Raw genomic sequence first — 56,487 nt, 5'->3', positions numbered from 1 at the left:
GAGGGCTCGTCGGGCCGGACCGACGCGGAGATCGCCAAGATCGCCACCGACCTGGGCGTGCCGCAGGACGTCGCCGACTCCTTCACCGACACCGTGAACGGCTCCTACGAGACCGGCTCGTCCGACAACCCGACCTCGCACGACGGCACGTGGCGCACGTTCGCCCCGTGGGTCATGGCCGGCACGAACCAGCTGCAGATCGACCAGGGCGCCATCTCGACGCCGACGGTCCTGATCAACGGCGAGAAGTTCGAGAACTGGCAGACGCCGGGCGCGCTGCTCGACGCGGTCAACGCCGCCAAGTCCTGACCCGAGGTGATCGCGGGCGCGTCCCCCTGGTGGGGGCGCGCCCGCGCGTCTCGATCGGGCTACTTCACCCTCCGGCCGGGTCGCTTGCTTCCTTATGATCTCCGAGCGTGGCGTGACCGCCGTCCGCGGTCCGAGCCTCACTGCCCCGCCCCGTCCTGAGGAGGCCAGTTGTCCACAGTCAGGCGCATGCTGAGACCGGTGAAGTCCGCCGCGAAGGCGGTGCTCCCGGACCGCGTCGTGGGCCTGCGCAAGGGCGCGAGGATCTCCAGGGGGTTGCGTGAGGCCTACCGCTACGACCGCGAGCGGTACTTCCAGTACTCGTCGTCCATGGGACCCCACGCGAGCAGGCAGAACCTCGCCAGCCGCGTGACCGAGCGCTACCACAACCTCGAGAAGGGGCTCGCGCTGCCGGCGCCGGAGCCCGGGCACGGCCTGAAGAACGCCCTGGCGCTCGTCGGGTACCTGCGGACCTACCGCGCGCGCTACGGCGACGACGAGGTGACCGCGGCGGCCTTGGGCGCGCTGGGGGCCTACCAGGCGTTCAACGCGGACGACGCGGCCGTCACGGCGGCGCTCGCGGCCGAACCCCTCGACGCGTTGTCCGCCGAGGCCGCGGCACGGCTGCCGATGACCGGAGGTGTGCGCGAGCTCCACCTGTCGCACCTGGACTCCGCGGTCGGGTCGGTCGACCTCGACTTCTTCACCACCCGGCGGTCCGTGCGCCACTTCGCGGCCGGAGCAGTAGCGCAGGAGGACCTCGAGTTCGCGGTGCGCGCCGCCCAGTCGAGCCCGGCCGTCTGCAACCGCCAGTTCTGCCGGGTGTACGTCACGCAGGACCCGGATGCCATCCGGGATGCGCTGGCCATCCAGGGCGGCGCCCGAGGCTTCGCCGAGAACGTCCCGTGCGTCGCGGTGGTGACGGCGTCCCTGCGCAACTTCTGGGGCCCCGGTGAGCGGATGCAGGCGTGGACCGACGGCGGGATGTTCCTCATGTCGTTCCTGCTGGGTCTGCACGTGCGTCGCCTCGGCACCGTGTGCCTCAACTGGAGCAAGGGGCCAGACATCGATCGGCGCTTCCGCGAGCGTTTCGACCTCGAGCCGGGCGACGTCATCATCGCCTGCGTCGCGATCGGGCACCTGAACGACGTCACGATCGTGGCCTCGTCGCCACGCCCCCCGGTCGCCGACGCGCTCCGTCCTCTCACGCCGTAGGCGGCGGTGCGGGCCGGGCCGCAGTCCTCGGTACTCTTGTCGCTGCCCGCCTCCTTAGCTCAGTCGGCCAGAGCACCTGTCTTGTAAACAGGGGGTCATCGGTTCGAATCCGATAGGGGGCTCCACCGCACGGTCACGGTTGCGTCTGTGCGTGCTCCACGGCCGCATGCAGCCGGTCCAGCTCGGCCGTGGTCAGTCCGGTGCCGCCCCGTTCGAGCAGGGCGCTCAGCGCCGCGGCGAGCTGGGACGGCCCGGTCTCGACGCGCACGACCTTGGTGGTCTCCTCGCGCACGACGTTGCGCATGTGCGGGTCGAAGAACTCGACGAGCGGTTGGAGGTCGGCGGGGGAGCGCAGGAGCGCGGCGCCTCCCTTCGTGGCCCACTTGGCGAGGCTCGCCGGTCCCCACGAGACGCGGGACGGCTGGTCGCCGAGGTTCTCCCGCAGTGTCTCGGCGATGATCTGCTTGAGCTCCTGGCGGCTGTACGGCATGTCGTCCTCCTCGTGAAGCTGGTCGAGCTCCGGGTCGTACTCCCAGTGCCACGGTTCGTCGAGATGGTTCTCGCTGGTCCAGCCCGGCTGGTACCAGCCGTAGGTGGCGCCGTTCGCGACGAGCCACTTGTGGCGGTCGCCCTTCCAGCCGCCCAGTCCGGCGATGTCGGCCGCGAGACCCTCGCCATGGATCGACGTGCCGACGGCGACGGTGGTCAGGTGGATGTCGATCATGTGCCGCTGCTCGGCAAGCGTGCGATAGCCCGACAGGCCCGGGGACAGCGACAGCGCGCGCTTCCCGGCCGCGGCGCACGCCGCCGACACCCGGGCCAGCGCCTCGGTGGCAGCGACGACGAGCGGCTGGCCGCCCGGCGTAGCTGCGAGCGCGGCGGCGGGCAGCTTGCCGTTGGAGCTGGTGTGCACCGCTTCGGCCACTGTGGTCCTCCCCGGACCTCAGTCTGCTCCCGGGCCGGTCATGTCGTCACGTGACGGGAGGAGTTGGCACCCGCGTCGTGGTTGGGCGGGTCGGTCCAGCGGTCAGGCGCAGTCGGGGACGTCGTTGATGTTGGCGCCGAGTCGTCGGAACTCGTCGTCGGTGAGGAACGCGTTGACGGTCGCGCCGGAGTAGTAGACCGCGTCCTGGTCGACGTCGTAGCAGTACTCGTCGCCGGGGATCGCGGTGACGACCGCGGGCGTCGGGAAGCCGAGGAGCTGCCAGTCGACGGGCGTGAGGAGCTGGTAGCTCCCGTCGGGGTCGACCATGGCGATGCCGGGCGCCCAGGGGAGCTTGAGGAACCCGCCCGGCTTGACCACCCGCGCCGGGTAACCCAAGGCCCCCCACTCCGCGAACGTGAGCTTGCGCGACGCGCCGGTGCTGTTGGTGACCTCGAAGAGCTCGGGCGAGGTGGCCCAGACGCGGTAGCTCAGGGGCCACTCCATGGCGTCCCGCCTGGTGGGTGCCGGCTGACCCGCGGCGAGCCACTCGGCGGGGGTGAGGGCGTGCCGGTCCTCGTCTGGGGCCAGCCAGATCGACGCCCAGATCGTCGGGCTGGCGCCGTAGGTCGCGTACTGCAGCGTCCGGATCGCCGTGGTCACCGTGGGAGCCGGGTAGCCCAGCTGCGCCCACTGCGCGAAGGTCAGCGGCCCGGCGAGGTCCGAGAACGACCCGAACCCCGGTGCGATCGGTACCGCGACGATCGTCGACAGCCACGGCGCCTTGACGAACCGCAGGCCAGGGGCCGGGGGGCGGGGAACCCCTGCGACGCCCACTCCGCGTACGTCGCGTTCTGGTACAGCGTTCCGCCGAGGTGCCCGCGCACCCAGAGAAGGGTGTCCGAGTAGGGCACGGAGTAGAAGCCGTCGTACGAGGTGTCGCGAGAGGGAGCGGAGGCGGTCGTGCTCGTCGGCAGCAGCGCCGCCAGCCCAACGAGGCAGGCGACGAGGCTCCGGAGCGCCGTCTGCCGCACGGCTACTCGCAGTCCGGGATGGCGTCGACCGGGACGCCGAGCATCCCGACCTCGGCGTCAGTGAGGTAGTCCTGCACTGTCGCGCCGGAGTAGTAGACCGCGTCCTCGTCGACGTCGTAGCAATACTCGTCGCCGGGGATCGTCGCAACCACTGCGGGCGTCGGATAGTCGTAGGTCGCCCAGCCCGTGGGCGTCAGCAGGCCGATGCCGCCGGCGGGCTCGAACATCGCGATTGTGGCGTCCCAGCTCAGCTTGTAGAAGCCGCCGGGGATGATGGTGGGGGTCGGGTACCCGCGACGGCCCCACTCGGCGAACGTGAGCTTGTGGTAGACCGAGCCTCCGTCGACTGCGAACAACTCCGGGGACGTCGCCCAGCCGACGTACATCGTCGCCGAGAGCGGCGGTGAGACGACTACACCGCCGCTCGGCTTCGGCTGACCTGCGGCGATCCACTCGGCGAGGGTCAGCGCGTGCTTCTCGGGGCCCACCCAGGCCCAGATCGTCGGATCGCCCGCGTCCTGCGTGTAGCGAAGGATGTAGCCCGGGAGGTTCGTCGTGACCTCAGGGTTCGGAAAGCCGGCCCGCGCCCAGCCCTCGAAGGTGATGGGGGTGGCGTTGCCGAAGAGTGCCGTCGGCATGCCGGGGAGGGTGGGCACGGCCACGATCGTCGACAGCCAGGGTGCCTTGACGTACCGCACGATCGCCGGTCGCGGCGCCGGGAACCCCTGCGAGGCCCAGTCCGCGAACGTCGCGTTCCGGCTCTCCCACGTGTTAGGTCCGACCTGGTGGTACCACAGCAGCGTCTCCGCGTACGGCACCGAGTAGAAGCCGGCGGGCGTCGAGTTGAAGAGTCCCGCGGAGGCGCTCGTCGTCGGCAGCACCGATGCCGAGACCAGCAGGCCGAGCGCGACGAGCCGGGCAAGTGTGCGACGCATCTAGAGCTCCCCTGTTCCGCTGCGGACCGCAGCCGTCAGCGCGCGGGGCCGACGCGGCGGCACCCGGGCTGACGACGGAGCGTAGCGGTGAGGACCTGGTCGCGTGCCCGAATTGCCCGGCGTTCACCCGGTCGGGTCCCTAGGGACGCTTCAGCATCGCCACCAGCTCGTCGAGCTGCTCGCGGTACTGCGGCGCGCGTGGGTAGTTCAGGTGCGTCCCGATGGAGAACAGGTAGGTCGTGGTGTCCTCCTCCTGCGCCGGCCGGTCGATGGGGGAGCCGACGTAGTCGTCGACGGGGAAGCCGATGTAGTCGGTCCGTCGCCACAGGCTGCGCCAGCGCAGGTCGCCGTTGCCGGGCGTGGTCAGGGAGTCGACGACGGTCAGACCGGGTGGCGCGGGGGTCGGCGGCGCGAGGGTCCACGGGTCGGCGGCCCAGACGCGGGGCGCCCGGATGGCGTGCGTGCCGAGAGCACCTGGCCCCAGGAGCTCCGGGAAGAACCGGCCGAACAGGGGCCGCAGCTGGGTGCCGTAGGTGAGCAGGGCGACGCGGCGGTCGGTCGGGCCCGACCCGTCGACCGCGTCCCACCGCGCGAAGAGCGCGCCGACCGCCAGGACGGCACCGAGGCTGTGCGCGGACAGGACGACCGACCGCGGCGGTAGGGACGCGCGGTCCTTCTCCGCGACGTCGAGCCCGCCGAGCCAGCTGTCGATGCGCGAGCGAAGCTCCGGGACGGCGCGCTCCGCGTAGCAGGGCGGTGCGAACGGGTGGGCTGCCCGGGGGAGGAAGCACATCAGGTCCCAGAGCAGCCCCCACGGCCGGGTCAGCGACTTCTTCGAGCCCGCGAGCACGACGCTGGTGAAGAGCAAGCCCGCGGCGAGGCCGATCGCGGGTCCGGCCCAGGCGGTCATGAACGACCAGAGCTGCCCGCCGTCCTCCTGGAGCTGGTCCCGGAACCCGCGCAGCACGAGCGACGCCGCGATCGCGAACCAGAAGATCGTGCCGAGGGTGCCGACCACGCGTTCGGCGCGGTGCGCCAGGGCGGCGTTGTGCCGGCTCGCCTGGAGCGCGCCGTCCACCGTGCTCTGCCCGCCGGGCACGTCCGCCACAGGGATGCGCCGCAGGACGGCCGCGCGCAGGAGCATGACCACGATGAAGAGCGCGAGGACCGCGAGGCCGAGCACGCTGACGATCGCGAAGTCGCGGTAGGCGGCCGAGGGTGTGAGGTGCACGGCGTCGGTCAGCGTGATCTGGACGGGCCGCCGCAGCGTGTCCGCCGCATCGAGGGCGGCCTGCACGTCCTTGTCCAGCGCGACGTTCTCGGGTGCCCCGGGCCGTTCGAGCCAGGCGGTGACGCCGGCGACGAGCGCGGCGCTGAGCACCATCGCCGCTCCCGCGGCGATGCTCAGGAACACGAACGGCGCGTGCCCGCCGAAGCCGATGAGCGCGCGGTTCGGCTGGCGCGAGTTCGCGACGAGCGCCACCACGACCAGGATCACGGCGGCCGCGACCGCGACGCCCCACAGCACGGGGGACGCCGTCGTGTCGTCCCACCACACGGCGGCGACCGACGCGAGGGCGGCGACCGCCGTCAGTGACCCCCACACGAAGGCAGGCAGGCGTCCGCGCAGCCCCACCGCGACCAGGCACAGCATCACGAGGATGCCGACGAGCACGGTCGGGACCGCGTCCAGCCCGACGAACGGCACGGTCCCCGTCGCCGGCAGCTGGTCGGCGGGCAGGTCGGGCGTGACGGCCTGATCGCCCGTGCCGGCGACGAACAGCTCGCACGCGGCGAACACCACGACCGAGATCAGCAGCGCGACCACGTCCGGCCCGCGGCGGACGGGCGGCGGCTCCTCGTGCATGGTCCGGCGGTCGATGCCGGCGGGGTCGATCCGGAGCATCGCGACGCGGAGCGCGGCCACGAGCAGCAGGAGCGCCGCCACCACGACCAGGACGGCCCAGCGCGTCGACCCGTCCTGCGACTGCCAGGCGGCCGGGTCGAGGCAGCCGTTGGTCCCGAAGTCCTGGCCGAACCAGCACTGGGGAGTGGCGTAGTAGAGGTAGTGCCAGGCGAGCACGAACGTCAGCAGGGCGAACGCGGCCGTGAGGTGGTTGAGCCACAGCGCGCTCGACTGCTTGGCGTGCGCCCAGAACCCGTGCCGGGCCAGGACCGGCCAGCGGCCCGCGTTGGCCTTCTCGGTGAGGTCGCTCGTCCCACCGGTGGCGTTCGTGATCGAGCGCCGGCTCTCGTAGCGCACGTTCCCGGTCGAGCCGACGGCGCCGAGCGCGAGGACGGCGAGCGCCGCGAGCAGTGCGAGCACCGCGGTGCGCGGTCCGGCGTCCCACCGCGCCCACGAGTCGAGGAACGAGGGCATGGCGGCGCACACCTGCACGTGCGCGACCGGTTCGGCCGTCATCGGGCCGTAGCACTGGGCAGCGATCGTCCACAGGAAGACCGTCGCGGCGGTGGCCACCCAGAGCAGGGTGAGCACGAGGCCGAAGAGGCGGACCAGCGCGCCGGCCGCCGAACCGCGACGCTTCCCGCGGGGTTCCGTGAGGTCCAGCGTCCAGTACGCGACGTTCGCGAGCCCGAAGGGGATGATGACGACCCACAGCGCCCGGATCACGCCCGCGACCGTGCCGCTGAGCGCGCCGAGCCCGGGGACGCTCGCCAGACGCGCCATCGCACCCCACGAGTACGCCTCGCGTCGCACCCCGAGCGGGACCTGACGGGGGTCGTCGGCGGGGAGCTTGGCGACGGCCGCCTGGGCCGCCTCGGTCGGTATCCAGAAGGAGCCGAGCTCGTCGCCGTCGACCTGCTCCACCTGCCCGGGCGTCAGCTCGAGCATCCCCGCAGGCGGCGTGTTCGAGATGCCGTGGATCCGCAGCTCCAGGACGGCGGGCCTCTGCTCGGCAGCCGGCTCGGGCGGCGGCTTGCGGCGCAAGGTGGCGAGCAGTCCCATGACGGTCCCCCCGGTCGGCCGGGCCGGACGGCCCTGGTCGACGCTATCGGCGCCCCGCCGGGGCGGGAATGTCCCGAATGCCGTTTTCACCCACCGGCGAGGACGTCATTCCACGCGCAGGTCCAGCCCCATCGCCTCGACGATCACCACGGCCTGCGGCAGCGTGATGATCGCGCGGTCGAGGTTCACGGTGGCGGGGTCGATGCCCGACAGGAGACTGCCGCGCAGGTCGCAGCCCGACAGGTCCGACAGGTGCAGCCAGGCGGACGTGAGGTCGCAGTCGCGCAGCGTGCCGCCTGGGGCGCGCAGTCCGGTCAGGTCGGCCTCGCGCAGGTTGACGCCGGTGAACGTCGCCGAGTGCAGGTCCGCGCCGGGCATCCCGACGAACGACCAGTTGCCGCCCTCGACCTTGGTGATGTCGAACGTGCAGCCGTCGAACAGGGAGCCGATCAGCTTGCAGCGCTCGAAGCGGGCGTCGAAGAACGTCGACCGCGAGAACGTGCAGTTGATGAAGGCCGCGTCGGTGTGCGCCGAGGCGTTGAACTTCGCGTGCCGGAACGTGCACTCCTCGAAGACCGCGCCGACGCCGAACGACTCCGTCAGGTCGAGGTCGACGAACTCGACCCGGGAGAACGTCGCGCCGGACAGGTCGCGGGCGTACCAGTCCTCGCCGCGGACGGTGCTGGTGGTCAGAGGTGCGGGCTCGCCGCCCCGGCGTTCGGCCATCCGTCGATCATGGCCCATGCCGCCGACATGGAGGTCAGCTGGTGGGACCGGTCTGCTCGAGCAGGCGCAGCGCCGCGCTCACCCGCGGGTTGCGCTTGGGGTCGCTGTCGATGCCGAGCGTGGCGTACATCCCGTTGACGTGGTTCTGTACGGACTTCTCCGTGATGCCGAGGCGGTCGCCGATGCCCGCGTTCGACAGGCCCGACGCGAGCAGCCGGAGCACCTCGTACTGGCGGTCGGTCAGGCGCGCCACCGCCGATCCGGCGCGCGGGGTCATGCGCGCGAGCAGGGCCGGGTCGAGGACCGTCTCGCCGGTCGCTGCCGCACGCACGGCGCCGATCAGGACCTCCTCGCTGGTGGAGGAGTTCTTGGACAGGTAGCACCAACCGGCGGCGACGTCGGGGGGCAGGTCCAGGAGCAGGTCCATGGCGTCGTGCGCGGAGAGCAGCAGGATGCCCAGCCCGGGCATGCGACGGCGGAGCGTGACACCCAGCGCGATGCCGTTGCCGTCGGGGAGGTCGATGTCGAGGATCACGACGTCGACCAGCCCCGGCCTGATCATCCGAGCGGCCTCGGTGGCCGTGCCGATCGCGACGACGACGTCGAGCCCGAGCGTGGATGCCAGGGTGTGCTCGAGCATCGATCGGAACAGCGGCTGGTCCTCGACGACGGCGACGCGGATCGGTTGGTGGCTGGGTGTGCTCATCGGCACCAGTATCGTCGGGAACCGCTCGGTTGTGCGCCCACGCGCCCGGTCGGACCGGACGAAATCGGTGGATTCCCGCGGTGGCACCGCCCGCGACGGACGAAGGAGCGCAGATGACGATGCCGTCGGCGGACTCGGCAGCGGCCGTAGCCGTGCGCCTCGACGACGAGCGACGGGACCGTCGCACGCTCCTGCGCGGGACCGCCGGCATCGCGCTCGGCTACGGGTTCGGTGCCGCGCTGCAGTCCACCTACGTCTACTCGGTCTACGTGACCAACTGGACCGTCGCGCCCGTGTGGAGCCGGATCGCCGCGAACGTCGTCGGCGTCCTCGCCCTGGTCGGGGCGCTCGCGCTCGTCCGGGCCCACCGCGCGCGCGGCGTCATCCTGGTGCTCGGTGCGGTCGTCGTGTCGGCCTGCGTCGGCGCGGCCGCCCGGTACGGCACGCAGCTCGCCCTCGGCATCTACGCCGACCCCGAGGGTGCTGTGCGCGACGCCGAGCTGTTCAGCGGCTTCCTCATGGGCACGATCTCCGGCCTGATCGGGATGTGGGCCATGGTCTCGCGCCGCGCGATGCGGGACCGGATCCGCGCGGGGACCCGCGACGCCGTGCACATCGAGGTGGCCGTCAAGGCGCTCGAGCAGGAGGAGATCCGGGTGCGCCGGGCGGTCGCCGAGGGGTTGCACGGCACGCTCCAGTCGAAGCTCGTGCTCGTCGACGCACGCCTCGCCTCGCTGCTCGCCCGGCACGACCAGGACGCACTCGACGACGAGAGCCGCGCGAGCGTGGAGTGGATCCGTGCCGAGCTCGACGAGGCCCGCGAGATCGACGTGCGCGAGATGAGCCGGCTCCTCTACCCCGAGCGCCTCGAGCTGGGCCTGGTCCCGGCGCTGCGTGCGCTGCTCGGCAGGATCCCGGCCAGCGTCGCCACCCAGCTCGTCGTCAGCGACGCCGTGCGCAAGCTCGACGACCCCGAGAGCGGCTCGCTCACGGTCAGCGAGCGCCTGCTCGCCGTGCGCGTGGTCGAGGAGGGCATCACCAACTCGCTCAAGCACGGTCCTGCCGCATCCGTCCGGGTCGTCCTGGACGTGTCGGACGGCCTTCTGCACGTCGGCGTGCAGAACGACGGCGAGCTCTACGACCCGACGTCCGCGGGCATTCCGTCCGGTACCGCCCGGCTCGACACCAGGTTGTCGCTGGTCGGAGGGCGGCTCGAGTTGAAACCCGGAGGTGATAAAGGCGCCCACCTGGACGCCTGGTTGCCGCTCGGGACGGGTGCGCTGTAGCAATTCTTGAATGCCCTTTGTCGCATTCCTCCGAATTGCCATGGGTGAAAGAAACGGGCATGTCTGGCCCCCCAGGTGCTGCCACCTAGGACCAAACGAGTGAAGTTGCCGAAGACACATACGTTCACGGACAGCCGTCCAACGGTCGTCGTGAGCGGGTGTCGGTGAGTCGCCGATTCCCGGCCGCTTACCCATCAGGAGATCACCATGAGCACCAAGTCCAAGAAGTCCCGCAAGGGCCTCGCCATCGGCCTCGCCATCCTCGGTGTCGCGGGCCTCTCGCTCGCGTCGGCGTCCGCGCTGAACCTGACGGGTGCGCCGCAGCTGCAGGCCGGCGTCAAGGACGTCACGGGTTGCCAGACCAGCTCCATCGCCGTCGCCTTCACCGCTCCGGCGCTCACCGCGGGCACCTACACGTCGGCCAGCCTGACGCTGACGAGCTTCGACGCCGGCTGCGCGCTGCCCGCCGTCGCCGCCAAGTACAAGGTCGCGCTGCTCGGTTCGGGCAACGTCCTGCTCGGCACCGAGTTCACCGGCAACGTCGCGGGCGGCGTCCTGACGCTCCCGCTCAGCGCGGCCCAGTCGGCGGACGCCATCACGCGCGTCGCCGTCACGATCTACAACTGATCGAACCCTCGACGGACCTGATGTCGTGAGCGAGACGGCTCTGCACGCCGCACCTGACGCCCCTGCCGGGCGCCGGGTGCGGCGTGCTGTCGTCTCCGTCCTCTTCTGGTCCTTCGCCGTCGCCGCGGCGGTGCTGCTGTGGCCCGCCAGCCTCGGTGGCTGCACGCAGCTCATCGTCGTGTCGGGCCACTCGATGGAGCCGACCTACAACACCGGGGACCTGGTCGTTGCGCGCTGCGGCGAGCCGGCCGTCGGTGACGTCGTCGTCTACCAGCCCGAGGGTCTGAACGGTCACGTCATCCACCGCGTCGTCGGTGGCGACGGGACCGACGGGTGGCTGATGCAGGGCGACAACAACGACTGGATGGACCCCTTCACGCCGACCGACGACGAGGTCGTCGGCATCGCGCAGTTCCACCTGCCCCGCATCGGGCTGGTCACCACGGCGCTCGCGTCCCCGTTCGTGTGGGCGTCGCTGCTCGTCATCGCCATCGCCCTGTTCCTGTGGCCCCGTGGCGAGGACGACGACGAGTCCGACGAGACCGGGTCCGACGAGACCGAGGCCGACGAGACCGAGTCCGACGAGACCGAGGCCGCCGACCCCGACGAGCCCGTCGACACCGACCTGGCCGAGATCTTCGCCGGCGCGGACACCGCGGACGCGGACTCGTGACCGCGCGCACCTCGGTGCGCGCCGCGCTCACCCAGCGCCACCGCAACGCCCTCCTCGCCATGCTCGCGATCCTCGTGCTCGCCGTCGCGAGCGCGTCGGTGTCCAGCGCCTCCGCGCTGACGCTCATCGGCGGCAAGGCCCCGAAGGCCCAGATCGCGGACCGCTGCACCTCCCAGACGGTGAGCGTCACGACGCCCGCGACGTCCGGCACCGCGAGCAGCCTGACCGTCGGCAACCTCGACACCACCGGCTGCGCGGGCAAGACGCTCGTCGTCGCCGTGTACGACCCCAGGGTCGGCAGCTGGGCCGCCGCGAAGAAGCTCGAGGTGACCGGGATCGTCAACGCCGCGACGATGACGCTGACGTCGACCTCGTCCTTCACGCCCTCGTCGTCGCAGAAGGTCTACGTCACCCTCGGCGGCTGGCCCGTGGCCGGCACCTGGACGTACTCGAACCCGAGCACCGCGCCGCTGGTCACCTGCGTCGCGCTGAACAACCCGTCGCTGACGTGCACGGCGACGCTGACGAGCCTGGACAAGTGGGGTTCGCCCTACTCGGACTACAACGCGTACTTCGCTGTCTCCAGCCCGTCGGCCTCGACGAACGTGCAGTGGCAGATCACGATCAACCTGGCCAGCTCGAGCTTCCCGTTCGTCGCGCGGTCCATGCACCACAACAACCAGTCCGCGCTCGGTGCCGGGTGGACGTGCGCGCAGATGCCGATGCTGGTGCTCACCGGGCAGGCCGGCCCCAACACGGCGCTCGTCGGCGGTGGCAAGACCGTCAGCGTGTACCTCAACGGTCACGCGACCGCGGCCGCCGGCGACGACCTGTACGTGTGCCCGTGAGGACGCGGGGGAGGTCGAGGCGCTACGCGTGGCTCGTGGCCGTGGTGGGTCTGCTCGTGCTCGCGCTCCTCGGTCAGTCGATGGCGAGCGCGGCGCGCATCACGATGACGTCGAAGCTGAAGCCCTTCAGCTCCGGCCAGAACCGGTGCACCTCGCAGACGGTCGCGGTCATCACCAACAACGTCCCCGCGACGAGGCTCGTCGTGAACAACATCGACGCGGCGAACTGCGTCGGGAAGACCATCTCGGTGTCGGTCTACAACCCCAAGCTCTCGTCGACCTGGTCGGCCGCGCAGCTGGCGTCGGCCAGCGCGACGATCACCACCACCACGACGACGTCGATCACGATGAACGTCGGTTCGTTCACGGCGATGGTCGCGCAGCGCGTCTACGTGACGATCGGCGGGTGGCAGCTGCCCGGGACCTGGACCCCCGGGACCCCGACCACGACGCGCACCGTGTCGATGCGGGAGAACCAGCACGGCAAGTGCCTCACCGTGAACGCCGGCAACAACGGCAGCAGCAACGCCGCGCTGGCCGACGGTCAGCCCGTCGTGATCGCCACCTGCGCAAACGGGACCGTCCCGACGAGGCAGCGCTGGGCCCAGATGAGCGACGGGACGTTGCGCGCGGGAGGCTTCTGCCTCGCGGTGCCGAACAACACCGCTTCCGACGTCAACTACCTGCAGATCAAGAACTGCGCGGCGCTCGCCGGGATGCAGTGGACGATGGACAGCGCGAGCTCCGACCCGGGCACGTTCCAGTGGGTGTCGGGACTGTGGTGGACGCCGGACCCGACGAACAACGGGTGCCTCGACAACGAGGGCGAGGCGGCCACGGACGGGACGCCCCAGATCCTCTACCACTGCATCGATTACCACGGGAACCAGGAATGGGCGCTCACCCTGATCAGTGGGGCCGCAATTCCGTAGAAGGCCGAATGCCCGACGGACCGACGAGCTCAGTCCAGCGGGCTGAGCTGCGGCCGCTTGGGCACGCGCAGGTCGCCGCTGGACCTCCCGCGCAGCCGTCGGGTGGCCCAGGGGTAGACGTGGACCCGGACCCACTCGGCGTCCTGCCGGGCACGTGCGAGACGCGGGGTGGGGGGCAGCGGGGTCAGCGGGTCGTCCCAGTCGGGCTTGTCGGGCTGCAGGCCGAGGCCGACGAGGGCGGCCTGCGCGACGCGGGCGTGCCCGTCGCTGGTGAGGTGGATGCGGTCCTCGGACCACATGCGCCAGTCGCGCAGCGAGCGCATGCCCCACGTGTCCAGCACGTAGGCGCCGTGCCGCCGGGCCATCGACCAGATCAGCGAGTTGTAGATGCCGACCCGGCTGCGGGTGGCGTTGACCAGCGGGCTGCCGAACGCGTCGTACCCGGTGCCCAGCAGGACGTCGACCCCCGCCTCGCGCAGCCGCACCACGCGGGCCTCGAGGTTGCGCGCCATCCGGTCGATGTCCGCGGTCGGTCGCAGGATGTCGTTGCCGCCGCCGACCAGGCTCACCAGGTCCGGCTGCATGCCGAGCGCGACGGGCACCTGGTCCACGAGGATCGAGCGGAGCAGCTTGCCGCGGATGGCGAGGTTCGCGTACTGGAGCGTGGGCTCGCCGGCCGCCTTGCGACGCTCGGAGAGGTGCGACGCCAGCAGGTCGGCCCAGCCCCGCTGCGGGGCCTCCATGCCGTCGGGGGCGTCCCAGAGTCCTTCGGTGAACGAGTCGCCGATGGCGACGTAGCGGGACCAGCGCGGGACGGGGGAGTGCTCAGTCACGTCGCCAGTCTGCCAGGGCCCCCGGGCAACCGTTCAGGCGAGCGACCAGTCGACCGGCGATGCACCCTGCGCGACGAGCAGCGCGTTCACCTTCGAGAACGGCCGCGACCCGAAGAACCCTCGGCTGGCCGACAGCGGGCTCGGGTGCACGCTCTCGACGGTCGGCACCGAACCCAGGGCCGGCTTGAGCGACTGCGCGTCGCGCCCCCAGAGCAGGGCGACGAGCGGGCCGCCGCGTTCGACGAGGGCGGCGATCGCGCGGTCGGTCACCGTCTCCCAACCCTTGCCCCGGTGCGACGCGGGCGTGCCCGGACGCACCGTCAGCACCCTGTTGAGCAGCATCACACCCTGGTCGGCCCACGGGCTCAGGTCGCCGTTGACCGGCGGAGCGACCCCGACGTCGGCGACGAGCTCCGTGAAGATGTTGCTCAGCGAGCGGGGCAGCGGACGCACGTCGGGCTGCACCGAGAACGACAGGCCCATCGGGTGGCCCGGGGTCGGGTAGGGATCCTGGCCGACGACGAGGACCCGGACCTGCGCCATCGGCCGACGGAACGCGCGGAGCACGTCGTCGCCTGCCGGGAGGTAGCCGCGGCCGGCGGCGACCTCGTCGCGCAGGAACTGGCCCGCCGCCCGGATCTGCGGCTCGACCGGCGCGAGGGCGGCCGCCCAGTCGGGTGCGACGAGCTGGTCCAGGGGTGCGGCGGCCACGACGGCGAGGATAGGGGGTGAGGTTCCCGCGTGTCGTCGCGGGACGCGCGGGCAGGAATGACACGGGTGTCATTCCGGCCTACGATGACGAAGGCCGATCAGCTGTACGAGCACCAGGAGGATGCATGGACGTCGCGACGATCTCGATCGACTCGCACCCGTCCGCCCTCCCGGACGACCGGTCCCACGGCCAGCTGTCGGAGCGCGACGAGCAGGTCCTCGCGTTCGAGCGGCAGTGGTGGAAGTACGCGGGCGCCAAGGAGCAGGCCATCCGCGAGCTGTTCGACATGTCGGCCACGCGGTACTACCAGGTGCTCAACGCCCTGATCGACGACCCGGCCGCGCTCGCGCACGACCCGATGCTCATCAAGCGCCTCCGCCGCATGCGCTCCTCGCGCCAGCGCGCCCGCACGACCGCCCGCCGCCTCGGCGACGCCTGAGCCCGAGCGACGGTGGACCTGCTCGCCGGGCCCGTCGTCTGTCCCGGTGCACGTGACATGCGCGACCGTGCGCGCCGGTTGTCGCCCCGCGCATGGTCCGAGCCGTTAGCCTGTCCGGCGTGAGCAAGGCCGACACCCACTACGCCGAGGACGAGTTCGACGTCCCCAACCCCGAAGCAGCCCGTGGCGTGCACCGGGCCCCGCGCTCGGCGTGGAGCCGTTGGTGGCCGTTCGTGGCGGTGCTCGTCGTCGCGCCGCTCGTCGCCTACGGGCTCGTGACGCTGGCCGCCAACCAGGGTGACCTGCCCACCAGCGGGAGCTCGCAGGGCACCGACCCGTCCGCGTCCGACGGCGCGACCGCCCCGGCGGACGGCGCGACGGACGGCACCGGCGAGACCGCGCCCGCCGAGCCCGAGGCGCCCGCCGTCAACATGGCCGCGCCGATCGAGGTGCTCAACGCCGCGAAGATCTCCGGCCTCGCCGGCGACCAGGCCAAGAAGCTCACCGACGCCGGGTTCACCGCGGTGACGACGGGCAACTTCACGGGGACGGCCCCCGCCGACTCGGTCATCTACTACGCCGGCGAGGAGCTCGCGCCCACCGCGCAGCTCGTCGCGACGACCCTGGGCGTCCCGACCGTGACCCTCTCGGCCGCGGACGCGGGGACGGGCATCTCCGTGGTCCTGGCCAGCGACCCCTCCAGCTGACGAGGCCCGTCGCAGGGGTCAGCGGAAGTCGTCCCACGACCCTGGTCGGCGCGGGACGCCGCCACTAGGCTCTCCGGCACCGGGCGCCGGCGGAGCGCCCGGCACACCCGAGTTGCGTCGAGGAGCACCGGATGGCTCAGGGCACTGTGAAGTGGTTCAACGCGGAGAAGGGCTACGGCTTCATCACCCCGGTCGGCGGGGGGCCGGACCTGTTCGTCCATTTCAGCGGGATCCTCATCGACGGCTACCGGTCCCTCGACGAGGGCCAGGACGTCGAGTTCGAGGTCGGTCAGGGCACCAAGGGCCCGCAGGCCGAGCAGGTCCGAGCACTCTGAGCTCGAACACGTCGGGCGACGGGCCGTCCACCTCCGGGTGCGCGGCCCGTCGCCGCGTCCGCGGGTGCCCGGCGTGACGAGGGTCGACGTTGTCGTCGTCGGCTCCGGGCCCAACGGGCTCGCGGCGGCGGTCACGCTCGCGCGGGCGGGTCTGTCGGTGCAGGTGCTCGAGGCGCAGGACACCGCGGGGGGCGGCGCGCGGACGCTCGACCTCGGGCTCGCGGACGGCGTCGTGCACGACATCTGCTCGGCGGTCCACCCGATGGCGGTGGCGTCCCCGTTCCTGCGGGAGTTCGACCTGCCGGCCCGCGGCGTCGACCTGCTGCAGCCGGAGGTCGCCTACGCCAACCCGCTCGACGGCGGCCGAGCCGCGCTGGCCTACCGCTCGCTCGACCGCACGGCCGACGGCCTCGGGGTGGACGGCCCCGCCTGGCGCGCGCTGCTCGGACCGCTCGTCGACGACCCAGACGGCGTGCTCGCCCTGGCGCTGGGCGACCACCGGCGGGTCCCGCGGCAGCTCACCACGGCCGCGGCGTTCGGGTTGCGCCTCCTGGAGCAGGGGACGGCCGCGTGGGGAGCACGGTTTCGCGACGAGGAGGCCGCGGCACTGCTCACCGGCGTGGGCGCGCACGCCATCACCCGGCTCCCGTCACCGAGCGCGGCCGGTACCGCGCTCCTGCTGGCACCGCTGGCCCACGCGGGCGGCTGGCCCGTGCCGCGCGGCGGCAGCGGGGCGATCGTCGAGGCGCTGCTGGCCGACCTGCGCACGCACGGCGGCTCGGTGGTGACGGGGACGCCGGTGGAGCGTGCCGCCGACCTGCCGCCCGCCCGCGCGTACCTGTTCGACACGTCGCCGCGCACCGCGGTCCGGGTGCTGGGGCGGCGCGTGCCCGTGCGCACGGCCCGCGGCCTGGTCGCGTTCCCGCGCAGCCGCGGGGCGGCGGCCAAGGTCGACCTCGTCCTGTCGGGGCCGGTGCCGTGGGCGCACCCCGAGGTCGCGCTGGCCGGCACGGTGCACCTCGGCGGCAGCCGGGTGCAGGCGGCGGCCGCGGAGGCGGCTGTCGCGTCCGGCCGCCACGCCGAGCGGCCGATGGTGCTGGTCAGCGACCCGGGGGTCGTCGACCCCTCGCGTGTCACGACGGCGGGCCTGCGGCCGTTCTGGGCCTACGCGCACGTCCCGGCCGGATCGACGCTCGACGTGACCCGCGCCGTGATCGACCAGGTCGAGCGTTTCGCGCCCGGGTTCCGGGACCTGGTGGTCGCCTCGCGCTGCGTGCCGGCAGCGCGGCTCGCCGATCACGACGCCAACCTGGTCGGCGGCGACATCTCGGGGGGCGCGGTGTCGCTCTACCGGATGTTCGCGCGGCCGCGGCTCGCCTGGGACCCCTACGTGCTGGCACCCCCTGCGGCCGGGGTCGCAGGTGTCTGGCTCTGCTCGTCGTCGACCCCGCCCGGCCCGGGAGTGCACGGCCTGCCGGGTTGGTACGCCGCCCGCCGGGCGCTGCGCGACGGGTTCGGCATCCGCACGCCCCCGTCGCTGGCGCCCTGGGACTGAGGAGCGTCCGAGAGCCTGCGACGGCGACCGCCGACCCGGACATCTGGTGTGGGATCTGCGTCTCACGGGCACCGCTCTGGGCGAACGCTGCTTGCACTCTCGGGGGTCGAGTGCTAACCATTGGACTTAGCACTCTCCGGTGGAGAGTGACAGAATCACCACGGCCGTCCGGTGAGGGCCGTCGCACGCGGGACAAGACCGCGAGCGGCGTGCTCGTCCGTCGCGGGCACCTACGGCCGACCCGAACCCAGTGAAGGATCACAGCCCCATGGCCAAGATCATTGCCTTCAACGAGGAGGCCCGTCGCGGCATCGAGCGGGGACTCAACATCCTCGCCGACACCGTCAAGGTCACCCTCGGCCCGAAGGGCCGCAACGTCGTCCTGGACAAGAAGTGGGGCGCCCCCACGATCACCAACGACGGCGTCTCCATCGCCAAGGAGATCGACCTCGAGGACCCCTTCGAGAAGATCGGTGCGGAGCTCGTCAAGGAGGTCGCCAAGAAGACGGACGACGTCGCTGGCGACGGCACCACCACCGCCACCGTCCTCGCCCAGGCGCTCGTTCGCGAGGGCCTGCGCAACGTCGCGGCCGGCGCCAACCCCATCGCGCTGAAGAAGGGCATCGAGAAGGCCGTCGAGGCCGTCACCGCTGCCCTGCTCGCGCAGGCGAAGGAGGTCGAGACCAAGGAGCAGATCGCCGCCACGGCCGCGATCTCCGCCGGCGACCAGGCGATCGGCGACCTCATCGCCGAGGCGCTCGACAAGGTCGGCAAGGAAGGCGTCATCACCGTCGAGGAGTCCAGCGCGCTGGGCCTCGAGCTCGAGCTCACCGAGGGCATGCGCTTCGACAAGGGCTTCCTGTCGGCGTACTTCGTCACCGACCCGGAGCGCCAGGAGGCCGTCCTCGAGGATGGCTACGTCCTGCTCGTCGAGGGCAAGATCTCGAACGTCAAGGACCTGCTGCCCCTGCTGGAGAAGGTCATCCAGTCCGGCAAGCCGCTCTTCATCGTCGCCGAGGACGTCGAGGGCGAGGCCCTGGCCACGCTCGTCGTCAACAAGATCCGTGGCACGTTCAAGTCGGTCGCCGTCAAGGCCCCCGGCTTCGGCGACCGCCGCAAGGCGATCCTCCAGGACATCGCCATCCTCACGGGTGGTCAGGTCGTCTCGGAGACCGTCGGTCTGAAGCTCGACACGGTCGGCCTCGAGGTCCTCGGCACGGCGCGCAAGATCGTCGTCACCAAGGACGAGACCACGGTCGTCGAGGGTGGCGGCGACGCCGCCCAGATCACGGGCCGCGTCACGCAGATCCGTGCCGAGATCGAGAACTCCGACTCGGACTACGACCGCGAGAAGCTGCAGGAGCGCCTGGCCAAGCTGGCCGGTGGCGTCGCCGTCATCAAGGCGGGCGCGGCCACCGAGGTCGAGCTCAAGGAGCGCAAGCACCGCATCGAGGACGCCGTGCGCAACGCCAAGGCGGCCGTCGAGGAGGGCATCGTCGCCGGTGGTGGCGTGGCGCTCATCCAGGCCGGCAAGACCGCGTTCGAGGGCCTCAAGCTCGAGGGCGACGAGGCGACCGGTGCTGCGATCGTCAAGCTCGCCATCGAGGCTCCGCTCAAGCAGATCGCGATCAACGCCGGTCTCGAGGGTGGCGTCGTCGCCGAGAAGGTGCGCAACCTCCCGGTGGGTCACGGCCTCAACGCCGCGACCAACACGTACGAGGACCTGCTCGCCGCGGGCGTCAACGACCCGGTGAAGGTCACGCGCTCCGCCCTGCAGAACGCGGCCTCGATCGCCGCGCTCTTCCTCACCACCGAGGCCGTCGTGGCCGACAAGCCGGAGCGCAACCCCGCGCCGGCCGGTGGCGGCGGCGGGGACGACTTCGGCGGCGGTTTCTGATCCGCTGAGTCACCTCTGAACGACCCGGAGCGGGCCGGTCACCTTCGGGTGGCCGGCCCGCTCTGTCGTGCGTGACGTGAAGCCGCCCCGCCCCCGCCCCGTCGCCGTGAAGTCGACGTAGGGAGTTGTCGACGAGGTAGTGAGCCGCAACTCACTACCTCGTCGCGAGCTCACTACCTCGGCGCCGGTCGTCGGTCTGGTCGGCCGGCGGGTCTACTGCCGGTAGCTCGCCAGGAAGTTGCCCATGCGCTCGACGGCCTCGGCCAGCACGCGGGCCTCGGGGAGCGTGACGATGCGCAGGTGGTCGGGGGTCGGCCAGTTGAACCCGGTGCCCTGCACGAGCAGGATGTGCTCGCTCACCAGCAGGTCGTAGACGAGCTGGGAGTCGTCGTGGATCTCGTGCACCTCGGGGTCGAGCCGGGGGAACAGGTACAGCGCCCCCTGCGGCCGGACGCAGGTGACGCCGGGGATCGAGGTCAGGCCCTTGTAGGCGACGTCGCGCTGCTCGTGCAGCCGGCCACCGGGGGCGATCAGGGCGTCGATGCTCTGCACGCCTCCGAGGGCCGCCTGGACGGCGTGCTGCGCGGGGACGTTGGGGCACAGGCGCGTCGAGGCGAGCAGCGTGATGCCCTCGAGGAAGCCCTTGGCGTGGTCGCGCGGGCCGGTCACCACCATCCAGCCCGACCGGTAGCCGGCCACGCGGTACGTCTTGGACAGCCCGTTGAACGTCAGGCACAGCAGGTCGGGCGCGACGGAGGCCATGGGGATGTGCACGGCGTCGTCGAACAGGATGCGGTCGTAGATCTCGTCGGAGAGCACGAGCAGGCTGTGCTTGCGGGCGATCGCCGCGATGCCCTCAAGGACCTCGCGCGAGTAGACGGCGCCGGTCGGGTTGTTCGGGTTGATGACGACGAGTGCCTTGGTGCGCGGGGAGACGAGCGACTCGAGGTGCTCGAGGTCGGGCTCCCAGCCGTTGTCCTCGTCGCACCGGTAGTGCACCGGCTTGCCGTCGGACAACGAGGTCATGGCGGTCCACAGCGGGTAGTCCGGCGACGGGATGAGCACCTCGTCGCCCTCGTCGAGAAGGGCCTGCATCACCATGGTGATGAGCTCGGACACGCCGTTGCCCAGGTAGACGTCGTCGACGTCGATCAGGGGGAAGCCCGGCTCGGTCTCGTACCGGGTCACCACCGCGCGACGAGCGCTGAGGATCCCGCGCGAGTCCGTGTAGCCGTGGGCGTGCGGGATGGCCGCGATGACGTCCCGGACGATCTGGTGCGGCGCCTCGAACCCGAATGCGGCCGGGTTGCCGGTGTGCAGCTTGAGGACCGTGTAGCCCTCGGCCTCGAGCCGGGCGGCCTCGTCGAGCGCGGACCCGCGGATCTCGTAGAGGACGTTCCTGAGCTTCGACGACTGGTCAAGCTTGCGCAGCGGTGCCATCTGCCGAGCGTATCGAGGCGGTGCCGGGTCGAGGGCCGACGACCGCGGCGGTCGCGTTTCCGGTCCACGCTCGGACCGGGACGAAACAGACCGTTTACTGGGGGTCGTCGGTGCCGGAAACACCCCCTGCCTAGGTTCGTCCACCATGGGCACAGCGACGTATACAGGTCGGGACACAGCGCGGTGTCGCGAACCCTTCGGTGCAGGGGATCAGCGTGCGCGCGGCCGCGGCACGGTGACTGTGACCGGGTCGACGTGCTGGATACCGCCGCGTCCGCAGGGCAGTATCCGGTGGGAGGACTACTCTCGATGACCATGAGCACGGGCGGGCCGGCGGGCATGGACGAGGCTCCGGCAACACCGTCCGGGCTGCCTTCGGGCCCGTCGGACGAGGTTCCGTCGGAGGACTCCAGGTCGCTGCGCGAGGTGGTCTACCACCGGCTCCGCGACGACATCCTCAACGGACGCGTCTCGCCGCGTGAGCGCCTGACGGAGCCCAAGCTCGGCAAGGCGTTCGAGGTGTCCCGCACCCCGGTGCGCGAGGCGCTGTCCCGGCTGCTCTCCGACGGTCTCGTCGAGCGCACCGACTTCGGGTACGCGGTCGTCGTGCCGAGCCTCGAGGACCTGCGCAACCTCTACGAGCTGCGGATCACCCTCGAGCTGCGCGGCATCGCGCGCGCCATCGAGAACCCGCAGGTCCGCCACGACGAGGCACTGCTGCGCGCCGAGCTCGCCACCTGGGAGCCGCTGCGCGACGCGCCGCCGGAGCCCGACCCGAGCTTCGTGATCCTCGACGAGCGGTTCCACCAGGTGCTGTCCCGGTCGTCGGGAAACACCCAGCTGACCGGGGCGCTGGTCACCGTGAACCAGAAGATCCGCGCGGTGCGCATGCACGACTTCGTCGAGGAGGACCGCATCACGGCGACCATCGACGAGCACATGGCGATCCTGCGCCTGGTGCTCGCCCGTGAGCTCCCCGATGCGCTGACCGCCCTGCACAAGCACGTCGGCGAGTCCCTCGAGGTCGTCATGCAGCGCGCCACGCAGGCCATGACCCGGATGGCGCTGGCGGGCTGAGTCCCCGCACGGTCGCCTGGCGTCGCCCACCCGCGCGCCCTGGGTGTCCGCGTAACGCGGCGTTTACCCGGGCACCGCGGGAGGGAAACACGCCCTGCCTAAGGTATGGATACCGGGGTGTATACACCGGTGCCGAGGGAGCTTCTCGGCTCGCGACGACAGCCGGGGGACCACGTGTTCGACATCCAGCCCGTCGAGCCTCTCCCGCGCGTCCCGTCGGGCGCGTCGTCGGCGGTCCCGGTGGTGGGTGCGTGACGGGGACGACCTCGGTGCTGTCCGGCGAGCCGACGGTCTCGTCGGCGGGGCCGGCCGAGATCCGGGTGCGGCTCGCCTACTCGCGCATCGCCGAGGTGGACCGGCCCGAGGTGTGGATCGCCCTGCTCCCGCTCGACGACGCGCTCGCCGCGGCGCGGCTGGTGGACGCGTCGGTCGCCGCCGGGGCGATTCTGCCGCTGGCGGGCCTGACCCTCGTCGTGAAGGACAACGTCGACGTGCGCGGACTGCCGACGACGGCCGCGTGCCCGTCGTTCGCGACCGACCCCGCCGGGCGTCCCGGTGTCGCTATCGCGACCGCCCCGGCCGTGCACGCGCTCGTCGACGCGGGTGCGGTGGTGCTCGGCAAGACCAACCTCGACCAGTTCGCGACGGGCCTCGTCGGAGTGCGTAGCCCCTATGGCGCCGTCCGCAACGCGACCCTGCCCGACCGGGTGTCCGGCGGGTCGAGCTCCGGTTCCGCTGTGGCCGTCGCGCTCGGCATCGCCGACATCGGTATCGGCACCGACACCGCGGGCTCCGGGCGGGTGCCCGCCGCGTTCCACGGGATCGTCGGCATCAAGACGACCGTGGGCCTGGTCCCGACCACCGGCGTCGTGCCGGCGTGCCGGTCCTACGACGTGGTCACCACCTTCACGCGGGACCTCGAGCTCGGCGTGCTGGCGACCCGGCTGATGACCGGCGCCGACCCGAGCGACCCCGCGCGACGTCCCTGGCCCGTCGACGTCCGGCTCGGCCTGCGCGCCGCGCCCGTGGTCGCGGTGCCGCGCGACGAGGACCTCGCACCGCTGTCGCCCGGCTGGCGCGCCGCGTTCGAGGACGCCGTCGCGGCGGTCCGCGCGACCGGTGCCTCGACCCGGACGGTCGACGTGTCCGGCATGCTCGACGCCGCGCGCCTGCTCTACGACGGTGCGATCGTCGCCGAGCGCTACGAGGCCGTCGGCGCGTTCCTCGAGAAGGCGCCCGACGCCGATCCGACCGTCGCGGCGATCATCGCGGCCGGCCGCGACATCACTGCGGACGCCTACGTCGCCGACCGGGCCCGGCTAGCGGTGGCCCGGGTCGAGGCGCTCCAGCTGCTCGACGGCTGCGACCTGCTCCTCCTGCCGACGACCACCGAGCACCCGACGATCGCCGCGGTCCAGGCCGACCCGGTGGCCATCAACCGACGCCTGGGCACCTACACGAACTTCGTGAACCTCTTGGATCTCGCGGCAGTCGCGATCCCCGCCGGCACCGCCGACGGCGGACCGTTCGGCGTGACGCTGCTGGCCCGTGCGTTCGAGGACCAGCTCGCCGTCGACCTCGCGGCACGCCTGCTCGGGACGGCCCGTGCGTCGATGGTGTCGTCGGCCGGGGTCGAGGTGCTGGTCGTCGGAGCGCACCTGCGCGGACAGCCGCTCAACGGCCAGCTCGAGGCGCTCGGCGCCCGGTTCGAGCGGTCGGTGCGCACCACCGACGCCTACCGGCTCGTCGCCCTGGCCACCGAGCCGCGCAAGCCCGGTCTGCTGCGGGTAGGTCCCGGCGACGGTGCGCCGATCGCGGGGGAGGTCTGGCGGCTGTCGCCCGGCGCGCTCGGTCGGTTCCTGGGCGACCTGCCGGCGCCGATGAGCCTCGGCCGTGTCGAGCTGTCGGACGGCGCGTGGGTGGTCGGCTTCGGCTGCACGGTCGAGGCCGGCGCCGCAGGGTCCGACATCACGGCGAGCGGCGGCTGGGTCGCGGCTCTGGCTGCCGGTCTGTGACCCGCGCTGGTCGACGTGGCCTCGGTACGGGTCGGGCGGACGCCGCCTCGCGCCGAGCGGACGCCGCCTCGCGCCGAGCGCACGCCCCCTCGCGCCGAGCAGACGCTCCCGCGTCAGCGTCCGCTCGACGCGGGTAGAGCCGGATCGCGCCTGGTCGACGAGGCCGGCGCCCGCCTGCGCATCCGCCAGCCGAGAGCGCTCAGTGGTGGCCGCGGTCGCGGGCCGGGACGCGCAGGCCGGACGCGCGGAGGCGGCGGATCAGCTCCTTGGCACTGACCAGCTCGGCCCCGAGCGCGACCAGCTCCTCGATCCGCTGGTCGGGCACGTCGTAGTGGTCCAGGTCGAACCCGCGTTCGGGGATCCCCGCCCGAGCGGCAAACGCGTGCAGCTCCGCCAGCGACGAGTCGCTCACCAGGTGGCCCCAGAGCATCCCGTGGTTGGGCCACATCGGCGGGTCGACGAGCACGCTCATGGCCCGAGACTAGGCGCCCCGGCGCACGAGGACCGGGAGGAGGCGTCAGGTCGCGAACAGGCGGCTGGCCTGGGTCTCGGCGTCGGCGTAGGCGCGGGCCGCCGTGTGCATCGCGGCGACGATCTGGTCGAGCGACGCCTCGAGGCGCGACTCGGTGGCCGACCAGTCGCCGAGCACCCCGCTGAACGCGGTGGCGGCGGCGCCCCGCCAGGATCCCTGCAGCTCGGCCAGCTGGCGGTGCATCGCGGCGACCTCCGACCGGATCGTCGCCGCACGGGCCTGCACGCTCGCCGCCGCCTGGGACACCTGCGCGCTGTCGACCTCGAACCTGGTCACGGAACCTCCCTCGTCCGGGGCCACGCTCCGGCGCCGGGATCGACGCGGAGACCATGCGGCCCGCTGGACGACGACGCTACGGACTCGCGAGGCGTCCGTACCGAGGCCGAGGGGAACCGTGGGTCCCGCGGCTGTCGCACGGGGCTGTGGTCACGTCGGTCCCTGCTGCAGGGAGGGCAGGTCAGGCGGACTCGCTGGCGGCTGCGGCCGCCTCCAGGCCCCTGAGCTCCTTCTCCAGGCGCTGCAGCTCGCCCGACAGGTTCTGCCGCGCGGGCTCCTCCCAGGCCGCACCGAGCGGGCTGACGAACAGCGACGGCCGGGCGAGGAGCTTGTGCAGGATGCGCACGCGGGCGCGCAGGTAGTCCTCGATGGGCAGGTGCGCGTACTCGGCGCGAACGTCCTGCAGGTACGCCTTGTACTTCTGCGGCTCGGCGGCGAGCATCGCCAGGTCGGCGTCGCAGAGGACCGCGCAGTCGAAGTCGGTCGGGTTCGGGGCGTGCCGGACCAGGGCGACCACCAGGTCGTGCACCCGCTCGGCGCGCGCCTCGGGAACGCCGAGGGCGAGCAGCTCCGTGCGGGCCAGGCCGGCGGACGCGATCTCGTCCTCGCCGCCGCGGTTGGCGTAGGCCTTGCGGTCGGCGGCGTCGAAGATCGCGCCGTGGTACCAGGCGGCGAGCCGGACGACGTCGGGCTCGTGGGTCTCCTCGACCAGCTCGTCGACGCGGACCAGCACGTCGACCAGGTGCTTCAGGTTGTGGAACGACCGGCCGGGGGATCCCCAGCGATCCACGAGTGCTTGCCCTGCGTCCCGGATCTGCTCTGTCGAGGCGGTCGCCCCGACCGCGACGACACTGCGTACATACGCGGACAACAGCCACTGCGGTGCGTCATGGACGCCCATGAAGTCCAGCCTCACGCCGACGGTAGGAACCCGTCATGGTAGCCCTCAGACCTGGGCGTCGCGGCCCGAACCGGCGTCCTGGACGGATGACTGACTCGGCGGGGCGGCGGCCGGCGAGGGTGGTGTGGGCGCGGGCACGGGACCCGCGGACCCGGCGCTCGCCGCGGCACTCGTCGAGGACGCGTCCGGTGCGGCCGCCGGTGTGCCGGGCAGGGTGACGCGCACGGTGGTCCCGCCGCCGGTGGTCTGCTCCAGGGACACCGACCCGTGGTGGGCGTCGACGATCGCGGCGACGATCGCCATGCCCAGGCCCGCGCCGCCGGAGTCCCGACCGCGCGAGGCGTCGACCCGGTAGAACCGCTCGAACACGCGGGCGGCGTGCTCGGGGTCGATGCCGGGGCCGTGGTCACGCACCTCGATCACACCGTCGCCGTCGGACAGGCCGACGGCGATCTCGACGGCCGTGCCGGGCGGGGTGTGGGTCACGGCGTTGCCGACGAGGTTCGCGAGCACCTGACGCAGTCGCGACTCCTCGCCGAGCACCTCGCAGACACCCGCGGGCTCGCCGGCCCGCAGCGGTTCGAGCCGGACCGGGCGCGAGGGGTCGAGGGCGTGCAGGTCGCTGACGGCGTCGGCGGCCAGGACGGTCAGGTCGACGGGTCCGAGGCGCATCGGTCGTCCGTCGTCCATCCGGGCCAGGGCCAGCAGGTCCTCGACGAGCGCGCCCATCCGCGTGGCCGACGACTCGATCCGCTGCATGGTGTCGTCGACCTGCTCGGTGGTGGTCAAGGCGCCCATCCGGTACAGCTCGCCGTACCCGCGGATGGTGGCCAGCGGGGTCCGCAGCTCGTGGGAGGCGTCGGCGACGAAGCGGCGCATGCGTGCCTCGGACGCGGTCCGAACGTCGAACGCGCGCTCGATCTGGGCGAGCATCCCGTTCAGCGCGGCGCTGAGCCGGCCGACCTCGGTGTGCTCGTCGGACGCCGGGACGCGCCGGGACAGGTCCCCACCGGCGATCGCGGCCGCGGTGACCTCGATCTCGCGCAGCGGCTTGAGCGAGCGACGGACCGCCCAGGTACCGGCCGCGGCGCCGAGCAGCAGGATGCCGATGCCGCTGAGCAGCAGCACCGTCGACATGTGCTGGACGGTCTTCTGGATGTCGCCGAGCGGCAGTGCCACGACGATGGAGCCGCCGTTGGTCAGCGGGTAGGCGACGACACGCCACGGCTGACCGGCCCGGGACGAGTGGACGGTGAACGGCTCGCCCTGGATCTCGGCGGCCGCCTCGGCCGTCAGGTCGGGCACGTCGGGCAAGCCGTAGGATTCCTGGGCGGAGTCCGAGATGGAGCTCTGGACGGTGGAGTCGGAGCCCTGCACCCGGACGTAGTAGTCGCTGGGCGACATGCCGTTGCCGAAGCCGCGGTTGAGCGCCGCGAGGGTGCTGTCGGCGAGCGCCGCGCCCTCGGTCTGCAGCTTGGCGTCCACCCGGCCGGTCAGCGTGCCCTCGAGCAGCGCCGCGCTGACCGAGCCCGCGAGCACGAGCCCGAGCGCCAGCAGCACGGTCACGATGCCGACGAGACGCTGGACCAGCGGAACCGCGTCCCAGCGGGCGCGGACGCGGGACCACCAGCCCGTCGACGCCCGATCCGACCCTGCGCCGGTCGCCGACGGGGTCGACGACGACGGCGTCGGCAGGGTCGGGTCGGACGGCTCCAGGTGCACCTCGCTCATCGTCGTCGGCGCGCTCACGACGACTCGCGCAGCAGGTACCCGACGCCGCGCTTGGTGTGGATGAGCGGGGGCAGCCGGGTGCCGTCGGGCCCGTCGACCTGGTCGATCTTGCGGCGCAGGTAGGAGATGTAGGACTCGACGATGTTGGCGTCGCCGCCCCAGTCGTACTGCCAGACGTGGTCGAGGATCTGCGACTTCGAGAGCACGCGGCCGGGGTTGAGCATGAGGTAGCGCAGGAGCTTGAACTCGGTGGGGGACAAGTCGATCAGGGTCCCGGCGCGCAGCACCTCGTGGGAGTCCTCGTCGAGCTCCAGGTCCGAGTACCGCAGCACGCTGGTGTCGTCGTCGAGCTCGGGCCGGGTGCGACGAAGGACGGCGCGGATGCGGGCGACGACCTCCTCCAGGCTGAACGGCTTGGTCACGTAGTCGTCGCCGCCGACGGTCAGGCCCTGCACCTTGTCGGCGGTGTCGTCGCGCGCGGTGAGGAACAGGACGGGGACGTGCTGGCCCTTCTCGCGCAGGCGCCGGGTGACGGTGAAGCCGTCCATGTCGGGGAGCATCACGTCGAGCACGACGAGGTCGGGCTCGACCTCGCGGGCGAGCCGCAACGCCGAGCCGCCGTCGGCGGCCGCGTAGACCTCGAAGCCGGCGAACCGCAGGGAGGTCGCGAGCAGCTCGCGGATGTTCGGCTCGTCGTCGACGACGAGCAGGCGTGCCTCCGGTGGTGCCTGGCCGCCGGGCCGGGCCGCGGGGTTCGAGGAGGAGTCAGCACGCATACGTCGAGTCTGGCCCGAAACCCTGGGAGTTGGCTGGATGTAGGCCGAGTGTTCTTCATCCGCGGGTCACCGGGACGTTCGTGGACGATTGTCCACGTAGCGGACGTCGCGGCGACCTCGTCTTGCCTCCGCATGCGTAGCTGGGGGTACCGTCTGCGCGTGACATCCCCCTCCTTCGGTGCCCCTCGCCCCGTCGTCACCGTCATCCAGAGCTCGCCCGACGTCCAGCTCGACAGGTTCGCCGAGTGGCTCGGCGACGTCGACCTGCGCATCGTGGCGGCCTTCGCCGGTGAGCCCGTCCCGCTGGCCGACGAGGTCGGCGACGGTCTCGTCGTGCTCGGCGGCCACATGTCCGCCCACTCCGACGCGGTCGCCCCGTGGCTGCCCGAGCTGCGCGCGCTGCTGGCGGACGCCAGCACCCGCGGCGTCCCGACGTTCGGGATCTGCCTCGGCGCCCAGCTGCTCGCGGTCGCCCGCGGCGGACGTGTCCAGGTGGCGGCGCCTCCCGGTCGCGAGGCCGGTCTGGCCGACGTGCGCTGGCGCCCCGAGGCCGTCGGCGACGCGGTCGTCGGCGCGGTCCTCGCGCTCGCGGACGACCGGAAACGGACGCCCCAGCCGAGCATGCACGCGGACGCGGTGGTCGACCTGCCGCGCGGTGCCGTGTGGCTCGCGTCGTCGCCCATGTACCCGTACCAGGCCTTCCGGGTCGGGTCCGCGTGGGGCGTGCAGTTCCACCCCGAGGCCTCCGCGCAGACCCTGCGCGCCTGGGCGGACGGGTACGACGACGTCGACACCGAGGCAGTGCTCGCGGCCTACGCCGCGCGTGCCGACGAGGTGACGGCCGTCGGCCGGACGCTGGCCGAGTCGTTCGCGGCGCACGTGCGCGCCGTGGCGCAGGAGCCCGCGGGCGTCTGACCCCTCCGGCCCGAGGGCGTCGGACCGCACCGACGGCTCCCCGGGCCGTTGGACCTGGCGGTGCGGGCGCCGTAGGCGACGGCTGCGGTCAGTCGCGCTCGACCGGGTCCAGCCCGAGGTCCTCGGCGTCGACGATCGAGTAGGCGTAGCCCTGCTCGGCCAGGAACCGCTGTCGGTGCGCCGCGAAGTCCTGGTCGACGGTGTCCCGCGCGACCACCGTGTAGAAGTGGGCGGTGCGGCCGTCGGCCTTGGGTCGCATGATCCGGCCGAGGCGCTGCGCCTCCTCCTGCCGGGAACCGAACGAGCCGGACACCTGGATGGCGACGCTCGCCTCGGGGAGGTCGATCGAGAAGTTGGCCACCTTGCTCACGACGAGCTTGGTGATCTCGCCCTCGCGGAACGCGTCGAAGAGACGCTGGCGCTCGCGGACAGGAGTCTCGCCGGTGATCAGGTCGGCGCCGATGTGCTCCGCGAGCGTGTGGAGCTGGTCGAGGTACTGGCCGATGACGAGCGTCGGGTCGCCCTCGTGCTTGGCGACGAGCTGCTCGACCACCCGGTTCTTGCCCTTGGCGGTCGCGGCGAGCCGGTACTTCTCCTCCGGCTCCGCGGTCGCGTAGGCCATGCGGTCGGCGTCGGGAAGCGTCAGACGCACCTCCACGCAGTCGGCCGGCGCGATGTAGCCCTGCGCCTCGATGTCCTTCCACGGGGCGTCGAACCGCTTGGGTCCGATGAGGCTGAACACCTCGTCCTCGCGGCCGTCCTCGCGCACGAGGGTGGCGGTCAGGCCGAGGCGTCGGCGGGCCTGCAGGTCGGCGGTCATGCGGAAGATCGGGGCCGGCAGGAGGTGGACCTCGTCGTAGACCACGAGACCCCAGTCGCGGGCGTCGAGCAGCTCGAGGTGCGTGTAGACGCCCTTCCGCTTCGTCGTCAGGACCTGGTAGGTCGCGATGGTGACCGGGCGGATCTCCTTGCGGGCACCGGAGTACTCGCCGATCTCGTCCTCGGTCAGCGAGGTGCGCTTGATCAGCTCGTCGCGCCACTGCCGTGCCGAGACGGTGTTGGTGACGAGGATCAGGGTCGTCGTCGACGAACGGGCCATCGCACCCGCGCCGACGAGGGTCTTGCCCGCGCCGCAGGGGAGCACGACGACGCCCGAGCCGCCGTGGAAGAAGCCGTCGACGGCCTGCTTCTGGTAGGGCCGCAGGTGCCAGCCGTCCTCGAGGAGGTCGATCTGGTGGGCCTCGCCGTCGACGTAGCCCGCGAGGTCCTCGGCGGGCCAGCCGAGCTTGAGCAGCACCTGCTTGAGGTGGCCGCGCTCGGAGGGGTGGACGATCACGTCGGTCGCGTCGATGCGTGCGCCGAGCAGGCCCGCGGTGCGCTTCGAGCGGACCACCTCGACCAGGACCGCCGGGTCGAGCGCGTGCAGGATCAGGCCGTGCACCGGGTCCTGGATCAGCTGCAGGCGGCCGTAGCGGGACATCGTGTCGGCGACGTCGACCAGCAGGGCGTGGGGGACGGGGTAGCGGCTGTACTCGAGCAGGACGTCGACGACCTGCTCGGCGTCGTGGCCCGCGGCGCGCGCGTTCCACAGGCCCAGCGGGGTCAGTCGGTAGGTGTGCACGTGCTCCGGGGCGCGCTCGAGCTCCGCGAACGGGGCGATCGCGCGGCGGCAGGCCTCCGCCTGGTCGTGGTCGACCTCGAGCAGGAGCGTCTTGTCGCTCTGCACGATCAGGGGGCCGTCGGTCACGTGGACTCCTCGGTGGTCGTGGGGCTTGCTGGGGTCGTGCTGCGGGTCGTCGACGCGGTCAGAGTCGGCGTGCGTCCCGGTGCGCGCGGACGTCGTCGGGGAAGACGTCGTCCGGTGGGTCGTCGGTCGGTCGGGGTGCGGGTGGTGCGGGGGTGTCGCGGGTGACCGACGCGATGCGGTGCACCGCGACCGTGAGCTCGGACTCGCGGGCGGGGTCGATCGCCCGCAGGCGACCACCTTCGACGCGGAGCGGCCGGAGCAGTCGGCGGTCGGGGACGCCGCTCGATCCGACGAGCTCGACCCAGACCGCCACCTTCTCGGCTGCCGCCTCGCGCAGGAGCACCAACGCGTCGACCGGGTCGGCTGTTCCCTCGGGGGCCGGGGCAGCTGCCTCGGCGCGGGTCGGTGACGACGGTGAACGGGTGCCGTCGTCCTGGTCGTCGAGGAGACGGGTGCTGGTCGACGAGCCACTGGTCGACGCCGTGGTCGTGCTCGAGAGGGTGCTCGTGCTCGTGCCGCTGTCTGTCGAGCGGACCGAGCCGGTCGCAGCCGCGAGGCCGGTCGCGGGCGTCAGCGACCCGGGGGTCGAGGGCCGCGGAGCGGGCAGGAGGCCGCCCGGGAGGCGCTCGGACTCGTCGATCCGTCGCTCCTCCTCCGCGCGACGCAGCTGCGGCACCAGCGCGAGGAGCCGCTCGTCGGACACCTGCTCGCGGGCGGGTGGCGCCTCGCGGCGACGAGCGGCGGCGGCACCCCGGCGCCCGACCCGCCGCACCGAGGCCACGACGTGCAGCACCTGGCCGTCCGGACCCTCGACGACGGGGGCGAGCCCGTGGGCCCGGAGCGCGTCGACGAGCTCGCGGGCCGGCGCCTGCGAGGCCAGGACGGTCGGTGCGAGGCGCACCAGTCCCAGGGACGACAGCCGGCTGTCCTCCGCGAGCCCGGCCAGCAGCGACGGGTCGTCGGCGCGCAGATAGCTCGACGCCGAGCCGGCCCGGAGCCGGCCGTGGCGTCGAGCGGCGTCCCGCACCAGGTACTCGAGCGGCTGGGGCACCGGTCCGCGCGAGTGCGCGGCGAGCTCGCTCAGGAGCCCGTCCGCCGTGGCGCCGGCGTCGAGGGCTCGTCGGACCGAGTCCGGGGTGAACCGCACCGTGAGGGCGCCCCCGCGCGACTCGACGTGGGTGCTCCGGTCGAGGAGGTCCTCGAGCTCCGGGCTGGGGCGGCCCGGGACGACGCCCGTGAGGTCTCCCTGCAGGAGGATCTCGTCGACGGCACGCGGCAGGGCCGCGGCGAGGGCGTCGGCCGGGTCCGGCACGTCCGCCGTGGCGCCGACCAGCGGAGCCGACTCGGCGAGCAGCGCGCGGCCGGCGTCGGAGAGCGCACCGGCACCGACGATGCCCAGCCGTCCGGCCTCCACCAGCACGGCCGAGATGGCCGCGAGGGGCGGGACCGAGCGCGGTGTGCGCCAGCGCAGGACCGCCAGGACGCTCGCGGGGTCGAGCGCGGTGCCGGGCTCCGTCTCGGCGAGGACGTCGAGCACCGACCGGCGCAGCCGTGGTGCCCAGGTGCGCTGCAGCTCCGGGTCGAGTGCGGCGCGCACCCCGCCGCGTTCGTCCCGACCGCCGACGAGCCACGGCGTGCGCAGCATCGTGGTCCACGTGCGCGCCAGCGTCGCCCAGCGGTCGGGCACGTCGCGCGCCGACCACTCGTCGACGGCGACGGTCGGCGCGAAGGACGGGGCGTCCTCGCCGTCGTCGGCAAGGAAGCCCGCGGCGCCCGTGAGCTCGATGACGAAGGCGGCCTCCGCCTCGTCGACCTCGAGCAGCTGGGCGGCCCGGCGCAGCTCGCGCACGCCGAGGCCGCCGCCGCGCAGGACGCTCGGCGGGTTCTGCTCCCAGAGGCGGATCAGGCGCGCGACGAGCAGGACCGACCGTTCGCCGGCCGAGGCCGACTCCGCCGCGACGAGAGCGGGCGGTCGGTGCGCGGCGCCGTGCGGGGTCGCCGGCGGGGTGGCGGGGGAGGCGTGCGTGCGGCCGCCCCGCAGCGTGAGGGCGACCGTCCGGGGCAGGACGACGTGCCGGGCGTCCCCGGGTGCGAGGAGACGGCGACGGAGCAACCAGTCGACCGCCGCCGCGGCGGCGGTGTTGTTCGACGGGGCCAGGCCGATCGGCGGGCCCCACAGGAGCGCGTCGAGGACCGGTCGCGCTCCCGTCGGGGCGGCGTCCAGGAGCGCGGGGATCTCGTCGGGCGTCGGCTGCTCCATCGGGGCGACGGCCGCGCGACGGTTGCCGGCGTCGGGGCCCGCCAGGCCTGCCGGGTAGGGACCGAGGATCTCGGCCAGGCCGGGCGACGGGACGAGCACCGCGCCGGACTGGCTCGCGCTCCCGGGCTCGTGGGACGTCGCCGCAGCGGCCTCGTCCGCAGAGGGCTCCGTCGCGTCGTCGTCGGGGTAGACGAGCGCGGCGACCATGGCGAGGCGCAGCGCGCGTTCGATGACGGCCACCTCCGCGTCGGTCGTCGCTCCGACCGCGGCCGGCAGGTCCGTCGCGTGGACCGTGCCCCCGTCGCTGAGCGCGGTGACGGCCTCCAGCACCTGCAGGACGCTCGCGTCCGAGCCTGCGAGTGCCCGCTCGAGGCTCGAACGGCTGGTCGCGCGCACCGCCAGCGACGACAACGTGGCCGGTGACGGTGACGCCAGGTCCGGCCGGCTGCGCAGGAGCGCGACGAGCTCGTCGTCGCTGCGATCGCGCAGATAGCCGATGAAGGAGGACATCCGGTCAACGATACGTGGGTGCGGTGCGTCGCACGTCGGTCAGGGCGATCTGGTTACCCGACGGTAACGAGCCTGGGCGCTCCGGCGGGCCCAGCGGGCGGTCGTCGTGCTCCCCTCGTCGACCTCGTCGGCGCCTCGGTCATGGCCCTGCTGTCAGTCCACGGCCTGTCGGAACGGTCGGAAGAACTCCCGCAGCTCCTGCGCGTACAGCTCGGGCTCCTCGAAGGCCGCGAAGTGCCCACCCCGTGGCGGCTCCGTCACGCGGACGAGGTTCGTGGTGCGCTCGAGCCACGGCCGCGGGGGACGGACCACGTCGCCCGCGAACAGCGAGAAGCCCGACGGGACCTCGACCCGGCGAGTGAGCTGGGCAGGCGGGGTGGCGGCGTTCGCGCGGTACATGCGCATCGACGAGCCGATCGTCTGGGTGAGCCAGTAGATCGTGACGTTGGTGAGGATCTCGTCCTTGGTGAAGCTGTGCTCGACGTCGCCGCCGCAGTCGCTCCAGGCCCGGAGCTTCTCGACGATCCACGACGCGAGCCCCGCGGGGGAGTCGTTGAGCCCGACGGCAGCCGTCTGCGGCTTGGTCCGGTGGACCGCGCCGTAGGCGCCCTCGTCGGCGAGCCAGACTGCGGCCTCCTGCATCCACGCCCGTTCCAGCGGGTCCAGCTCGGCGAGGTCGCCCTGGAACCTCGGGATGCCGGCGTCCGTGCGGTGGACCGCGACGACCCGGTCGGGATGGTCCAGCGCGAGGTACCGGCTGACGTGGCTGCCCATGTCACCGCCCGCCGCACCGAACCTGGAGTAGCCGAGCGCGCTCATGAGCTCGGCCCACAGGCCCGCGACCCCGACCGAGTCGAGCGCCGGACCCGTCGGGCGGTCGGAGTACCCGAAGCCCGGCATGTCGGGCACGACGACGTCGAACGCGTCCGCGGGGTCGGCGCCGTGCGCGCCCGGGTCCGTCAGCAACGGGATCACCTTGGTGTAGCGCCAGAACGAGTCCGGCCACCCGTGGCAGAGGACCAGCGGCAGGGCGGGGACGGAGCCGCCCGCGCTCGAGGCGCCCGGAGCTGCCGCCGAGCCGGTGCCAGGAGTCGTCGCCGCACCTGTGCTCGCAGGAGCCGATGCGCTCGAGCTCGGAGTGGCTGCTCGAGCATGCACGACGTGGATACCGAGACCGTCCAGCGGCACGCGGAAGTGCGGCAGCCGCCCGAGCTCGGCCACCTGCGCCGACCAGTCGAACCCGTCGGCCCAGTAGTCGACGAGCTCGCGCAGGTAGTCGACATCGGTCCCCGCCGACCACCCGGCGTCCTCCGGCGCGTCCGGCCAGCGCGTCGCCCGCAGACGACGGCGGAGGTCCTCGACCGCTGCCTCGTCGATCGGCAGCGTGAACGGCTCGGGGCGTGGCAGAGCGTTCGACATGGTAGTCACGCTACGACTCGTGTCCGGCCGCGGTCGCGGCGAATGTCGGGCGGATGGTGTGCCCGCTGCGCGGGCGCCCCTCCGCATGCGACTCTCGCGATCATCGCCATCTGCTCCTCGTCAGCTCGTGTTGGGGATCGGTTGGCCGTGACGGTCGGTGAAGCTCCACCGGCCCCGGGTCTGACGGACGGTGATGAGGTCGTCGTGCACCCAGGCGTGGTGGGACCAGCACAGGAGACAGCCCGTCGCGACATCGGTCGTCCCGTTGTCGCGAGCCCAGTGCTCGGTGTGGTGGATCTCGGACAGGGCCGGCGGCGCATCGCAGTCGGGGGCCTGGCAGTGCAGGTCGCGGGCGATGATCGCCCGGCGCTTGTGGCCGGTGTAGGTGCGCTCGGACCGGCCGACGTCGAGCACCTGGGACTGCGGACCGAACACGACGCGGGTGATCGTCGAGTCACAGGCGAGCCGGGCAAGGACCGAGTCCGGGACAGGGCCGGTGCCGACCAGCTCCGCGACGGCGAAGCGTTTGACGTCGCCGATCGGCGTGGGTCTGGCGGCCAAAGGCCCATCGTCTTGCTCCGAGTACGAAGGGAGCGAGCCACGCGTGAGCGCGCGGGTCAGGGTGTCCAGGTCCGTGACGACGCTGATCTGCGGGCGGTGCGTCCCGGTGGCGCCGGTCAGGTCGTTGTCGAGGACGGACCGGACCATCGTCGTCAGGGCTGTGGCGCGCTTGCGGGCCGCCGTCTGGCCGGCGCACCCCGAGCTGCGGTCGGTCAGGGCCGTCAGCGCGGCTCGCAGGGCGTGGCCGTGCTCGGTGGTGAGGAACCCGGACAGATGACAGCCGTCGGTGGTGTCGGCCAGGTCCAGGTACTCCGCCTCCTGGGCGTCGCGATACCCGCGCTCGTCGGCCTCGGGATCGGCCTGCGCGGCCCAACGGCGTGCCAGCAGCCGCAGCGACGCGACCGGCAGCACCCGTGCGTGCTCCACCAGGAACTCCTCACCGCACTCGCCCGCCGGTGCGGCGAGAGCCGCGCGGCGCGCATCGGTGGTGGTGGTGAGCGACGCGAGCACGTGCGCTGCCTCGACCGACACGGCTCCGGCGACGACCTCTGCCGCGGTGGCGGGCAGGTGGTCGCGCATCGCCCGTCCCAGCCCGACGAGTCGTGACGCCTGCCCGTGCGGGACGCGTCCGTGTGCGGCCACCCACGAGGTGATCGAGCGGTTGCGCGCGTCCAGGGCCCACCAGCCGTCCGCCTCGACCACGGCGATCGTCCGTGCGGCGATCGCCGTCAGCCGCCCGGCCAGCGCCAACGCCTCCGTCACGACCGCCGCCGCCGTGGCTCCCTCGACACGTCCCGGCGCGGCCGGGTCGGTCAGGTGGGCGAGCGACCCGACGAGGGAGGCCAGGCCGTCGAGCGCGTCCCGGACCGACTCGCGCGGCGCGGGGGCGCGGCCGCTCGCGGTCGTCTCGATCGTCACTGCACCCACCCCCCGAATGTGCGCCATTCCTGCAAGAATTCCGCTGCTGATGACGTTGTCGAGGAGTATTCCAGGAGGCACTGACATTCAGTCGTGGGGTGTCCTTGCAGGCCAGAGCGCCGAACAATCACGGGGAATGAGAGCTATCGAGCCGTCCACAGCCCCATTTCAATGACCGCCGTCCACAGGGTCAAGAACGCGCGGCGCACTCGACGCACGTCGTGGCCGTCGGACGCGCCTCGAGCCGAGCCGCCGGGATCGGGCGCCCGCAGCTCGCGCAGATGCCGTAGGTGCCGGCATCGACCCGGTCCAGCGCGGCGTCGATCGCCGCAACCTTCGCCGCGCTCTGGCGGGCGAGCGCCTCGACCTGGGCGCGTTCGAACGCGATCGTCGAACCCTCGGGGTCGTGCTCGTCGTCGGCGTTGCTGTCGCGCGAGGCGTCGACGACCGACCGGTGCGTGCTCTCGAGCGCGGCCAACGTCTCGACCGTGGAGACGCGCAGCGCAGTCAGGCGCGCTCGCGCCGACGGACGGGGGAGCACGCGGGCAGCAGCAGCTGCGGGGGTCGCATCGTCCTGAGCCGCGTCGTCGGCACGACGGCGGCCGGGACCGTGGTCGCGCAGCTCGTCGTCGGGAGTCACCGGCCACCACCTCTCGTCGTCGGACCCGGCCTCCCAGCATCGGCCCGAGGTCCGACACGCGCGCGCCCCGGACCCTCCCACCGGCGGCGATGCGCCCTGGAGGTGTATGGGCCGGTAGCCTTGGTCGGTACGTCTCTTACACAGGACAGGGGTTCACCGTGCCTACCGGCAAGGTCAAGTGGTTCGACACCGAGCGCGGCTTCGGGTTCATCGCCAGCGACGACGGCGGTGAGGTGTTCCTGCACGCCTCCGCGCTGCCCGAGGGTGTCACGGCACCGAAGCCCGGCGCCAAGGTCGACTTCGGCGTGGCCGACGGCCGGCGGGGCCCGCAGGCCCTCTCGGTGAAGCTCCTCGACCCCGTCCCGTCCGTCGCGAAGGCCGCCCGCAAGCCCGCCGAGGACATGGCCGTCATCATCGAGGACCTCATCAAGGTCCTCGACAAGATCGGCAACGACCTGCGTCGTGGCCGCTACCCCGAGAAGGCCCGCGGCACCCAGTACGCCACCCTGCTGCGCGCCGTCGCCGACGACATCGAGGCCTGAGCATGCCCGCAGCGACGAAGGACGCCGTTCTCGGCTCCGCGGTCGACCTCGCCCGCGAGGTCGCCGTCGAGCTCGCGGAGGACCCCGCCGACGTCGGCGAGTACCTCGGCCTGGTCGTCGAGGGGGAGCGCCTGGTCTCGCACCGGTTCGCCTCGACCGCCAAGGGCTACCGCGGCTGGGAGTGGACCGTCACCGTCGCCCGCGTCCCGCGCGGCCGCACCGCCACCGTCTGCGAGGCCGAGCTGCTGCCCGGGCCCGACGCGGTCCTCGGCGAGGCCTGGCTGCCGTGGTCCGAGCGCATCCGCCCGGGCGACATCGGCCCCGGCGACGTCCTTCCCTTCCGCGCCGACGACCCGCGGCTCGAGCCCGGCTGGACCCCGTCCGGCGACCCCGAGCTCGACTCCGTCGCGATCGACGAGCTCGCCCTGGCCCGCGTCCGGGTGCTCTCCCCGGAGGGTCGCGACGAGGCCGCCGAGCGCTGGTACCGCGGCGCGCACGGTCCGACGAGCGCCGGGGCAGTCGCCTCGGCAGCCGCCTGCTACAGCTGCGGCTTCCTGATCCCGCTGCAGGGTGCGCTCGGCACCGTGTTCGGGGTCTGCGCCAACGAGTGGTCGCCCGACGACGGCATGGTCGTCAGCCTGGACCACGGCTGCGGTGCGCACTCCGAGACCGACGCCGAGGCTCCCCCGACCGAGTGGCCGTCGCCGGACCCCCTCATCGACGAGCTCGAGCTCGAGCTGGTCCCGCCGGTGGCGGTCGCGGTCGCAGAAGCGGCACCCGAGGTTGCCGACGAGGCACCCGAGGTTGCCGACGAGGCGCCCGAGGACGTCGCGAAGGTGACGCCCGAGGAAGCCGCGGAGCTCGTCGCGGAGGCCATCCTGGCCGCGGTGTCCGGCCCGGTCGACGCGGTCGACGACACGGCATCGTCCGAGCCCGAGCCCGAGCCGGAGCCCGAGCCCCAGCCAGCCGTCGACGCGGTCGACGAGACCGACGCGCTCGAGGCAGCGGCGCCGGCCGACGTCGTCGGCGAGACCGTCGCGTCCGAGCCGGAGGCCGTCGGGGCGACCGGTGACCCGGACGTCGCGGAGACCGAGCCGTCCGACACAGACGGCCCCGACACCGGCCCCGCAGACGCCTCCGACGAGCTCGACGCCTCGACCACCCCCGAGTCGTGACCGCGGACGCCTTCGGGACGGCAGCCCTCCGAGCTGCTGTCCTGGGGGCGTGGCGTGCCTCGCCCGCGCGGCTGCGGGAGGACGCCAACACCGAGGAGGACCACGCCCGCGGCTACTACCGCGACCGCGTGGTCGTCGAGCTCGCGCAGAACGCCGCCGACGCGGCCGTGCGCGCCGAGGTGCCCGGCCGGCTGCTGCTGCGGCTCGACCGCTCGGACGACGGCACCCTCGTCCTCGTCGCGGCGAACACCGGCGACCCGCTCGACGCGGACGGCGTGGCCTCGCTGTCGTCGATGCGGGCGTCCTCGAAGCGGGGCGACGGCCCGGCGGGTGCGCAGGTGGTCGGGAGGTTCGGGGTCGGCTTCGCCGCCGTCCGGGCGGTGTCCGACGAGATCTCGTTGCTGTCGACGACCGGAGGCGTGCGCTTCTCGGCCCGCGACACGTCCGGCCTGCTGGCGGAGGCGTCGGCGGACAACCCCGGGCTCGACGACGAGGTGCGACGGCGCGACGGCTCGTTGCCCGCGCTGCGCCTGCCGTTCCCCGCGGCCGGTCGCCCGCCCGCCGGATACGACACGGCCGTCGTGCTGGAGCTGCGCGACGAGGTCGCCGCCGACGAGGTGCGCGGCCTCCTGCACGACGTCGGCGACCCGCTGCTGCTCGCGCTGCCCGGCCTGGTCGAGATCCTGGTCGAGGACAACACCTCCGACGCGCCGAACCGTCGGGTCGCGGACGTGCAGGACCGCTGGACCGTCCTGTCGGCACAGGGAGAGCTCGGCCTCGACCTGCTGGCGGACCGGCCCGTCGAGGAGCGCAGCGCCCGGACGTGGCGCGTCACGTGGGCCGTGCCCAGGGGCCAGGCCGGCTGGGCGCGCGTGGTCCACGCGCCGACGCCGACCGACGAGCCGTGCACGGTTCCCGCGCTCCTCGTCGCGACCCTGCCGCTCGACCCGACCCGCCGGCACGTGGCCGCTGGTCGGCTGACCGACGCGGTGCTCGACCACGCCGCGGACGCCTACGCCCGCCTCGCGCACGAACGCGCCCTCGCGGGCGACTCCGGGGAGGCGCTCGCGCTGGTGCCCATGGGCCTGCCGTCGGGCGCCCTGGACGGCGCGCTGCACGAGCGGATCGTCGAGCGGCTCTCGCGCACCCCGCTGCTCGTCCGCGCGTCGGCGGCAGGCCCGGACAGGGACGCAGGCCCGGACAGGGACGCGAGCCCGGACAGGAACGCGATCCCGGACATGCACGCGGGCCCGGACAAGGACGCGAAGGAAGCCGCAGGCACGGACAAGGACACGGTCGACGAGACCCAGTCCAACCGGACTCTCCTCGCGCCGAGCCGGGCGGTCATGCTCGCGGGACCCGCGGGGCAGGACGTGCGGGCGGTCGCCGCGCTGGGCCGTCGGATCGGCGGACTCGTCGTGGTGCCCGCGGGCCGGGAGGCGCAGGCCCGTGTCCTCGGCGTCGAGGTGCGCGGGCTGGCCGACGTCGTCGAGGAGCTCCCCGCGGTCGGCGACGGCGGCTGGGCATCCTTGTACGACGCCCTCGCACCGCACGCCGACGACGTGCGCGACCGGGAGGCGCTGGGCGCGCTGCCCGTCCCGCTCGCCGACGGCCGGGTGGTCCGCGGGGCACGCGGGCTCGTGGTGCTCGACGCGGACGTCGCCGAGGCCGTCGGCGCGGACGCGCTGCGGGACCTGGGCCGCTGGGGACTGCGCGTCGTCGACCCGCACGCTGCGCACCCGCTGCTGGTCCGCCTGGGCGCGGACGCCCCCGACGCCCGCGGCCTGCTGCGGCACCCCGCACTGCGGGCCGCGGTCCTCGAGCAGGCCGACGACGACGACCTCCAGCTCGCCGACGAGGTCACCGACGCCGTCCTCGCGGTCGTGCGGGCGGTCGTCGGCGACGTCCACCCCGGCGACGCGCCCGGGGCTCTCGCGGCGGACGCGGCGTGGCTCGGCCTGCTCACCCTTCCGGCGGCCGACGGCGAGCCGACGCCGGCGCACGGGCTGGTCCTGCCGGGCGGGACGGCGGCCGCGCTCCTCGACCCGCGCGTCGTCGCGCCCGTCGCGCTGGAGGCGGTGGAGCGCTGGGGTCCGACGACGCTCGTCGCCGCCGGTGTGCGCGACGACCTCGCCCTGGTGCGGCTCGCCGACGTGGTCGCGGAGCCGGCCGCGTCCGACCCGGACGGCACCGACGACGCGAGCCTGGCCGCGCAGTCGCTCGACGGGTGGCCGGAGTACCTCGAGGCGCTCTCCGCGACGCTGGGGGTCGGCGAGTACGTCGGCGAGGCGGTCGCCGTGGCCGACCTCGACGCCGTCGACCCCGACCGCTGGCCCGAGCTCCTGGCCCGGTTGGCCGCGGAACCCGGCCTGCGTCGGGCGCTCCTCGAGCCGGTGCGCGGCGAGCGAGGTGCGACGGCGTCGTCCTACACGGCCTGGTGGCTGCGCGAGCGCGGGCCCGCGGAGCTGGGTGGCATCTTCGCGGTCGACGCCGCTGCCGACGGCTCCGCCGGGCTGCGCGAGGTGCTCCCGCCGGCCCCAGAGCTCCTGCGTGGGCTCGACACCGCGGTCCAGGTGGCCCTCGGCGGCGTCGGGGGTCTCGACGACCTCGGACCGCAGGCGTGGACCCACCTGCTGGACGCGCTCGGCCCGGCCGGGACCTCTGTGGACGCGTCGACGGCCGTCGCGCTGTGGCGGGGGATCTCCGCCGCCGCGGGCCGGCTGGACGACGCCGGCGGTGCGTCCCCCTGGACGGACGCTCCCGAGCGGATCCCGGCGATCGTCGCGCCCGGTCGCGTGGCGATGGTGCACGCCGACGACGCCGCCGTGGCCGACGAGCCGATGTGGTGGCAGCGCACCGATGTCGCCGCGATGATCCCCTCGACGCCCGCCCGAGCGGACGCGCTGGCGCGGCTGCTCGACGTGCCGGCGGTGTCGGAGCTCGCCGAGGGCCAGGTGGACCGTGCCCAGGACGGGGTCGTCACGCCGGTGCCCGCCGAGGTGGCCGCCGTGCTGCCGGGGGCACCGGTGACCTGGGTCGAGCACGAGGAGCTCACGGTCGACGGCTCGCCCGTCGACTGGTGGGTGACCGGTACCGGTCCGGACGCCGTGGTGCGGACCGTGCACGTCGCGGGGCTCGCCGCAGGGCTGGCGCAGGCGGCCGGCCGGTGGTGGGCGCGCAGCGCGGTCGAGGCGGTGCTCGTCGCGCCGGAGCGTGCGGCGGACCTGGCCCTGGACGCCGCGCTCGAGGACTGAGCGCTACTCGACCGAGGAGGCGGGGCCCGCCGGGGCCGGGGGAGCCTCGGACGTCTCCGGCGGGTGCCGACGGGCCCAGCGAGCGCCGAGCAGACCGAGCACGATGCCGACGCCGCAGACCCAGGCAGCGTCCCAGGCGATCGACCCGGTCGCCGCGAGCACGACGGTGACGACGAGCGCGACCGCCCACACGAGCGTGCCGACGCGCATCACCCGACCGAAGTTGACCGGGACCGGCGGCGGCGGGGTGCGGCGGGGGTTCAGCATGGACGAGCGGGACGACGGCACCGCACGAGGGTAGCCCGCGCCGGCGAGGCTCAGCGCGTGGCGACCGCCATCGACGTCGCGGTGGCCAGGGCCTCCGGCACGGCCGCGAGGTAGGCGTGTGCGACGTCCCACGGCTCGAGCCCGGTGGCCGCGACGCCCTCGATGTCGTTCTCCTCGTGCGCCATGACGGCGGCCAGCACGGGACCGTAGGGCCCGGACTGGTCGCGCAGGGCGTCCGCGATGTCGTCGGACACCCCGGACCGGCTGACCAGCGACTCGACCGAGAGGTTCTGCTGCTGGGCGACCGCGGAGAGCAGGCCGACGGTGTACCCGGCGCCCGAGTCGGACAGGGCGTAGCAGGCGATGGCGCGCGCGAGGATCGACCACAGGGTGCCGACGGTCGCGGGCTGGGCGTTGATCAGGGACGCCATGGCGAGCGTGGTCAGCTGGCGCGGACCGAGCAGGACGACCGCCTGGCGGACCGAGTCGATGGGCCGGCGCAGGCCGGACGCGGAGGAGTTCACCAGGTGCAGGACGCGCATGGTCAGCTCGGGGTCCGACGAGATGGTGCGCACCACGGCCTCGGGGTCGGGCCGGTCGGCGGACAGCACGCGCACGAGGTTGAGGCACTGGGCCTCGCCAGCGGTGAAGTCACGGGTCGACGTGCCCTGCCGGCGCTCGAACATCGGGCCCTGCAGCAGGTCCATGCCCAGCTCAAGGGCGCGCGCGACGGTCTCGCCGGTGTCGGCGCGCTCGCCGATGACGCGGGCGCCCGCCTCGTGGGCGCGGCGCACCAGCTCGGCGACGTCGGCGCTGCGGGCGAGGTTGATCTTGACGAAGTCCACCAGCGGCAGGATGCCGTCCTGCGACGGGTCGCCGGTGTAGTCGCCGATCGCCAGGCCGACGCGCTGCGCACGCAGCCCGACCAGCCGTGCCGCGATGTCGGCGTACGACGCGAGCCACAGGGGGAGCTCGAGGATGACGCCACCGGGCGCGCGCGGCAGGGGGGTCGCGCCGATGAGCAGGCCGCTCGTCGCGCGGAGCATCAGCGGGAAGTCGCCCGCGATCGTCTGCGGGTCCAGCGTGGAGTAGCCCAGGTCGAGGGCGCTCTCCACGAGCGTGTCGGAGTCCAGCGCACCCTCGGAGCCGGGGACGTCGCCGCGCACGGCGTAGCCGAACACGGACCGGTCCGGGTTCACGATCGGCTGCCGGTGCAGCGTCGCCCGCCGAACGGTGCGGTCTGTCTGGATCTCGTTCCCAAGCACTGTGTTCTCCCCGTCGCCCTGGTCGCTGACCCTCCTCATCGGTCGGGAGGACCGGAACGTGAGGATTCGCGACGAGGGACGCGGGTGAGAGCTGTCAGCCGACGGGTGCGCGCACGGGCCAGTCGCCGTCGAGCACGATCTGGGCGGCCGAACCGGTCCGGGCGTCGACGACGAGCGGTGCGAGCAGGTTGGCCGTCGGGCCGTCCTGGTCGCCGAGCCCGGGGTGGACCACGACGAGCACGACCGTCGACTCGGCGACGGCCTCCCACTCGAGCGCGCCGGCGTCGATGGTCGGCGTGTAGTCCGGGAAGTGGATCGACGGGCTGACGACGAACAGCCGGATCGGCGCGTCCTGGTCGTCGGCCGGGATGCTGCGCAGCGCGAAGAGGACGCCGCCGTCGTCGAGCGGGTCGAGGACGTAGCGCAGGTGGCCGGGCAGGCCCGGCAGGGGCGCGACGAGCTCGAGGAGCGCGGGCACGTCCACGTCCTCGCCGGGGCCGGCGGCGACGTGGACGGTTCCGGCGGGGCCGGTCGTGATCGTGCTCATCGGAGGAAGTCTGACAGGGAAGGCTGGATCACCTTGGCCGCCGCACCGAGTGCGCCGTTGTAGGCGACCTCCTGCATCTGCAGCTCCATGATGATCTTGGCCAGGTCGATGTCCTCGACCCCTGACAGCTGCGACTTCACGTTGAGGTCCGAGTCCCCGAGCGACGAGGTCGCGGTGAGCACCTGGTCGTGGCGGGCGCCGACCGACGCGACCTCGGTGAGCATCGCCTCCATGCGGGAGTCGATCGCGTCCAGGTGGACGGTCGGGTCGCCGCCGGCGCGGAGCGTGGCGGAGACCTGGTCGAGCAGCGCGAACACCGAGGTGGCGCCGTCACCGAAGACCGCGGCACCGTCCGAGTCGACCCGCACGGTGGCCGTCGGGCCGACCCGCCGCTCGACCGGCGCGGCTGTGGGGCTGCCCGTGTAGGTGTACGTGGCCGGGTCGAACGCGATGCCGGCGTTGGACGTGCCGGCGAAGACCGTGCGGCCCAGGTACGTGGTGTTCGCCTGCGAGAGCAGCGAGGCCTTCACCCCGTCGATCTCCGTGGCCAGAGCATCGCGCGACGTCTGCCCGAGGGCCCCGTCGCCGCCCTGCACCGCGAGGTCGCGGGCCCGGCGCAGCTGCTCCAGGGACGTCGACATCGCCGTGTCCACCGTGGTGAGCCACGAGCCGCCGTCGGCCGCGTTGCGCGTGTGCTGCGCGATCGTGCGCTGCTCGCTGCGCAGGCGCAGGAGGTCGGAGGCGCCCGCGGGGTCGTCGGACGGCGCACTGATCTTCTTGCCGCTCGACATCTGCGCCTGCAGGGCCGCCATCGCCGACAGGTTGCCCTGAAGGTTGGCCAGCGTCTGCCGCTGGACCGTCTGCTGAGTCACTCGAGGGATCACGGTGTCTACCTCCCGACCACGCCGGTGCGGTTGATGAGGGTGTCGAGCATCTCGTCGATGGCCGTGAGCACGCGGGCGGCACCTTCGTACGCGCGCTGGTAGGCCAACATGGACACGGTCTCTTCGTCGGTGTCGACGCTGGCCTGCGAGAGCTGGCCGGCCTCGGCGGTCGCACGGGCAGACTCCGCCACCTTGGCACGCGACGACGCGGACGCGGTGCGGGAGCCGATCTCGACGACGGCCTTGCTCCACTGGGCGTTGGGGCCGCCGGTCGCGTTGGCGAGGTCCGCGATCGCGGCGCCCACCGAACCGTCGAGCGCGCCGCCGCCCGCGCCGCCCACGGCCACGCCTGCGGGGTCGGTGATCGCGACGGTGAGGCCGAGGGCCGCTGGACGTCCCGCGGTGAACGTGAAGAAGTCGCCCCCGGCGGTGCCCACGGTGGCGGGCGGCGTCGGGACGGTCAGCGCGGTGCCGTGCAGGGCGTTGACCTGGGTGGCCAGCGTCGTCGCCAGCGCGTCGTAGCGGGCGGCCGCCTCGGTGAGCACGCCGCCCGTGCCGGTGGCGTCCGGCGGGGCGAGCACGGAGAGCAGGCCGGCCACGCGGCCGCCGTCGAGGGCCGCGGATCGGGTGGGGTGCTCGGCCCAGACCACCTGGACGCCGGTGCCGGCGACCGGCGGGACCGCCGTGGCGTCGCCCGTCGCCTCGCTGAACACCTGCGCGCCGGTGACGGCGAGGGGGTGCGCGTGGACGCCCGAGACGAGGGCGTTGCCGCCCACGAGCACGTTCATCTGGCCGTTCGGCTGCACGACGATCGACGCGCCGACCGTCGCGGACAGCTGCGTGATCAGCTGGTCGCGCTGGTCCATGAGCTCGCTGGCCGAGCCGCCGCTGTTCGTGATGTCGAGGATCCGGCCGTTCAGGTCGGCGACGCCCGCCGCGGTCGTGTTGACCTGGTCGACGAGCGAGACCGTGGTGGCGCGGGCCTGGGTCCACTGCGTGTCCGCCGCGGAGTACAGGGTCGCGATGCGGTCGACGACGGCGTTCGCCTGGTTGAGAAGCACCGCGCGCGCCGAGCCCTTGTCGGGGGTGTTGGCGACATCGCCCCACGCGCCCCAGAGGGTGGAGAGCTGGTTGGCGAGCCCGGTGGTGCCCGGCTCGCCGATGCTGCCCTCGAGCGTCGTGTAGGCGTCGGCGCGGGCCTTGAGGTAGGAGGCGCCCGACGTCTGCGTGCGCAGGCGGGCGTCGAGGAAGGCGTCGGCGAGCCGGTCGATGCCGGTGACCCGCACGCCCTGGCCGGCTCCGTCGTTCGTCGAGAACATCGACGGCACGTTGGCCGAGGGCAGGGCGGCGAGCGTCGCTCGCTGGCGGGTGTAGCCGACCGTGTTGGCGTTGGCCACGTTCTGGCCGGCGACGTCGAGGCCCTGGCGCTGCGCGATCAGCGAGCTGAGCGCGGTGCCGAGTCCGGAGAAGGTGCTCACTGTGTTCCCTGTCTCAGAACGAACGGTCGACGAGCTGCGCCGCCGCTCGGGACGGGGCGGCGTGGCCGGACCCGTCATAGGTGTGGACGTCCTGGAGGGACAGGAGCGTCTCCTGGGTGGCGCGGTGCGACATCGCGAGCAGCTCGCGGTTCCCGTCGGCCAGCTGCGAGATCTCCATGGTCAGGGTGGCGAACGCGTCGCGGTGGGCGCGCAGCAGCTCGTCCCAGGGCTCGGGAGCGGCGTCGGCGAGCTCGGCGAGGCTGGCACCCGGCTCCAGGCCGACGACCCTGGCGACCTCGTCGGCCTCCACGGCACGGCCGAGCTCGGCGTCGCGGATCTCGTCCAGGACGGCCTCGACCTCACGCGTGGCGTGGCCGAGCCACCGCGTGCGCCCGCTGGTGAGGATCATCTGCTCCTCCTCCAGCTTGAACAGCAGGAGCTCCAGCAGGTTCCGCTCGCGCCACAGCACGTCGGACAGCTGCGTCAGTGACATGGTCCGGTTCCTTTCCTCCCCTGGTCCGGTCGGGCTCGGGGTGCGTCTGCATCCACCTATCGGACAGGTGCCCTGCGATTGTGACGAATCTGGGGTGACGACTTCTGTCACGAGTGTCCGATATGCGGTGACACAGGCCGTGACTTGTCTCAGCAAGCGCTTCCCCTGTGACTGAACCCTGACAATTGTGCAGATGTCCAAGTTCGGCAACCCGAACAGTGTGATCTACATCACAGAGTGTTGTGACAGGTGCCAGCACCCGCGCCGAAGTTCCGCGTGATCACGCGGCAAACAGTGGAGAGCGTGTTCCCAACGGGTGTTGCTCCAATTGGTCACGGGTTTGAACGAATCCTCAAGCCGTGCAGCGGACGGACCGAGCGAGTCCTCGTGACCACGCCTACCCCCACCGTCGACGACCTCGTCCTCGCGAACATGCCCCTCGTCGGGTATGCCGTCAGTGAGCTCCTGCACCGGGTGCCGCCATCGGTCTCCCGGGACGAGCTCGTCTCTGCCGGGAGTCTCGCTCTCGTGATGGCTGCCCGTGCCTACGACCCCACCACCGGGGTCCCGTTCGCCCGCTACGCCTCCCTGCGCATCCGCGGCGCGCTCGTCGACGAGCTGCGCAGCATGGACTGGGCCACCCGCGGCGCACGCCAACGGGTCCGCGAGCTGGCGTCGACCTCGGAGCGGCTCACCGCCGCCCTGGGCCGCGCGCCGAGCCGCGAGGAGCTCGCCGGCGCGCTCGGCACGGACATCGCGGCCGTCGACCGCGCCAGCCAGGACGCCGCGCGCCGGGTGCTGTCGATGGACTCCAGCGACGTCCCCGTGGCCGAGCTGGTCCGCGACGGCTCACCGAACCCGGAGGAGGCCCTGCTCTCCGACGAGCGCCTGCGCTGGCTGCGCGCCGCCGTGCACACGCTGCCCGAGCGGCTGCGCGTCGTCGTCGACGGCATCTTCCTGCAGGACCGGTCGGTCGCCGAGCTCGCCGACGAGCTGGGTGTCACGCAGTCGCGCATCAGCCAGCTGCGCACCGAGGCGCTCTCCCTCCTGCGCGACGGGCTCAACGCGGGCCTCGACCCCGACATGCTCCCGACGGCCGAGCGGCCCGACGGTGTGGCCGAGCGTCGTCGTCAGAAGTACTTCGCGGCCGTGGCCGCGCGTGCGGCGATGGCGTCCATGGCGTCGCCCATGGCACCCCGCGGAATCGTCCCCTCGCCGCACCCCGCGTCGGCGCAGGAGGCAGCCCGCGAACGCGTCGGGGCGGCCCATCGGGCGGACGGGGAGCACGCGACCCCGGCCTGACCTGCACAGACGTCGGTCTGTACCGGGTTCGCCGAGCCAAGAAAATTCGTCGGCCGCAATCCTTTACAACCGCCCCGCCCCGCCGATCAGAGGGTTGTGCCCATGGATGGGCAGCCTGACCCGAATCAAGGAGGAAGATCATCATGGGTCTCTCGATCAACCAGAACATCGCGGCCGTCAACTCGTACCGCAACCTGTCCAACACGCAGAACGACCTCAGCAAGTCGCTGGAGAAGCTCTCGTCCGGCTTCCGCATCAACCGCGCGGCGGACGACGCAGCCGGCCTGGCGATCTCCGAGGGCCTGCGCTCGCAGGTCGGTGGTCTGAAGGTTGCGGCGCGCAACGCTCAGGACGGCGTCTCCGTCGTCCAGACCGCTGAGGGTGCCCTGACCGAGGTCCACTCGATCCTGCAGCGTGTTCGTGACCTGGCCGTCCAGGCCGGTAACGACTCCAACAACGCGGACGCCCGCGCCAACATCAAGACCGAGTCGGACTCGCTCGTCTCGGAGCTCGACCGCATCTCGAAGTCCACCAACTTCAACGGCACCAAGCTGCTCGACGGCTCGGCCGGGACCCTCAAGTTCCAGGTCGGCGCCGACGGCGACGCCAACTCGCAGATCTCGGTGAACCTCTCGGGTGCGAACGTCTCGGCCATCGCCGCGTCGCTCGGCGCTGCCTCGAGCGGCACGGACATCGCCGTCGCCACCCCGACCACCGTCACGGGTGCGATGTCGTTCAGCATCACCACGCCGGGTGCGACCAAGACCGTCACCACGGCCTCGGTCGGCGCGGCCGGCTCGATCAACACGGTGCAGGGCCTGGCCGACAAGCTCAACTCGGACTCGGCGTTCAGCGCCGACCTGACGGCCTCGGTCGACAGCACGACCAACCACCTGATCGTCCAGGCCAAGAACGGTGGCACCGTCGTCGGTGGCGCCACGGCCGGCACGGACGCCAGCGCGGGTACCGGTCTTGCCACCTCCGCCGCGGTCACGGGCACCACGGGTCTGGACTTCTCCTCGGCCAGCGCCGCGCAGAACTCCATCACCCGCATCGACGCCCAGATCAAGTCCGTCTCGACCGCTCGTGCCGGCCTGGGTGCTCTCCAGAACCGCTTCGAGCACACCATCAAGAACGTCAACGTGGCGGTGGAGAACCTCTCCGCTTCCGAGAGCCGGATCCGCGACACCGACATGGCGTCCGAGATGGTCTCTTTCACGCGGGCGCAGATCCTCTCGCAGGCCGGCACGGCGATGCTCGCGCAGGCCAACCAGATCCCCCAGGGCGTGCTCTCGCTCCTGCGGTGATCTGACCGGGACGGKAGGTAACCCCTCCTCACCCATGCACGACCACCGGTGGCGGGCTGTCGTCGAGACGCCCGCCACCGGTGCACCACCCGGCCGGTCCCGGCCGCACCGCAGCACCCGCGCAACTCGAACGGACGGATCGGCTCATGGCTTCTCTCGGGATCGACGGCCTGATCTCCGGCCTCGATACGACGGCGCTCATCAACTCGTTGATGTCGGCCGAGAGCCAGCCCCAGACGCTGCTCAAGTCCAAGCAGACGAGCACCACCTCGATGGTCTCGGCGCTGCAGGCGCTCAACTCGAAGGTCGCCTCGCTCGCCGACGCCGCCAAGAAGGCCGCCACCGCCACCTCCTGGGGCGCGACGAAGGCTTCGAGCTCGGCCACGTCCGTCACGGCGAGCACCACGAACGTCGCGCAGGCCACGTCCCTGAGCTTCACGGTCGACAAGGTCGCGCAGAGCCAGATCTCGCTGACCGGGTCGTTCACCGACCTGACCACCCTGACCGGTGGCGCCTCGACCGTCACGATCAAGAAGGCCGACGGAACCCTCACCGAGGTCGCCGTCGGCTCCGACGCCTCCGCGCTCGCCAAGGCGATCTCCGGCTCGACCGCAGGCGTCGCCGCGGTCGCCGTGACGGTCAACGGCACCACGCGGCTGCAGCTCACCGCCAAGGACACGGGCGCCGCCGCGGCGTTCGAGGTCTACGCCGGCACCAAGGCCGAGGTCGAGGGTGGCACCGCCACCGCGATCGGCCTCGTCGCCTCGCGCACCGCGCAGGACGCCCAGGTCACGCTGTGGCCCGGCACTGCCGCCGCCCAGCAGGCCACCTCCAAGACCAACACGTTCTCCGACGTGCTCGCGGGCACGTCGTTCACGGTCTCCAAGGTGGAGACGGACCCCGTCACCCTCACCGTGGACCGGGACGCCGCCGCGCTCAGCGCGCTCGCCTCGGGCCTGGTCGGCTCGCTCGGGGTGGTCCTGTCCGAGATCACCTCGCGCACGGCGACCACCTCCACGAAGGACGCCGACGGCAACCCGGTCGTCACCGGCGGACTGTTCTCCGGCGACAGCGCGGTCCGCGCGCTGCAGCAGTCGGTGGCCACTGCCGCCTCGTACCCGGTCGACGGCGTCTCGCCCTCGTCGGTCGGCATCACGATCGGCCGCGACGGCACCTTCACGTTCGACTCCGCCGTGTTCGCGGCGGCGCTCGACAAGGACCCGGCGCAGGTGCAGAAGGTCGTCGCCGGCATCTCGCAGCGCGTCGCCGACGTGGCCAAGGGCGCGAGCGACTCGATCAGCGGCTCGCTCACGCAGAAGATCACCGGCCAGCAGAGCGTGGTCAAGGACCTCAACGACCAGATCGAGGCCTGGGACACCCGGCTCGCGCTGCGTCGCGAGTCGTTGCAGAAGACCTACTCCGACCTCGAGGTCACGCTCTCGGGGCTCAAGTCGCAGTCGTCCTGGCTGTCCAGCCAGCTGGCGTCCCTCAGCAGCAGCTGAGCGCCACCCGCGCTCCTCGTCCACGCTCCCCGTCCACCGACCGAACCGAAGGGCACCCCTCATGCACAGCGTCCGTTCGCAGTACGTGGCCTCCGCGGTCGCCACGGTCGGTCCCGCGCGCCTGCTCACCATGCTGTACGACCGCATGCTCCTCGACGTCGACCGCGCGGTCACCTGCTTCCGGTCGGGCCAGCGCGTCGACGGCACCCAGCACCTCGTGCACGCCCAGGAGATCGTCGCCGAGCTCATGGTGAGCCTGCAGGTGGACGCCTGGGACGGTGGCGCGCAGCTCATGTCGATCTACCGGTACCTGCTCGCCGAGCTCATCGAGGCCGGCGTCAAGGGTGACGCCGAGCGCGCCGTCGCGTGCCGCGACCTCATCCTGCCGCTGGCCGAGGCCTGGCAGGAGGCGGCCGACCAGCTCGCCCGCACGGCGTCGGCCGGGGTCGGCGCGACGCCGACGCGCGACACCGTGATGAGCGCCAGGCTCCTCGGCGTCGGCTGACATGTCCGACCTCAGCTGGGCACCGCACAACCTCGTCCCCGACAGCGGGGCCCACCAGGGCGTGTCCCGCCCGGACGACTCCTGGGTCTGCGCCTGGTCCGACGCGCTCGACGCGCTCGAGCTCGACGTCGAGGCGGCCGACGAGCTGCTGCGCACCGCGCACCTGACCTCCGTGCACGACGTCGCCGCGGCCGCCGCCTGGCACCCTCCGCACGACCTGGGTCCGCTGCCCGCCTCGCTCGAGGTCCGCGCACGCGCGCTGCTGGACCGACAGCTCGACACCGCCCGTCGCGTCGGCGAGGCCGCCGTCGTCAGCCGCCGCCAGCTCGCGGCCACCCGGGTGCTGAGCTTCCGCCAGGACCACGCCGTCTACTTCGACGACGAGGCCTGACGCCGCCGCAGTCCTCGGCGAGGCCGTCGTGTGCTCCGGGCCGCGCAGCCGTGCCCGCACGTCCGAGCTGGACGCCTGACCAGCACGGTTGCTGGCAGCAACGACCTACGGCCGAACGGGTGATTGACCACATCGGCCAGGGATTCCCCTACACAGGCCGGGCGTCCGACCGATGGGTCGGGTGAGCACGGATCGCTCATGCAGCAGGCCAAGGATTGGCCGACACGCACTTCGTCGGTGAGGTGGACCCTTCGCATGTTCGATTCCGTGAGCTCCGTCGCGCTCCAGAGCGCGCTCGACGGCCTGGCCCTGCGCCAGCGCGTCATCGCTGACAACGTCGCGAACATCCAGACCCCCGGCTACCACGCCCAGCGCGTGTCGTTCGAGGACGAGCTGTCCAAGGCCGTCGGCCGGGGCAGCGGTGCCGTCCAGGCGCACGTCGCCCGCTCGCTCGAGCCCACCCGTATGGACGGGAACAACGTGAACCTCGACGAGGAGACGCTGCTGAACGTCGACACGAACCTCCGCTACCAGCTGGCCACGCAGGCCGTCTCCGGACAGTTCGCCAGCATGCGCACCGCGATGCGGACGAGCTGATGACGATCTTCGGCGCCATCGGCATCGCGAGCACCGGTCTGACGGTCCACCGCAAGTGGCTCGACGCGGTCAGCGACAACCTCGCCAACGTCAACACGGTCCGCGCCACGGACGAGGAGGCGTTCAAGCAGAAGTACGTGATCGCGCAGGAGATGGTCGCCGGGCCCGGCGAAATGAGCAGCGGCGTGCAGGTCGCGGGGATCCTCGAGGGCAGCGGCGAGGGCCGCATGGTCTACGAGCCCGACCACCCGCTGGCCGACGAGCAGGGCTACGTGCGCTACCCCGACATCGACATGTCGAGCCAGATGACCCAGCTGATCATGGCCCAGCGCGGCTACCAGGCGAATGCCGCCGTGGTGGACCGCGCCAAGGAGACCTACCAGGCAGCCCTCCAGATCGGACGCAACTGATGACTGTCCCCGTCGCCGCGATCAGCGGCCTGTCCTCCGTCACGTCGGTCGCGCCGACCCACTCGGTCATGGAGACCGCCGGCACCGCCTCGACCTCCGGCCCCGGCTTCGCAGGAGTGCTGAGCGGCATCGAGAACCTGCAGCAGATGCAGTCGACGACCAACGACCTCGCGGTCAAGGCCGTCACGGGTGACCTCGACGACGTGCACGACTACACGATCGCGGCGGCCGAGTCGTCGACCGCCCTCGAGCTGACCGCCGCCGTGCGCAACAAGGCCGTCGAGGCGTTCAACGAGATCATGCGGATGCAGGCCTGATGCCCGCGCAGCTCCAGGCGGCGATCGACCGCCTCAACGGCGCCATCAAGCAGTTCTCGATGGCGCAGCGCACGCTCGGTGTCATCGGGATCGCCGTCCTGGCGCTCGGCGTCATGTTCCTGAGCACCTACCTGAGCAAGCCGAACCTGAGCCCGCTGTTCACCAGCCTCTCCGGTGCGGACGCCAGTGCGGTCGTCGACCAGCTCGACGCCGACGGCGTCACCTACGAGCTCGCCGACGGCGGCTCGACGGTGCTCGTCCCCGCCAGCGCCCTGTACAGCGAGCGCATCAAGCTGGCCGCGGCCGGCCTGCCGTCCAACGCGGACGGCGGCGGCTACTCGCTGCTCGACGACATGCCCATGACGGCCTCGGAGTTCCAGCAGGAGACCACCTACCAGCGCGCGCTGGAGGGCGAGCTGGCCAAGACGATCGGCGCGATCGACGGTGTCGAGACGGCGACCGTCAAGCTCGCCGTCCCGCAGGACACGGTCTTCGTCGAGAAGAAGGCGGACCCGACCGCCTCGGTGTTCGTGCGCACGACGCGCGGCACGTCCCTCGACCCCGAGCAGGTCCAGTCGATCGTCCACCTGGTCTCGGCCGGCATCCCGGACATGAAGACGACGGACGTCGCCGTCGTCGACTCGACCGGGAAGGTGCTGTCCTCCGTCGGGGTCGGCGCCACCGGCTCGGGCATGGCCGACCAGCAGACCACCGACTACGAGGGCCGCGTCAGCGCCGCCGTGCAGCAGCTGCTCGACCGCGTCGTCGGCGCCGGCAACGCGGCGGTCACCGTGAACGCGCAGCTCAACTACGACGAGAAGTCGACGACCACCGAGGAGTTCTCGGCGACGCCGGACACGCCCCCGCTCGCGTCGTCGACGAAGTCGGAGGAGTACAGCGGTGGTGCCCCCGGCGCGACCGGTGTGCTCGGCCCGGACAACATCGCCGTCCCCGGCGACGCCTCCGGCTCGGGCGACTACAAGTCGACCACCGAGGACGTCACCAACTCCGTCAACAAGTCGACCGAGACCGTCAAGGCCGCGCCGGGTGGCGTGGAGCGTCAGTCCGTCGCCGTCGCGGTGAACTCGGACGCCGCCACGGGCATCGACATGGCCAACCTGCAGGCGATGGTGGCGGCCGCGGCCGGCATCGACACCACCCGCGGGGACACCATCGAGGTCCAGGCCATGGCGTTCGACACGACCCAGGCGGAGGCCGCCGAGCAGGCGCTCGCCGAGGCGGACGCCGCCGCGAAGGTCGCCGCACAGAACGCGCTGGTGGAGAAGGGCGCGATCGGCGGGGCCGCCGTGCTCGGCCTGATCGTCCTGATCATCATCGTCTCGGTCGCCCGCCGCTCCAGCCGCAAGGCTCGTCGAACCTCGCTCGACCTGGGCGAGCTGTCCGTGCTCAACGGCGCCGGGAGCGACCCGCTGGCGCTCGAGGGTGCCGACGCCGACGAGATCCCGGCCCTCCCGGCCGCGCCGGTCTCGCTGGCCCCCGACCCGGTCGCCCTCAAGCGCGCCGAGATCGGTGCGCTCGCCGACGAGCAGCCTGACGAGGTCGCCGACCTCCTGCGCGGATGGCTCGCCGAGTCGGGCGGGGTCCGTCGATGAGCACGCTGACCGGCACGCAGAAGGCTGCGATGCTCCTGCTCCAGCTGGGCAAGGAGCGCGCCGCCAAGGTCATGGCCGAGATGGACGTGGCCGAGATCGAGGAGCTCACGGGCGAGATCATGCGCCTGGAGCGCGTCGACCAGGCCCAGGCCGACGAGGTGCTCGAGGAGTTCTACGCGGCCTCGGTCATCGGGCCGGGCGTGGGCGGCGGCATGGGCATGGCCCAGCACCTGCTCCTGTCCTCGCTCGGCGCGGAGCAGGCCGCCAGCATGATGGAGCGGCTGCAGACGAGCATGGCCGGGCAGCCGTTCGAGTTCCTCCAGCAGGCCGACGCACGCCAGGTGCTCTCGCTGCTGAACGGTGAGCACCCGCAGGCGATCGCGCTCGTGCTCGCGCACCTGCAGCCCGCGCACGCGTCGTCGATCCTGGCCGGCCTCGAGCCGGGCCTGCAGGGCGACGTCGCGCACCGCATCGCTCTCATGGAGCGCGCCTCGCCGGACGTCGTCGCGATGATCGCCGAGTCGCTGCAGCGCAAGGCGTCCACAGTCCTGGCCCCGCGCGAGCTGGCCCCGGTCGGCGGCGTGCAGCCGCTGGTCGAGATCATCAACCGCGCGGACCCCACCACGGAGAAGCTGATCCTCGAGGGCCTGGAGGCCCGCGACGAGGCGCTGGCCGAGGAGGTCCGCAGCCGGATGTTCGTGTTCGGCGACATCGTCCTGCTCGAGGACCGCGCGATGCAGCTGGTGCTGCGCTCCGTGGAGACGAGCGAGCTCTCGGTCGCGCTCAAGGGCGTGGCCGAGGAGGTCCGCGACATGGTGCTGCGCAACCTGTCCGAGCGGGCCCGCGAGAACCTCGTCGAGGAGATCGACATGCTCGGCCCGGTGCGTCTGTCGCAGGTCGAGGACGCCCGCTCCAACATCGTCCAGTCGATCCGCCGGCTCGAGGAGTCCGGCCAGATCGTGCTGCGGCGCGACGGTGAGGACGAGTTCGTTGCGTGACGGGCTGGTCGGCATGCCGACGACGACGCGTGCACCTGCCGGCTTCGTGCCGGGCGGGTTCGGCGTCGTGCAGCCGCTTGCCGCGTCGGCCGCGCCGGACCTCGACATGTTCCGGCCGTCCGGTCTGGAGACGAGCGAGCTGACCGACGAGGTCCGCCGGGCCGCCGAGTCGGCCGGCTTCGCGGCCGGGTTCGCCGCCGGTGCCCGCGAGGCCGCCGCCGTCGCCGCGCTCGACGCCGCGCGGGTGGCGACCGAGCGCGCCGAGC

At 72.7% G+C, this 56,487-nt stretch carries 53 protein-coding genes, 1 tRNA gene and 1 pseudogene (1 of these 55 only partly in view); 30 read left to right on the top strand and 25 right to left on the bottom strand.

The window, feature by feature from the left end:
• The 3 genes from AC1DZC_RS16090 to AC1DZC_RS16080 all read left to right on the top strand — a co-directional run.
• Positions 1-309: the 3' portion of a DsbA family protein gene (locus AC1DZC_RS16090; protein WP_477039741.1), read on the top strand. Its footprint begins 606 nt before the window's first position; only the last 309 of its 915 coding nucleotides appear in the window; its start codon lies beyond the left edge, outside the window; it ends in the stop codon at positions 307-309.
• 186 nt (positions 310-495) lie between these two features.
• A complete protein-coding gene (locus AC1DZC_RS16085) occupies positions 496-1,521 on the top strand; it encodes a nitroreductase family protein (RefSeq protein ID WP_477043961.1) in 1,026 nt (341 codons plus the stop codon).
• A gap of 48 nt (positions 1,522-1,569) precedes the next feature.
• A tRNA-Thr gene (locus tag AC1DZC_RS16080) sits at positions 1,570-1,646 on the top strand.
• 8 nt (positions 1,647-1,654) lie between these two features.
• Here AC1DZC_RS16080 and AC1DZC_RS16075 read toward each other — a convergent pair.
• The 6 genes from AC1DZC_RS16075 to AC1DZC_RS16050 all read right to left on the bottom strand — a co-directional run bounded on the left by AC1DZC_RS16075 (position 1,655) and on the right by AC1DZC_RS16050 (position 8,812).
• Complete coding sequence (locus tag AC1DZC_RS16075; protein WP_477043960.1) at positions 1,655-2,446, bottom strand: M15 family metallopeptidase; 792 nt, start codon at positions 2,444-2,446, stop codon at positions 1,655-1,657.
• A gap of 102 nt (positions 2,447-2,548) precedes the next feature.
• Entirely contained in the window at positions 2,549-3,280 is a 732-nt protein-coding gene (locus tag AC1DZC_RS16070) for a hypothetical protein (protein ID WP_477043959.1), read from the bottom strand.
• Positions 3,281-3,479: 199 nt separating this feature from the next.
• Positions 3,480-4,412 carry a hypothetical protein gene (locus tag AC1DZC_RS16065; protein WP_477043958.1) on the bottom strand — a complete coding sequence of 311 codons (933 nt, stop codon included), beginning with the start codon at positions 4,410-4,412 and terminating at the stop codon, positions 3,480-3,482.
• Between the two features lie 139 nt (positions 4,413-4,551).
• The gene (locus AC1DZC_RS16060) at positions 4,552-7,380 is read right to left on the bottom strand and encodes a hypothetical protein (RefSeq protein WP_477043957.1); all 2,829 of its coding nucleotides are present in this window, start codon (positions 7,378-7,380) and stop codon (positions 4,552-4,554) included.
• Between the two features lie 105 nt (positions 7,381-7,485).
• On the bottom strand, positions 7,486-8,106 hold the full coding sequence (locus AC1DZC_RS16055) for a pentapeptide repeat-containing protein (RefSeq protein WP_477043956.1): 621 nt from the start codon (positions 8,104-8,106) through the stop codon (positions 7,486-7,488).
• Positions 8,107-8,140: 34 nt separating this feature from the next.
• Positions 8,141-8,812, bottom strand: coding sequence for a response regulator (locus tag AC1DZC_RS16050; RefSeq protein ID WP_477039745.1), 672 nt, complete (start codon positions 8,810-8,812; stop codon positions 8,141-8,143).
• Between the two features lie 113 nt (positions 8,813-8,925).
• Here AC1DZC_RS16050 and AC1DZC_RS16045 point away from each other — a divergent pair, with 113 nt between their 5' ends.
• From AC1DZC_RS16045 to AC1DZC_RS16025, 5 genes are all read left to right on the top strand, one after another.
• Entirely contained in the window at positions 8,926-10,098 is a 1,173-nt protein-coding gene (locus AC1DZC_RS16045; protein WP_477039746.1) for a sensor histidine kinase, read from the top strand.
• Positions 10,099-10,305: 207 nt separating this feature from the next.
• On the top strand, positions 10,306-10,725 hold the full coding sequence (locus AC1DZC_RS16040; RefSeq protein ID WP_477039747.1) for a hypothetical protein: 420 nt from the start codon (positions 10,306-10,308) through the stop codon (positions 10,723-10,725).
• Between the two features lie 25 nt (positions 10,726-10,750).
• Positions 10,751-11,398, top strand: coding sequence for a signal peptidase I (locus AC1DZC_RS16035; RefSeq protein WP_477043955.1), 648 nt, complete (start codon positions 10,751-10,753; stop codon positions 11,396-11,398).
• Entirely contained in the window at positions 11,395-12,246 is an 852-nt protein-coding gene (locus tag AC1DZC_RS16030; RefSeq protein ID WP_477043954.1) for a hypothetical protein, read from the top strand. Before AC1DZC_RS16035 ends, AC1DZC_RS16030 begins: the two co-directional genes overlap by 4 nt.
• A gap of 35 nt (positions 12,247-12,281) precedes the next feature.
• Positions 12,282-13,178: a ricin-type beta-trefoil lectin domain protein gene (locus AC1DZC_RS16025; RefSeq protein WP_477043953.1), complete on the top strand. Its 897-nt coding sequence runs from the start codon at positions 12,282-12,284 to the stop codon at positions 13,176-13,178.
• 29 nt (positions 13,179-13,207) lie between these two features.
• On the opposite strand, the gene AC1DZC_RS16020 is transcribed toward AC1DZC_RS16025, so the two are convergent.
• Both AC1DZC_RS16020 and AC1DZC_RS16015 read right to left on the bottom strand, forming a co-directional pair.
• Complete coding sequence (locus AC1DZC_RS16020; RefSeq protein ID WP_477039751.1) at positions 13,208-14,011, bottom strand: SGNH/GDSL hydrolase family protein; 804 nt, start codon at positions 14,009-14,011, stop codon at positions 13,208-13,210.
• A gap of 33 nt (positions 14,012-14,044) precedes the next feature.
• Entirely contained in the window at positions 14,045-14,722 is a 678-nt protein-coding gene (locus AC1DZC_RS16015) for a uracil-DNA glycosylase (RefSeq protein WP_477039752.1), read from the bottom strand.
• A 125-nt stretch (positions 14,723-14,847) separates the two neighbouring features.
• Here AC1DZC_RS16015 and AC1DZC_RS16010 point away from each other — a divergent pair, with 125 nt between their 5' ends.
• From AC1DZC_RS16010 to groL, 5 genes are all read left to right on the top strand, one after another.
• Positions 14,848-15,162: a DUF3263 domain-containing protein gene (locus AC1DZC_RS16010; protein ID WP_477043952.1), complete on the top strand. Its 315-nt coding sequence runs from the start codon at positions 14,848-14,850 to the stop codon at positions 15,160-15,162.
• Positions 15,163-15,281: 119 nt separating this feature from the next.
• Positions 15,282-15,869, top strand: a complete 588-nt coding sequence (locus AC1DZC_RS16005) for a LytR C-terminal domain-containing protein (RefSeq protein ID WP_477043951.1) — start codon at positions 15,282-15,284, stop codon at positions 15,867-15,869.
• A gap of 131 nt (positions 15,870-16,000) precedes the next feature.
• Positions 16,001-16,204, top strand: a complete 204-nt coding sequence (locus AC1DZC_RS16000) for a cold-shock protein (protein WP_477043950.1) — start codon at positions 16,001-16,003, stop codon at positions 16,202-16,204.
• Positions 16,205-16,277: 73 nt separating this feature from the next.
• On the top strand, positions 16,278-17,759 hold the full coding sequence (locus tag AC1DZC_RS15995) for a phytoene desaturase family protein (RefSeq protein WP_477043949.1): 1,482 nt from the start codon (positions 16,278-16,280) through the stop codon (positions 17,757-17,759).
• A gap of 268 nt (positions 17,760-18,027) precedes the next feature.
• The gene (groL, locus tag AC1DZC_RS15990; protein WP_477039757.1) at positions 18,028-19,656 is read left to right on the top strand and encodes a chaperonin GroEL; all 1,629 of its coding nucleotides are present in this window, start codon (positions 18,028-18,030) and stop codon (positions 19,654-19,656) included.
• A gap of 213 nt (positions 19,657-19,869) precedes the next feature.
• On the opposite strand, the gene AC1DZC_RS15985 is transcribed toward groL, so the two are convergent.
• Entirely contained in the window at positions 19,870-21,096 is a 1,227-nt protein-coding gene (locus AC1DZC_RS15985) for a pyridoxal phosphate-dependent aminotransferase (RefSeq protein ID WP_477043948.1), read from the bottom strand.
• A gap of 309 nt (positions 21,097-21,405) precedes the next feature.
• Here AC1DZC_RS15985 and AC1DZC_RS15980 point away from each other — a divergent pair, with 309 nt between their 5' ends.
• A complete protein-coding gene (locus AC1DZC_RS15980) occupies positions 21,406-22,173 on the top strand; it encodes a GntR family transcriptional regulator (RefSeq protein ID WP_477039759.1) in 768 nt (255 codons plus the stop codon).
• Between the two features lie 251 nt (positions 22,174-22,424).
• On the top strand, positions 22,425-24,188 hold the full coding sequence (gene atzF / locus AC1DZC_RS15975) for an allophanate hydrolase (protein ID WP_477043947.1): 1,764 nt from the start codon (positions 22,425-22,427) through the stop codon (positions 24,186-24,188).
• 199 nt (positions 24,189-24,387) lie between these two features.
• Here atzF and AC1DZC_RS15970 read toward each other — a convergent pair whose 3' ends face one another.
• From AC1DZC_RS15970 to AC1DZC_RS15950, 5 genes are all read right to left on the bottom strand, one after another.
• A complete protein-coding gene (locus AC1DZC_RS15970) occupies positions 24,388-24,660 on the bottom strand; it encodes a DUF4031 domain-containing protein (protein WP_477043946.1) in 273 nt (90 codons plus the stop codon).
• Positions 24,661-24,705: 45 nt separating this feature from the next.
• Positions 24,706-24,996 (bottom strand): WXG100 family type VII secretion target, encoded by a 291-nt coding sequence (locus AC1DZC_RS15965; RefSeq protein WP_477039762.1) that lies wholly within the window; start codon positions 24,994-24,996, stop codon positions 24,706-24,708.
• Positions 24,997-25,177: 181 nt separating this feature from the next.
• The gene (locus AC1DZC_RS15960; protein WP_477039795.1) at positions 25,178-25,897 is read right to left on the bottom strand and encodes an HD domain-containing protein; all 720 of its coding nucleotides are present in this window, start codon (positions 25,895-25,897) and stop codon (positions 25,178-25,180) included.
• A gap of 45 nt (positions 25,898-25,942) precedes the next feature.
• Complete coding sequence (locus tag AC1DZC_RS15955) at positions 25,943-27,646, bottom strand: sensor histidine kinase (RefSeq protein WP_477039763.1); 1,704 nt, start codon at positions 27,644-27,646, stop codon at positions 25,943-25,945.
• A complete protein-coding gene (locus AC1DZC_RS15950; protein WP_477039764.1) occupies positions 27,643-28,404 on the bottom strand; it encodes a response regulator transcription factor in 762 nt (253 codons plus the stop codon). The genes AC1DZC_RS15955 and AC1DZC_RS15950 overlap by 4 nt, the downstream gene beginning before the upstream one ends.
• Before the next feature lie 159 nt (positions 28,405-28,563).
• Between AC1DZC_RS15950 and AC1DZC_RS15945 the strand changes: the two genes are divergently transcribed.
• Positions 28,564-29,319 carry a type 1 glutamine amidotransferase gene (locus tag AC1DZC_RS15945; RefSeq protein WP_477043945.1) on the top strand — a complete coding sequence of 252 codons (756 nt, stop codon included), beginning with the start codon at positions 28,564-28,566 and terminating at the stop codon, positions 29,317-29,319.
• An 88-nt stretch (positions 29,320-29,407) separates the two neighbouring features.
• Here the strand turns inward: AC1DZC_RS15945 and AC1DZC_RS15940 are convergent, their stop codons facing one another.
• The 5 genes from AC1DZC_RS15940 to AC1DZC_RS15920 all read right to left on the bottom strand — a co-directional run bounded on the left by AC1DZC_RS15940 (position 29,408) and on the right by AC1DZC_RS15920 (position 37,374).
• Positions 29,408-31,066, bottom strand: coding sequence for a DNA repair helicase XPB (locus AC1DZC_RS15940; protein WP_477039766.1), 1,659 nt, complete (start codon positions 31,064-31,066; stop codon positions 29,408-29,410).
• A 58-nt stretch (positions 31,067-31,124) separates the two neighbouring features.
• The gene (locus AC1DZC_RS15935) at positions 31,125-33,836 is read right to left on the bottom strand and encodes a helicase-associated domain-containing protein (RefSeq protein ID WP_477043944.1); all 2,712 of its coding nucleotides are present in this window, start codon (positions 33,834-33,836) and stop codon (positions 31,125-31,127) included.
• 153 nt (positions 33,837-33,989) lie between these two features.
• The gene (locus tag AC1DZC_RS15930) at positions 33,990-35,255 is read right to left on the bottom strand and encodes an epoxide hydrolase family protein (RefSeq protein WP_477043943.1); all 1,266 of its coding nucleotides are present in this window, start codon (positions 35,253-35,255) and stop codon (positions 33,990-33,992) included.
• Positions 35,256-35,375: 120 nt separating this feature from the next.
• Positions 35,376-36,734 (bottom strand): DUF222 domain-containing protein, encoded by a 1,359-nt coding sequence (locus AC1DZC_RS15925; RefSeq protein ID WP_477043942.1) that lies wholly within the window; start codon positions 36,732-36,734, stop codon positions 35,376-35,378.
• A 190-nt stretch (positions 36,735-36,924) separates the two neighbouring features.
• Positions 36,925-37,374, bottom strand: a complete 450-nt coding sequence (locus AC1DZC_RS15920; protein WP_477043941.1) for a TraR/DksA family transcriptional regulator — start codon at positions 37,372-37,374, stop codon at positions 36,925-36,927.
• Positions 37,375-37,532: 158 nt separating this feature from the next.
• Here AC1DZC_RS15920 and AC1DZC_RS15915 point away from each other — a divergent pair, with 158 nt between their 5' ends.
• Genes AC1DZC_RS15915 through AC1DZC_RS15905 form a run of 3 tightly spaced genes read left to right on the top strand, consistent with a single transcriptional unit; the run spans position 37,533 to position 42,345 of the window.
• Positions 37,533-37,916, top strand: a complete 384-nt coding sequence (locus tag AC1DZC_RS15915; RefSeq protein ID WP_028050704.1) for a cold-shock protein — start codon at positions 37,533-37,535, stop codon at positions 37,914-37,916.
• Positions 37,917-37,918: 2 nt separating this feature from the next.
• On the top strand, positions 37,919-39,091 hold the full coding sequence (locus tag AC1DZC_RS15910; protein WP_477043940.1) for a DUF3027 domain-containing protein: 1,173 nt from the start codon (positions 37,919-37,921) through the stop codon (positions 39,089-39,091).
• On the top strand, positions 39,088-42,345 hold the full coding sequence (locus AC1DZC_RS15905) for a sacsin N-terminal ATP-binding-like domain-containing protein (RefSeq protein ID WP_477039772.1): 3,258 nt from the start codon (positions 39,088-39,090) through the stop codon (positions 42,343-42,345). The genes AC1DZC_RS15910 and AC1DZC_RS15905 overlap by 4 nt, the downstream gene beginning before the upstream one ends.
• A gap of 3 nt (positions 42,346-42,348) precedes the next feature.
• Here the strand turns inward: AC1DZC_RS15905 and AC1DZC_RS15900 are convergent, their stop codons facing one another.
• From AC1DZC_RS15900 to flgN, 6 genes are all read right to left on the bottom strand, one after another.
• Entirely contained in the window at positions 42,349-42,633 is a 285-nt protein-coding gene (locus tag AC1DZC_RS15900) for a DUF2530 domain-containing protein (protein ID WP_477039773.1), read from the bottom strand.
• A 29-nt stretch (positions 42,634-42,662) separates the two neighbouring features.
• A complete protein-coding gene (locus AC1DZC_RS15895) occupies positions 42,663-43,877 on the bottom strand; it encodes an EAL and HDOD domain-containing protein (RefSeq protein ID WP_477039774.1) in 1,215 nt (404 codons plus the stop codon).
• Between the two features lie 94 nt (positions 43,878-43,971).
• Positions 43,972-44,424 carry a flagellar assembly protein FliW gene (locus AC1DZC_RS15890; protein WP_477039775.1) on the bottom strand — a complete coding sequence of 151 codons (453 nt, stop codon included), beginning with the start codon at positions 44,422-44,424 and terminating at the stop codon, positions 43,972-43,974.
• Positions 44,421-45,308: a flagellar hook-associated protein FlgL gene (gene flgL, locus AC1DZC_RS15885; protein WP_477043939.1), complete on the bottom strand. Its 888-nt coding sequence runs from the start codon at positions 45,306-45,308 to the stop codon at positions 44,421-44,423. The genes AC1DZC_RS15890 and flgL overlap by 4 nt, the downstream gene beginning before the upstream one ends.
• A 5-nt stretch (positions 45,309-45,313) precedes the next feature.
• Positions 45,314-46,786, bottom strand: coding sequence for a flagellar hook-associated protein FlgK (flgK, locus tag AC1DZC_RS15880; protein WP_477039777.1), 1,473 nt, complete (start codon positions 46,784-46,786; stop codon positions 45,314-45,316).
• Positions 46,787-46,799: 13 nt separating this feature from the next.
• Positions 46,800-47,279 carry a flagellar export chaperone FlgN gene (gene flgN / locus AC1DZC_RS15875; RefSeq protein WP_477039778.1) on the bottom strand — a complete coding sequence of 160 codons (480 nt, stop codon included), beginning with the start codon at positions 47,277-47,279 and terminating at the stop codon, positions 46,800-46,802.
• A gap of 387 nt (positions 47,280-47,666) precedes the next feature.
• On the opposite strand from flgN, the gene AC1DZC_RS15870 reads away from it, so the two are divergent.
• The 11 genes and pseudogenes from AC1DZC_RS15870 to AC1DZC_RS15820 form a co-directional block, all read left to right on the top strand.
• A complete protein-coding gene (locus tag AC1DZC_RS15870; protein ID WP_477043938.1) occupies positions 47,667-48,581 on the top strand; it encodes a sigma-70 family RNA polymerase sigma factor in 915 nt (304 codons plus the stop codon).
• 143 nt (positions 48,582-48,724) lie between these two features.
• A complete protein-coding gene (locus AC1DZC_RS15865; protein ID WP_477039780.1) occupies positions 48,725-49,888 on the top strand; it encodes a flagellin N-terminal helical domain-containing protein in 1,164 nt (387 codons plus the stop codon).
• Positions 49,889-50,034: 146 nt separating this feature from the next.
• On the top strand, positions 50,035-51,390 hold the full coding sequence (gene fliD, locus AC1DZC_RS15860) for a flagellar filament capping protein FliD (RefSeq protein ID WP_477043937.1): 1,356 nt from the start codon (positions 50,035-50,037) through the stop codon (positions 51,388-51,390).
• A 61-nt stretch (positions 51,391-51,451) separates the two neighbouring features.
• A pseudogene (locus AC1DZC_RS15855) lies at positions 51,452-51,796 on the top strand (flagellar export chaperone FliS); the annotation flags it as partial.
• A gap of 100 nt (positions 51,797-51,896) precedes the next feature.
• Complete coding sequence (locus tag AC1DZC_RS15850) at positions 51,897-52,286, top strand: hypothetical protein (protein ID WP_477043936.1); 390 nt, start codon at positions 51,897-51,899, stop codon at positions 52,284-52,286.
• Positions 52,287-52,541: 255 nt separating this feature from the next.
• Positions 52,542-52,883: a flagellar basal body rod protein FlgB gene (locus tag AC1DZC_RS15845; RefSeq protein WP_477043935.1), complete on the top strand. Its 342-nt coding sequence runs from the start codon at positions 52,542-52,544 to the stop codon at positions 52,881-52,883.
• Positions 52,883-53,293, top strand: coding sequence for a flagellar basal body rod protein FlgC (gene flgC, locus AC1DZC_RS15840; RefSeq protein ID WP_477043934.1), 411 nt, complete (start codon positions 52,883-52,885; stop codon positions 53,291-53,293). The genes AC1DZC_RS15845 and flgC overlap by 1 nt, the downstream gene beginning before the upstream one ends.
• Positions 53,293-53,610 carry a flagellar hook-basal body complex protein FliE gene (gene fliE / locus AC1DZC_RS15835; protein WP_477039786.1) on the top strand — a complete coding sequence of 106 codons (318 nt, stop codon included), beginning with the start codon at positions 53,293-53,295 and terminating at the stop codon, positions 53,608-53,610. Before flgC ends, fliE begins: the two co-directional genes overlap by 1 nt.
• Positions 53,610-55,223 (top strand): flagellar basal-body MS-ring/collar protein FliF, encoded by a 1,614-nt coding sequence (gene fliF, locus AC1DZC_RS15830; RefSeq protein ID WP_477043933.1) that lies wholly within the window; start codon positions 53,610-53,612, stop codon positions 55,221-55,223. Before fliE ends, fliF begins: the two co-directional genes overlap by 1 nt.
• Positions 55,220-56,221 (top strand): flagellar motor switch protein FliG, encoded by a 1,002-nt coding sequence (gene fliG / locus AC1DZC_RS15825; RefSeq protein WP_477039788.1) that lies wholly within the window; start codon positions 55,220-55,222, stop codon positions 56,219-56,221. The genes fliF and fliG overlap by 4 nt, the downstream gene beginning before the upstream one ends.
• A partial coding sequence (locus AC1DZC_RS15820; protein WP_477043932.1) for a hypothetical protein occupies positions 56,214-56,487 on the top strand: 274 nt, incomplete at its 3' end. The genes fliG and AC1DZC_RS15820, both read left to right, overlap by 8 nt.

It is taken from the genome of Cellulomonas sp. P2_B4, assembly GCF_056404795.1.
The sequence above is the reverse complement of the archived record's forward strand: the minus strand, read 5'-3'. Positions and strand labels throughout refer to the sequence as shown.

What these genes read in the sequence shown, in the direction of transcription:
- fliD (WP_477043937.1), top strand. Translation starts at nt 50,035, where the DNA reads ATGGCTTCTCTCGGGATCGACGGCCTGATCTCCGGCCTCGATACGACG.
- AC1DZC_RS15845 (WP_477043935.1), top strand. Translation starts at nt 52,542, where the DNA reads ATGTTCGATTCCGTGAGCTCCGTCGCGCTCCAGAGCGCGCTCGACGGC.
- AC1DZC_RS15950 (WP_477039764.1), bottom strand. Translation starts at nt 28,404, where the DNA reads ATGCGTGCTGACTCCTCCTCGAACCCCGCGGCCCGGCCCGGCGGCCAG.
- AC1DZC_RS16065 (WP_477043958.1), bottom strand. Translation starts at nt 4,412, where the DNA reads ATGCGTCGCACACTTGCCCGGCTCGTCGCGCTCGGCCTGCTGGTCTCG.
- AC1DZC_RS16060 (WP_477043957.1), bottom strand. Translation starts at nt 7,380, where the DNA reads ATGGGACTGCTCGCCACCTTGCGCCGCAAGCCGCCGCCCGAGCCGGCT.
- flgC (WP_477043934.1), top strand. Translation starts at nt 52,883, where the DNA reads ATGACGATCTTCGGCGCCATCGGCATCGCGAGCACCGGTCTGACGGTC.
- AC1DZC_RS15970 (WP_477043946.1), bottom strand. Translation starts at nt 24,660, where the DNA reads ATGAGCGTGCTCGTCGACCCGCCGATGTGGCCCAACCACGGGATGCTC.
- AC1DZC_RS15910 (WP_477043940.1), top strand. Translation starts at nt 37,919, where the DNA reads ATGCCCGCAGCGACGAAGGACGCCGTTCTCGGCTCCGCGGTCGACCTC.
- groL (WP_477039757.1), top strand. Translation starts at nt 18,028, where the DNA reads ATGGCCAAGATCATTGCCTTCAACGAGGAGGCCCGTCGCGGCATCGAG.
- AC1DZC_RS16055 (WP_477043956.1), bottom strand. Translation starts at nt 8,106, where the DNA reads ATGGCCGAACGCCGGGGCGGCGAGCCCGCACCTCTGACCACCAGCACC.
- fliG (WP_477039788.1), top strand. Translation starts at nt 55,220, where the DNA reads ATGAGCACGCTGACCGGCACGCAGAAGGCTGCGATGCTCCTGCTCCAG.
- AC1DZC_RS15865 (WP_477039780.1), top strand. Translation starts at nt 48,725, where the DNA reads ATGGGTCTCTCGATCAACCAGAACATCGCGGCCGTCAACTCGTACCGC.
- AC1DZC_RS15850 (WP_477043936.1), top strand. Translation starts at nt 51,897, where the DNA reads ATGTCCGACCTCAGCTGGGCACCGCACAACCTCGTCCCCGACAGCGGG.
- AC1DZC_RS15935 (WP_477043944.1), bottom strand. Translation starts at nt 33,836, where the DNA reads ATGTCCTCCTTCATCGGCTATCTGCGCGATCGCAGCGACGACGAGCTC.
- flgN (WP_477039778.1), bottom strand. Translation starts at nt 47,279, where the DNA reads ATGTCACTGACGCAGCTGTCCGACGTGCTGTGGCGCGAGCGGAACCTG.
- AC1DZC_RS16010 (WP_477043952.1), top strand. Translation starts at nt 14,848, where the DNA reads ATGGACGTCGCGACGATCTCGATCGACTCGCACCCGTCCGCCCTCCCG.
- AC1DZC_RS15960 (WP_477039795.1), bottom strand. Translation starts at nt 25,897, where the DNA reads ATGGGCGTCCATGACGCACCGCAGTGGCTGTTGTCCGCGTATGTACGC.
- AC1DZC_RS15980 (WP_477039759.1), top strand. Translation starts at nt 21,406, where the DNA reads ATGACCATGAGCACGGGCGGGCCGGCGGGCATGGACGAGGCTCCGGCA.
- AC1DZC_RS16050 (WP_477039745.1), bottom strand. Translation starts at nt 8,812, where the DNA reads ATGAGCACACCCAGCCACCAACCGATCCGCGTCGCCGTCGTCGAGGAC.
- AC1DZC_RS16000 (WP_477043950.1), top strand. Translation starts at nt 16,001, where the DNA reads ATGGCTCAGGGCACTGTGAAGTGGTTCAACGCGGAGAAGGGCTACGGC.
- AC1DZC_RS16045 (WP_477039746.1), top strand. Translation starts at nt 8,926, where the DNA reads ATGACGATGCCGTCGGCGGACTCGGCAGCGGCCGTAGCCGTGCGCCTC.
- AC1DZC_RS15890 (WP_477039775.1), bottom strand. Translation starts at nt 44,424, where the DNA reads ATGAGCACGATCACGACCGGCCCCGCCGGAACCGTCCACGTCGCCGCC.
- fliE (WP_477039786.1), top strand. Translation starts at nt 53,293, where the DNA reads ATGACTGTCCCCGTCGCCGCGATCAGCGGCCTGTCCTCCGTCACGTCG.
- AC1DZC_RS16040 (WP_477039747.1), top strand. Translation starts at nt 10,306, where the DNA reads ATGAGCACCAAGTCCAAGAAGTCCCGCAAGGGCCTCGCCATCGGCCTC.
- AC1DZC_RS16085 (WP_477043961.1), top strand. Translation starts at nt 496, where the DNA reads ATGCTGAGACCGGTGAAGTCCGCCGCGAAGGCGGTGCTCCCGGACCGC.
- fliF (WP_477043933.1), top strand. Translation starts at nt 53,610, where the DNA reads ATGCCCGCGCAGCTCCAGGCGGCGATCGACCGCCTCAACGGCGCCATC.
- AC1DZC_RS15985 (WP_477043948.1), bottom strand. Translation starts at nt 21,096, where the DNA reads ATGGCACCGCTGCGCAAGCTTGACCAGTCGTCGAAGCTCAGGAACGTC.
- AC1DZC_RS15930 (WP_477043943.1), bottom strand. Translation starts at nt 35,255, where the DNA reads ATGTCGAACGCTCTGCCACGCCCCGAGCCGTTCACGCTGCCGATCGAC.